Raw genomic sequence first — 57,671 nt, forward strand, 5'->3', positions numbered from 1 at the left:
CTTATTCAAAGCCAGAAGTTTTAGGTATTCCTCGATCGGAACAAAATTTTGTCCAACTCCGCCCGAACTTCTTTCCAAACGATTGGTAACGAAGATGGATTGTTCGAAATTGTACATGATCCTAAGCCTGTTATCCATTCGATCCGAAAAATAGATCAAAGAATCCGGATAGGTTTCCTTCATTTTTTTGGCATGTTTCTGAAGGATAGTCTCTACTATTTTATCAATAAAACCTAATGAACGTCTTAAGTGTAATTGATTGATAATATTGGTGAGAATGATCGGCTCTCCGCCCCCACCTTCCAATTCCACCCTGCCCTGGGCCCGTTTTGCCTCGCTGACCTTTACCGCCTGGATCCTCAACAATTCCAAACCGTTACCCGCATTCCTCTGGACAACCGTAAAAACACCGTGGAAAAAATGATTATTATGAGTAAGAAATAGGATCCTGGTCTTCTCCCCATCCGATTTTCCGGGTAAAGAAACGAGAAGATAAAGACCGTCTTTGACCCCTACGATTTTTGCGGGATAGGATCTGCCCTTAATTTCCACGGAAACCGGCAATCTCGCAAACAATGTTTGGAGGATTTTAGTCAGAGCCTCTGTTTCCTTGACTGTCCTATCCAAACGTTCCTCCTAAAGGAATCCCAGACCCTTTGGCAAGGAATCCGAGTTTAACGGCTCCCTCGTTTAGGGAAAGGAAATTACTGGTTTCAAGGAATTTTCCGGATCATTCCTCTCTCTTTTTCGCAAAAGCGCCAAACCGGAATAGTATTCTATACTTTGCATTATATTCTACTAATACGTTCGGGGGACAACCGGGAAACCAATTGTGGAATTGTATCAAAAGTCTGGCAAAAAGAAAAATCTAACTGGAAGTTTAAGAAGAAGTCTCTTCTTTTTTTCTGAAAATAAATTCTTTCCTAATCTCGGAAATTTTGGAAACTCCTACCGTGTTCATTGCCTGTGCCAAACCTTCGGTATATTGGCCCACTAAAAAACGGACTCCAGCCACACCCCCGCCCACCGCGGAAATCGCCATAGGTCGCCCGATGAGAACATTGTTCGCACCTAATGCGTGCATTTTGAAAACGTCGGCGCCGCTTCTAACACCGCCGTCCACTGAGATCGGAAAATCAGCACCTAAGGCCTCTCGGATCTTAGGGAGAACTCTCGCAGTCCCTGGCATATCGTCCAATACTCTGCCCCCATGATTGGAAACAACGATCGCATCCGCACCAGCTTCTCTTGCAAGGATCGCATCTTCAGGACTCATCACACCTTTTAGGATAAAAGGAAGTTTTGTATAAGAACGTATTTTAGAAAGAGCGTCCACTCCTCTTGTGATCGAAGGGATCTTTTTCTGGACCAGAGTTTTGAAATTCACTGCATCTATGTCCATTCCTAGAGCAAGAACACCTTGCGCTTCCGCTTCTTGGAATCTTTCTTTGATGAGCCCTTCGTCTTCTCGCGGTTTACAAATAAGTACACCTTTTCCATCCACCTTTTTAAGAGCTTCCAGAATGATCAGATATTTTTCCGGGCTTGCGCCATCGCCTAACCATGCTAAGCTGCCGGAAGCCAAACATCCTTCTAACAAAACCGCGGCGAGAGTATACTCATCCATGGCTCCGCTCATATTCGTGATCGCACCTGTCATTGGGGCGCACATAAAAGATGTGGATAATTTCTGTCCAAAAAAGTGACTTTCGGTGCTTGCCTGCACATTGTCTCTGATATATCTGGGTAGGATCGAATATTCTTCCAAGGCCTTGGTATTGTCCTGAAAGCTAAGCATTCTTCCGACTCCGCCCATTCCGGGAACACCGGAAGCACAATCCGTCCCATCACATACCTTACAGACCCAGCAAATCTCTTTTCCAAAACGAGCTCGCGCGTTAGCCGCGATTTCTTTTTCGGAGATGGAGTATAATTCGTCCGAGGTAAATTTAACGGTTTCCAATACTTTGGAGAATATACTTTCAGCCTGACTTAAATTCTCCGCGGAGATGATCACATGTCCTGTTTTTTCAATATTATTCGTGGGTTCCGGGATAATGTCTCCCACCTTATGTAAAAGAAAGATATCGGTAACTCCTTCTATCTTTTTGGCCTCTTCCAATCCATCGATGGAAAGAAGTTTTCCCTTAGGCGCGAGTAACGCTCTTTCGATAGATACTCTATGAAATAACGGTTCTAAATTATCAGGCTCTTCCCCCAGAGCGATAAGTATAGCGGCTCGATTCAAATTGATCCCGCTGGATAATGGGAAAGTCAAAGCGGACATGAACCCGCCCGAAAGTCTTGCGGCAATCTCTCCTACTTTTACTCCTGTAGGAGTCACTTTGATATCGCCCTTTCCTGCACCTCTTCTGATCCCAAGCGCCTGCATTCCGCGAAACATCACATCTTCTATTTCTTTTTGGATCTCGGGCGAAAGAGCGGAAGGCATATTATGGCCCATCTCTATAAAATAAGGTTCTCTTTCTATGATACGGTCCGCAAGACCTGTGATCATAAATTTGCCGTCCCATGCGAGCGCATCCACGGAAACTTCGGGACCGGGCATATATTCTTCTAAGATCATCTCGCCGGTAGGAGAATATTTTTTTGCGTGTTTGAATGCTGCCTGTAGCTCTTCCCTATTATTTACTTTTACAACCCCGCGAGCTCCCATATTGTCCGCAGGTTTCATGACCAACGGAAATTGTAGGAATTCCAACGCGTCGCGTGTATCTTGGATACTCCATACGGGAGCAAATCCCGGAATAGGAACCCCTGCCTTTTTCAGGCGCTCCCTCATCTTTACTTTATTGGAAGCCGCTTCCGCATCTACGAATCTGATCCCAGGAAGATCCAGCGCATTCGCTACTGCAGCCACAGTCATACTGGCGTCTGTTCCTGCAGTGATTACCCCGTCTATCTTAGTAGTTGCGGATAATTTTTTAGCCTCTCTTACCATTCCTTCTATGTCTTTCGTGGACATGATAAGAGGAAGATCGCAAATTTTCAGACCCGGCGCCTCCGGATTCATATCCGCTACCACCGTTCTGAGAAGCATCGTTTTTGCCGTTTGGATGATCGGAACCTGTAAAAGTCCTCCGCCTATGATTAGGATCGTCTTACCTGCGATTTTTTTACTCACGGAAGAACGCTTACTCCTAGTTCCGAATTTTGGAATGTGCTAAGATCGGATTTTTCGTAAGTGGTCACACTTCCTTTTCGGATGATCCCACCTGCAAGTAAATAGTCGCTATCCTTCGGATAGAAGACTGCGGATTGGCCGGGAGCTACACCCTTTACTTCTTCCAAAGGAAATACTTGTATAAAGTTTTCGTTACGTACTACTTTTGCTTTGATCGGACGGGAACGATATCTGACTTGGACCCTACATTCGGAACTTTCCGTTTCTAAAACGGGAGCCCAAGCTTGCAGGTTCAGATCTTCTACGATAAAAGATTCCACAAAGGTTTGTTTTTCCTCCGCCAAAACGACCGTCCCGTCATCTTGGATAGAGATCACATATAAAGGTGCCTTCCAAGCGATACCTAAACCTTTTCTTTGTCCTATCGTGAAGTTTTCTTTTCCGGAATGTTCTCCGACTACCTCGCCATTCTGTAATTTGAATACGCCGGGAGTGAAGTTAATATTCTTCTTAGCCAAAAACTTTCTGTAATCGTTTTCAGGAATAAAACAGATCTCTTGTGACTCCGCTTTTTCTGCTACCGGAAGCCCCATCTTACGCGCGATCTCACGAACTTCTGGTTTAGTCATTCCACCCAAAGGAAAAACGGTATTTTTCAGATTCTCTTGGGACAAGCCGTATAGATAATACGCTTGGTTCTTATTCATATCCTGCGCATTGGAGACGGCATATCTTCCGTCCACCTCGACGATATTTGCATAATGTCCGGTAGCTATTTTATCAATTCCTAATGCTTTCGCTTTTTCGAATAAAGCGCCGAACTTCACGAAAGTATTACATTCCACACAAGGGTTCGGAGTCTTTCCATCCTTGTAATCGTTTACGAACCTATCTATGACCTTTTCTTGGAAAAGTTTCTCCATCTTGATCACATAAAAAGGGATATTTAAGGAGAGACCAACGTCTCTCGCGTCCCTGATATCTTCGGGAGAACAACAGGATTTTTTAGTGGTATCGCAGGCAGGTGCTTCATATTCCCATGTGCGCAGGTTGACGCCGATCACTTCGTAACCTTCTTCCATGAGGAGACCTGCGGTAACCGCACTGTCCACCCCTCCGCTCATCGCTACTATGATCTTACCCTTATTCATTCCTTAAGACCGATTCCTTTCCTACTATACCAATAAGACTCCTTTTTGTGTCCAAAAGAATTCGATAGTTTTCCATCCAATTCCGACCTAATATCCCGACGATCCCTCTTCTATGGTCCGAATGCAAAGCATCCGGCGGTATACCTCCCGGAAATACCTCGAGTTCAGGAGTGCAGAAACCGATCCCTTCAGAATCGTTTTTCACAAAAACAGGACAAAAAGGCCGAAGCGTTCTGATCTTTGCCGAAAGCCGGCCACCACCGAAGTTGAATACGGTCGCTTCTTTTCCTTCCAAATATTCCGTTGGATGATCTGATTTGATCGTCTCCCAGTCTAGAACACTGTATTCGGCCCCGGTGTCCAAGATCCAAGATTCTTTTCGAGTTCCCGGCGGGCGAAGAAGTACTGCAGACGGTTGCCCTGACTTCAAAAACATTGGAAATAGATTTTCTTCCAAAAAGCCGGGTGCAGGACTGGACGTAGAAGATCTCCATAGGGAAATTTTATCCGGTAGATCCAAAACAACTACCGAACCTAAGAATGCATTCATTCCTAGGATCCCATCCACTCTCAATTCTTTGGGAAACACATGTGAATAAAATTCCACAGACTCGAATGGGCGGATCCCTCCTATGAACAGATCATTTTTGATCGTTCTTCGTACCGACTGAACGGAACCGCCGGGAAAACTTGCACTCAAAACTTTTTTAGGAGAATTTTCCGGCACATGATCTTCGGAAAGAAAGGAAACGAATGCACCCGTATCGATCAGGAATCTAAGAGGTTCCCGATCTTTATCTAAAGCGAGATAAATTACGGGAAGATGATCCACTTCTTTTAAAGGAAGACGGATCCAGATCCCCCCTGCGTCTTTTTCATAGCGGATATAACCTGAGAATAAATTCCGAAAATCGAAACTAGTACATCCCGCTAAAGAAAAAAAGAATAACGTAAGAATCATTCGGGAAAGAATAGTTCTTTTTTTGAATGTACAATTCGGAAAAAAAAGCATCGTAAGTGTTCGAAAGCCCGATTAGGGTCTCAAATTTGCGGAAAAAATCGATCCTTTTTTATACGAGCTTGTCCAAACGTCCGGACTCGTGGAGCGTAGGGCTTAATAGCGATCGATTACCCAAGTATTGGAACGGACTTATTAAGTAGAAAATTTTAGAAAAGCGAACACCTAAAGTTCGTTTTAAGATTACAATAGTTTTTTAATACAACGGGAATTTGGACAACGTGTATAGTCGATCACACAATCCCGATACTCTATTCCTGTCTGAGTATCCTTTGCTTTATACTCTATAAAGCAGGAATACGGTGAAAAATCGAACTCTTCTCTTCCTAAAGCACGGTTACGGATACGTTTTCCGAGCTCCGCCTCTTCGATCTGGCTGATATAATAATGGTCCAGCTCAAGTTGTTTTTCCATGTTAGAGGTTTCGGCCGAATTTTAGAATTCGATAAGCCGAAAAATCTTCACAAAAACGGGAAAAAACTAGTTTTGGACCGGAACTTGGAAGGAAATTGTCCTGTTTTTACCGGAGTGTTTCGCCTCGTAAAGCGCCTTATCCGCCCTTTCTATAAGATCCTTATTGTTTCGATCACTTGCCCAAAACTCGGAAACCCCAATAGAAAGAGTGACTTGGAAATCCGGACCTCCGTTCGGATTCGGAATAGAAGTAGCCTCTACCGCCTTTCTCAAACGTTCTCCCATTTCAAATCCCCGCTTTAAGTCCGCTCCAGGCATGACCAAACAGAATTCCTCTCCACCGTATCTGGCGGCGATATCATGTTTGCCCGCACATTGGATCAGCCTTGCAGCGACCTCGATAAGTACCTGGTCCCCCGCTTGGTGCCCATGAGTATCATTGAACTTTTTGAAGTTGTCCACATCCGTGAATAGAAGAGCAAGATTCGTTCTTTTTTTACGGCAACGTTCCATCTCTTCTTTCAGTTTAGTCTGGAAGTAATGATGCACTTTCAAACCGGTCATCATATCAACGGTTGCAAGTTCGTAGAGTCTTGAGTTCTCCACTGCGATCCCAGCTAGAGTGGAAAGAGTGGTAAGGAAGTCTCTATCTTCTTCCATCCATTCTCCCATGGTGATCTTTTCACCCAAAAGAAGTAACCCGTTCACTTTCCCTTTTGCATTCAAAGGAATGATGAGGTCTCCGCCTATTCTTCTTAAAAATTCCAGTTCAGGACTTAAGCCCATGGACTCTTCGATCTGATCGGGAGTCATTGCTTTCAGTTTGGTTTCTAAAAAAGTAACTAAAGGTGCATCTGTTTTAATCCGGAACCCTGCATCATCTTCCGCAAGGTCGAATCCTTTGAAACTAGGTTCCAATTCAAAATAATTAGAGTCAGCTTCCGGTGCTAAAAAGATAGCCGCGCTCAAAGTTTGCAATTGAGCTAAACAAATATTTAAAATAGCATCGATTAGATACTTATAATCTAGTGTGGAATTAAGAGCCTTACTGATCTCGAGAAGTTGTTTCTGATCATAGATCTTCTTCTCATAATATTCGATCATCAATGGATCATTGTCTTTTCCGATCAACTGTGGAATCTCCCAATACTAAATTGAAAAGATAATTTATTTCGCTAATCCGTTTCTTCGCCTACGGACTTTGAACAATTTCCGTGAAGTCGATCCGCAAGAGGTAGTAGCATCAAAAAGCTTTCCTCGGGGAAATCAAACTCTTTTTGGTTTTTCATTTGACTTTCAGCCTGGGGTACGGAAACATGGTTTTAGACGCCGCGCGGTGGAGCAGCCGGTAGCTCGTTGGGCTCATAACCCAAAGGTCACAGGTTCGAATCCTGTCCGCGCTAGAGCGTTTTACATCAAACATTATCCTCAAAAGTAGACAAAGAGACGTTTAATTTCTACCTTTTCTACTCTTTCCTAATAAAAAAGAAACAAATCTCTTATTTGCTAATCCTTTCTATTTAGTTTCCTAACTCTTTAGAACGTTCTGTTGCTCTTTTCACTGCGGAGATCACAGCAAAAGGGAATTTATTCTTCTCCAACTCTTCCAAACCTGCGATCGTTGTTCCACCGGGAGAAGTTACTTTGTTTTTCAAAACTTCCGGATGAGTATCTGGGTCCTTTTCCAATTCTTTTGCCAGTAATTCAGCACCACCTATCACGGTTTGTATGGAAAGTTCCAACGCTTGAGAATATGTCAAACCGGAGGCAACTCCACCTTCTGCCAAACTTTGGATAAACCTAAGTACGTAGGCAGGCCCTGAGCCGGAAAGACCGGTTACCGCATCTAATAATTCTTCTTTGGAAAGTTCCAAACAATAAGAGATAGGAGAGAAGATCTCCCGCAGACTTTCGTATAATTCCTTGTCTCCGTAGTAGCCCAAAGCTCCCTTTCCCACTAAAATAGGAAGGTTCGGCATAATACGGACCACTTTGGATCCGTTAGGAGCGGAGGAAGAAAGTATCCTAGTATCAATTCCCGCCGCTACGGAAAGAATCGCCTTCGGAGCTTCCAAGGATCTAAGAGTTTTAGAAACCTCTGCAGGCTTTACGGCTAAGATCAAAAGATCCGCTTTCTTTTGGAATTGGGACCAATCCGATTCCAAAACCATTCCTTGCGCTTTTTTAGGGTTTAGATAAGGATCAAAACCTATTACATCTATCTTTCTAGATTGAAGGGAACGATAAATCGCTCCTCCCATATTCCCGCAACCTATGATACCGATCTTATTATATTTCATGTTCTTTCTCCGAATATTGCGGTCCCAATTCTAAGATAATCGCTACCTTCTTCCAATGCAATTCTGTAATCACCGGACATTCCCATGGACAATTTTCCTTGTGGATAAAATTCTTTTCGGATCTTAGCCATCTCTTGGAATACCTTGCGGGTTTCTTCCGGATCTCCGGAGCTTGGGCCCATGGTCATAAATCCTTCTAATATACAGAATTCCGAACTTAGAGTTTCTTTTTTTTGAAGAAGGACCAGGACTTCTTCCTTCGAAAATCCCGACTTTGTATCTTCCTTTGTTAGATTGACTTGTAGGAAATACCGTATCTTCCAGCGGTCCCCATCCATTCTTCTTTTCAATTCTTGTAAAATTTTTTGTGAACCTACTCCATGCACAAAAGAATATAATCCTGCGTACTTTCGAATATGAGAAGATTGAACGGGACCTATATGATGTAGTATAAAATCCTTTTCCGGTTTTCCCAAGTCCGAAAATTTTTCAATCCCCTCTTGGACCCTGTTTTCTCCGAAATGGATCACTCCTCCGGCGATCGCTTCTTGCACTTTTTCTTTGGGTTGGAATTTGGAAACTGCGATGAGTGTTGGAGTTCCTAATTTTTTTAGGGACTCCAGTTCTTGGATGATCGTTTTATAATTTTCTGAAACTCCCACGACTTTATAGGGAACTATTCTGACTTGGACTTTTTTTTCAGACCGGAAACTTCTTGTTCCAGGATTTCCACACGTTTGCGTAAAGACATCTTACTTTTTTTCTTGGGAGACCCGTTTTTCATTCCCAGTTTTTTTTCCAATCGTCCTACTCTTTTTTCCAAGGAACTGATCTTAGCATTTACGGAAGAATGAACCGTTCTTCTTTTTTTAACTTTTTTAGAATGACGTTTTTCTTTTTTCAGTTTAGGGCCGTCGTCATATTCCACTAAACTTTCATCCCTTTGTTTTGTTCTAGGGCGCTCCATTTCTTCTCTTCTAGGAAGATCCGAAGTTTCGGAAACTTTTGTTTCTTGCTTCTCCGGAGTTTTTGTGGAAATTGTATCCTTCTTTTCTTTACCTAAACCCGGAACCTCATAGTCTTTTGGCAACGGTTGGGAAGAAGGTTCGGTAACCGTATCCTTGGGTTTGGAAAAATCGGAGTCAAAGTTTTGGTTCGGAGAAGATAGATCTTTTCCGTCAGGTACTTCTTCCGGAGTGAGTATGGTACGTTCCGGTTGGGACTTCTCCTCTACTTGGACGTTTTTATCCTTGTACCAAGCGGCAATCCGCTCCCTCTCCACATATAAATAAAATGCAAGAGATCCAAGTAGCAGGATGAGTAATCCGCTCAATAGGACTTTGAGAATATCCCGGTTCATAAAATACCTGATTGAATTATCGGCCCGGAAAACCCGAGAATTGGGCAAAAAACCCGGCTTCTTATTAGGAGATCCGTAAAATCTACCGAAAGATCTAGAGTGGCCCGGACCTTTCTATTCTGTTTTTGCCTAAGTTTTTGGATCCTTCCTAAAGCTACCTGGGCCCCTCCAGTCAAACGGGACCAGGATGAGGCAAGTAGAGTCCTTCAATTAGAAAAAGTACTAATCGATTGGAAGCATTACAATCTTTTTCTAGTGGATTCATTCGAAGGAGAAAGACCTTGGGAAGTGTACCGAGGAGTATCCTTCTTAAATAGGATAGACTATGTTTCCCAAATCCCCGACTCTCCCGCATTCTTGAAAGAAAGAGAATTGTACAAGGCTTCTCCAAAAGAAGAATACAGATCCATGATGGTCCAAACATTCTTCGAAAATCCAAAACATGAACATCTGGAGATCCGCCCTAAGGAGCCGATCCGTCTTCCGATCGGAATTCCAACCCGCGTGTTTTTCTGGGCTTATTCCAATAATTATAACGTGGTTTTGGAGTTGGTATTCCATCAGAAAAAATCCAAAGAGATCGTTCTAGAACTGGGAGATCTGAAATTCGACGGCTGGAAAAGGATAGAGACCAAAATTGCTGTGCCTGCAAAAAATATCAGACTGAACCAATCTCTTCGTTTTCCTTTAGAGTTGGTTTCCATCCGGATCAAGCCGAATCCTTTCCAACCCAAAGGTGAATTTTATTTTTACATGGACCGATTGGGGATACTCATAGACAGCAGAGAAGAATCGTATCCGGGAGCGGATGTCAAAGACAATTGGGGTACTGCTCTATAAGGAAATCCTTTAGCTCTTCCGGCCTTTTAGGATTGAACTTAAACGCATTCCAGTTCATATACCCTGCAACTTCCACATTTGTGGGGTTATCATCTACGAACACATAATCTTTTCCCGGGAAATCGGTCTCTATCCATTGGTAATATTCTTGGGCAGGTTTTCTCACACCCATCTCGCAGGAAAAATACATCGCATCCAGAGAATGAAGAATTTCCCCGATCTCCGGAAATTTCAGGATTTCTTTGTACCAAATTGAATAATTACTCGCGAGAACCACGGAAAAACCTTTGCCCTTGAGGCTTTTTACGATCCCCAAAGTTTCAGAAATAGGATTGATCTTGGAAAACATCTTCTCCTTCAGATCCTTGGGATGAGGAAGTCCCTTGTCCTTATGAGAATCCAAATAGAATCTCCGGAAAAAATCCTCTTCTTCGATTCTTCCCATTTCAAAATCCAAGAAGGCTTGCTTTTCCCGACCGTTCTTAAAATCTTCCCAATGTTCTCTGGCTAAAAGTTCTTTTAATGCCAGATGAAATGGGTCCTGGATCAAGGTATCCATTAGGTCGAATACAAAAAGGGGAGATCTCATACCACTATGCTAATAACGTATCGGATTTTGACGATCCTTCTTTGGCCCTGGATTTTCGTTTTCTCACTCTTCCTCCCGAGCGCAAAAAATTTTCTCAAAATCAGAAAAGAAGATAAGAGAAGGATACTTTCCTACCCTTTCGCACCTAAAGCACAAAAAGTGGTCTGGCTACACGCGGCTTCGGTTGGAGAACTGGACCAATGTAAGGCGCTTGCTTTAGTATATAAGAAGAAGGAACCGGAAACTTTTCTTCTCCAAAGTGTATTCTCCGATTCCGTAAGAGATTCCAGTTTAGAGGCGTTTCCGGCGGATCTGAAATTTCGTCTGCCTTTGGATTTTCCTTGGAGTTATAATTTTATCTTTAATAAATTTTCTCCCAATGTTTTAGTATGTATGGCTTGGGATCGTTGGCCTAATTTACTTTTAGCCGCTAAAAGAAGAAGGATCCAGACCGTCCTTGCTTCAGCCGTGATTACTTCTCCAAAAGGATTTGTCCAAAAAAAATTCTATAAAGCAGCCTTTTCCTTATTCGATAAAATTCTCACTTCTCATTCTTCCGGGGAAGAGAAGTTCAAAGAATTACTCGGACCAAAAAAATTCATCAAAACACTTGGAGATTCCAGATTCGATTCTGTAATCCAAAAAATAGAAACAAGCCAAAGAGAATTTAAAAGACCCATAAATTATCCTTTCTCTCAGGTATTTTTACTCGCATCTACATACGAGCCTTGTGAAAAACTACTACTTCCGCTTTTAAAGGAACCTTCTCTCCAAAATACCGCGTTCTGGATCTTCCCCCATAAAACGGATCCAACAAGGATCACACAGTTGGAATCGGAGATCAAAAGTTTCACTCCGGATTATACTTTGTATTCTCGGAGGGAGTTTGATTCGATTTCTTCCCGAGTCATCTTATTTGATGTGCTTGGGATCTTGGCGCACGCGTATAGAGCCGCGGACTTTGCCTACGTAGGAGGAGCGATACATAATAGAGTGCATAATGTATTGGAGCCTGCCTATTTCGGACTTCCACTTTTGAGCGGTCCTAGGATCAACCATGCTCCGGAAGCGATTGAACTCAATCATAGAGGCGGGTTATTTATTATCCGCACGAAAGAAGAAGTTTTAGAAATACTACAATTAAGCGCCGAAAGAAAAGAGGCCATTCGCTTTTCCAATCGCCAATTTGTGGAAACAGGCAGAGGTGCAGCGGAAAGGATATATTTGGAGATCGGTTCGCACAGAGAGCACTGAGAACACAGAGGAATTGAGTTTAACGAGCGTTGTTGGAACTCCTACATCCCGCACTCCGCGCACTCTGTGAACTCCGTGCGGAACAAAAAATCCTTTTCTCAAGTCCCGATATTAGGATACTAGGAGTGAAATGTCCGTCTACCGTTGCACAGCCGTAAGTTTAAAAACGACCGCACTGGATTTTAAAGGAAATCGAGAAAAGATCCTGTCTGCGATCCAGGCCAATCAAAATTCTTCTCTAATCCTTTTTCCGGAACTTTGTATTTCCGGTTACGGTTGTGAGGACACTTTTTATTTTCCTTGGGTTTGGGAACAGTCTTGGAAAAGTCTTTTAGAGATCGCGAAGGCTAGCTCCGGTAAGACCGTAATTGTCGGGCTTCCGTTTTTCCAAAGTCCTTATCTATTTAATGTGTCGGCGGTATTACAGAACGGGCAAATCCTTGGTCTTGTCCCGAAACAGAACCTAGCACAAACAGGAGTACATTACGAAAATAGATGGTTCACAAAGGGCGAAGAATCCAGAAATTATGCGATCACTCCGGATGGATCGGAACTTCCTTTCGGCTCCATCCTTTTTGAAAGTCCTGATTTTAATTTCGGAATAGAGATCTGTGAGGATTCCTGGGTCCAAACACGACCAGGACAATACCTGGTAGAAGCAGGAGCGGATCTTATTCTTTCTCCGGGGGCTTCTCACTTTGCTTTGGGAAAACAAAAAATCCGAAAAAAAATGTTCTCCGAGTCTTCCAGAAATTCTTCTACGGCGATCCTATATGCGAATTTGGACGGAAACGAGTCAGGCCGTTTGATCTTCGAAGGCGGTTGTATGGGGATCGTAGACGGAAATATAAAAGAAGAAGGCCCCAAACTTCACTTTACGGATTTTGAAAGTACTCATTTAGATCTCGATTCCACCGAACTTAGATCCAATCGTGCAAGGAATTTTAGATCTTCCGGCACAAGAGAATTTAGATCCAGAGGAAAAGGTCTGCAAAGAATAGAGATCCAGCCTCTCAGGTCCCAAAAGGACTTTAATAATTCTGTCCAAGTTTCCAAGTCGGATCTATTTCATGATTTTACCCGAGCCGTTTCTCTTGGTCTATTCGACTATCTGATCAAATCCAAAACAAAAGGATATACATTATCACTTTCCGGCGGGGCGGATAGCGCTACCTGTGCACTTCTTGTAAAGGCGGCAATCCTATTCTCCGAAAAAGAACTCGGACCCAAATATTTGGAATCCTTAGGATTCGATCCTAAAAATCTATTATTCACACTTTTCCAAGGAACGGAAAATAACTCCGAACAAACTAAAAATTCCGCAAAACAACTTTCGGAAGAATTAGGTTTTACTCATGCAGAGATCACTGTGGATTCGGAAGTAAAATCCATGTTGGAAAAAATTTCCGCCGTCAAAGGTCTTGTTCCGAACTGGAAAGAACATAATCTTGCGCTACAAAATATCCAAGCCAGAGTCAGGTCTCCTTTGATTTGGTTACTTGCCAATCTGAATGGCCATCTTCTGCTTTCAACGGGAAATAGAAGTGAGGCGAGCGTAGGATACACTACAATGGATGGGGATTCTTCCGGTTCTGTTGCACCACTCACCGGAGTCAGTAAGGAATTTTTACTTTCTTGGTTAAAGAATGTTTATGAAGGAAAAGATATTATTCTTCCTCGAATACAATCGCTGGAAGAAATTCTCAATGCCAAACCTACCGCCGAACTAAAGCCACTTTCGGAAAAACAAGAAGACGAGAAGGACTTAATGCCTTACCCTCTTCTCCAAAAATTAGAAAGGAATTTTGTATTCCTCGGAAAATCTCCGGATCATCTTTTAGGATCCCAAGAATGGTCCGATCCCAAAGAAGCGGAGGAAGGCAAAAAGAAATTTCTAAAATTGTTCTCCGCAAGCCAATGGAAAAGAGAAAGGCTTCCACCTTCTTTTCATTTGGACGAGTACGGTTTGGATCCTAAATCCAGCTTCCGTTTTCCGATCTTGAGCGAGATCTCTTTTTAAAGTCCGGCTTGTTCGTAAGCTCTTTGTTTATCCTTCTGCACTTGTTCCAATTGTTGGATCATAGTTTGTTGGATGGTCTCTAATTTCTTTTCTTGCTCTGGATCTCCGGAACCTTTCTGCAGATCCACCAAGTATTTTACGATCTCCAATCTATCCTTGGATTGTTTTTCCATATAATCGTAATACGTTACCGTTTGCTCCTTGGATGCGGTACGGCTTAAGACTGCTCTAGTAGCTTCGGACACTCTTTGTTCGAATACTTTTCTCTGTTCTTTTTCCGCTGGGCTCATCCGGCTAGGAAGAAGCGAGTTATTCGGAAACTTCTCCTTTAACTGAGCAAATCTTTCCATCTCTTCGTTTGTATACGGTTTTCCTGTTTGAGGATTTACAGGGTTATCCGAATCGGCAATAGGCGCTCCCGGTTTATTTTCGGAAGAAGGCTCCCCCGCTTCCGGTTCCCGATATTCCGCTTTTCCCGCTTTGAAAAAAGCAGAGTCGGAATCGAATAAAGAAGGATCTGCGCCTGTTTTTCCATAAGCAGAACGCCCGGAAGTAGATCCCGATCCTCCGGCAAAAATACTGGCTAATGTTTCCGCTTCGCTTTGTTTATTTTTGGATTCGGATTTGTCGTCGTCGGTCCAAAATAGGACTACCAATAAGAAAATGAAGAATACTACAAAAACTACGGAAATTAATAATGTTCGAACTCTAGTCACGGTGAGGAAGCCTCAGTTTTTTAGTTGTAAGACCACTCCAAGGTCGAATTCTATCCTTGTGGGTTGTAAATTTAGAATCCAACAGACCCTAAAGATGGGCAACCTAAAAAACCCTGCCGTTCAGGCGGTTTTATTCTCGTTTTTTATATTTTTCGCCTCTTGCGGAACGAATACCGATGTAACCCAGTCTCCTTATGTGTTCCTTACACCGGTGGGTGTTCCCCAGATTTTTTCCATAACTGCTAAGTATGATAATCTAGATTCGCATCGGCCTGAATACGATCTGAAATATTATATTACCAACCTGGAACCTCAATTCGTAGGTTATAATCTTTATATCACTTTTGCGATTCCTTCCGCGGGAGAAACCATCAGTAACGCAAACCTATATCTGGAAAACGGGGTCCAACCTTCTTTTCCTCAGCTAGCAGTCCAAGCTTCCACATCCAATGTAGTAACTCAGACGATCGAAAATTTGCAGCCATTCTCGCCTGTGCAGATGTTCCAAAAATGTGAGGTTTATACTTTTACATTAAGAGCATTATTGAATACTGGAATCACTTCGAATATGTCCACTCCGGTCACAAGATGTAGCTCCATCTATCCGGATCATTGCGGGACCAATACCAGTTGTAATCCTACCGCATGTACTGTGGCAAGCTGTTCTGCTTCCACCCAATCTCTTTGTCCTGTCGGAACCGCTTGTAATCCTTGTACTAAGGGAAATGCAGCTACCGGCTGCGCCTGCCCAGCGGGAGAATCTCCGCCGGGTTGTAATCTATGATCGAAGCTACGACTTCTAAATTTATCGTCCGACCAGGTACCGCCTATGTTGTCGCCACCCCGATTGGAAATTTAGAAGATATCACATTCAGAGCGGTCCAAGTTCTTAAACAAGTGGATATTATCTATTGCGAAAATTCTTCACATAGCAGAAGACTTCTCCAAACCTACGAAATTTCCACCCAGACAAGGACCTTATACAAGGACCAAGGAACCGAACCTTATAAAGGTATTATAGAAGATCTAAAATCCGGGAAAACTTTGGCCCTGGTCTCGGATGCAGGAACTCCCGGAGTCTCCGATCCCGGTTCCCAACTAGTTCGAATTTTACGAGAGGAGAATATTCCGATCGTTCCGATCCCGGGAGCAAGCGCTCTCACCTCCATGCTTTCCGTTTCCGGTTGGCAAGTGCAGCCTTCTCTCTTCTTAGGTTTTCTATCAGAGAAGAAGGGCAAAAAAAGAAACCAGCTCAAGGAATGGGAAAACTTCGAAGGGGTGCTTACCATCTTCGAATCGGTCCATAGGATCCGAGACACCTTGTCTGCTATCCGCGAAATTTTTCCAAATTCTCCGATCCTTTTAGGAAGGGAATTAACCAAAATCCATGAAGAAATCCTGAAAATAGAACCCGTTCAGACGCTGGAATCCCTGAAATTCCCGGAAAAGGGAGAATTTGTGGTGCTAATCTATACAAATCCTAAAAAAATGCTTAACGGACGTGTCGGAGATGCCGATACTTTGGAGTGAGAGGGAAAACCCATGACTATCGATAAAATTGGCGGCATTGGTGGAGGATCTTACGAGCCACGTAAGTCGACTCCTGTACGCAAAACCGAATCTAAGGAATCATTCGACAATATTTCTATTTCCGACACGGCAAAACAAAAGGCTTCGGAAGCTCGTATCCAAGCGGAAGTGCAAACGATCGCACAAAAGATCGTAGCAAGTCCGGTGGATTCGGAACGTTCTAACAAGCTGAAAGAAGTGAAGGAAAAATTAAAGAACGGAGATTACGATAATCTCAGCCCTGAGATCTTAAACGCAGTAGCTGATCGTATCGCAGAATCCTTTCTAGGCCGTTAATCCATAATTAAATCCGGAATTGTTTCCCTTGGATTCCGGATTTTTCATACTTCCTCTCAATTAAAAGGGAGAACGACACAAAATGCCGATACTCCCTGACTGGATCAATTTTAGTTTTCCCACCAAAATCCATTTTGAAGTCGATTGCGGTTTCAAAATGGGGAACTTCGTCAAAAATATCGGCAATCGTGCGGTCATTCTTTCCACTCAAAGCGAGTTGGAGAATATGGACGAGTTCTCCATCATCAAAACTTCTCTAGAAAAACATATAGACGGTGTCATTCTCTACGACAATATAGAGAAGGAACCAACATTAAAAGAACTAGATACTGCCGCCTACTTCGCCAGGATCTCCAACGCAAATTGTATCATAGGTTACGGTTCTTACGAAAGTTTGAATATGGCAAAGTTAGTCGCTCTCCTTGCGAATAACGACGCATTCGCTGAAGACGTTTTTATCCTGAAAAAAAATCTTAGGCTGAAAAAACCGATCCCTCTTATTCTGATCCCTACTCATCCTGTAATGGGATTGGAATGTTCCCCGACCGCCACAGTATACATGGATGACGATAGGACTGTTCGTTATTACTCGAATGAATTTCTTTTTCCGGAGATGGTGATCGCCGACGCCAAGATCAGTAGTTTTATGACTTCTGCCGACGTGGCAAAAGTTGGAGTGGGAATTTTAGCGGCCGCAGTGGATAGTATTCTTTCCAAATATTCCAACGAACTCACAAACTCTTCTTCCCTTCGTGCGATAGAGATCATTTATAAGAATCTTGTGCCTGCGATCAGGGACCCTAAAAACCTACAGTATAAAAACGCGATCTTCGGTGCGAGCCTTCTTGTGGGGATGTCCCATTCTTCCAGTTCATTAGGACTTTGTTATGCACTTTCATTGGCTGCTTCTAACCTAACGAACCTGGACGTTTTCCAGGCAATGTCCATTCTTCTTCCCCACGTGATGGAATACAACCTCACTTCCTCCGCCGGAAAATACGTTATGATCGCAAAGGCCTTGGACGAGGACATCACCAATATTTCTGTAATCGAGGCGGCCATCAAAGCGGTAGAAGGGATCCGTAAAATTTATATCGAACTTAAGATACCGCAAAGGCTTTCCGAATACGAGGTGCGTAAGATAGATCTGCCAGGGATCGCAAGCCTTGCTTCTTCTTTTCCTTTCTTGGATTCTCTTCCTAGGGAACTTCCTAAAAACGAGATCGAAACAATTCTAGTCGCAGCGTTCTAGTTCGTTTCGCACGGAGAACACTGAGATCACGGAGAGTTTATTTTGTAGAAACTCCTACATCCGGTAACCCCTTTTCTCTGTGCCCTCCGTGAGCTCTGTGCGGACCCAAAAAAACAGATTTATGTCTTCGAAAAACATTTGAAAGGTCCGATCGGGGTCCGAGAATGGAGACTCATGAGTGAAGAATCCATAGACACGATTATCGGGGAAGACATCCAATTCCGAGGCAAACTACGTTTCAATAACGCGCTAAAGATCAAGGGCCAATTCAAAGGCACCATTGAGACCACGGGTTCGTTGATCGTGGGAGAGACTGGAAGAGTCGAGGCAGATATCGAGACCGGGACCTTGGAAATAGAGGGAGACCTAAAAGGAAATATCAGTGCTGCCTCCAAAGTTTCCGTCCGCAAGACCGGAAAATTAGTCGGTGATGTTCGCACCCCGGATCTGGAAATCGAATCAGGGGCAAAATTCAGCGGAAATTGTATCATGTAATTATGCCCCAGCATGGACCGGATTTTCAAAACCTACCAAAATCTTCCATCCAAGGCCTGACCCCCCTCCAGTACCATGTATTCGGGACAAAGTTCGGAGGAGTTTCCGATCCTTCCAAGATCCTTACCGAAACGATTGCGGATCTTCCTTCTCCGTTTTTATTGCCGGACATGGATGAATCTATCCGTATTCTCCAATCGGCCGTTCGGGAAAAAAAATCGATCTTACTTTATGGGGATAGAGACAGCGACGGAGTTTGCTCCACGAGCTTACTAGCCAATTTTTTACGAGAAATACATCCTGGAAAACTGAACGTAAAAACTTCTAGTGAAGAAGATTACGGCCTCTGCGAACCTGCGATGAAATATGTGAGAGAGGTTCGACCGGACTTACTTGTAACTCTCGACTTCGGAACAAGTAACAGCGCAGAAATAGAAGAATTGAATAAGGAAGGAATGCAGGTAGTTGTATTAGACCACCACGAAATACCGGACAGAATACCTTCTTCTTGCAAACTTATCTCTCCAAAAAGAGGAGATTCTCTCTATCCTACAGAAAAGATCTGCACTTCCGTCATCGCTTGGAAACTGATCACAGCCTGGCTTTATACTACATTAGAACATTATAATTCTTTGGTCTGGATCCCCGATGGAGAGACATTTTTCAGCGGATCACTCGTAAAAAACGGGATCAGACTTTTTAAAGGGGATAAGTCGGAAGCCGAAAAACATTTTTCCGGAAATTTTATAGATTGGTCCGCGATTTCCAAGACTCAATTTCCGGAAAGGGAAGTTTTCCATTCTCAGATCTCTTCTTCTCCAGCGATCTGGGAGCAGGTTCTAAAAAATTTAGACCTTGCTTCTATCGGTACGATCACCGACATGATGCCTCTGGTGGGTGAAAATCGGATCATCGTTAAGGAAGGATGTTCCACATTACAAAAGATCAAAACGGGCGATTTTTCACATCGTCCCGGTTTGGAAAAACTTCTCTCTCAATTGGATTTAGATAAGAAGAAGGTACTCTCTAGAGATCTGGGTTGGAGCATAGGACCGGTATTGAACGCTGCAGGTAGAATGCAGAAAACGGAAGCGGCCCTCGGGCTTCTTCTTTCCAACTCACAGCAGGAAGCGGAATCTCTTACAACGAACCTTCTAAAATTAAACGAAGAAAGAAGAGAAAGAACCAAACGAAATCTATTCCGGGTCGAAGGTTTTCTAAAAAGAAAAAGGGAAAGAACGGAAAGACCCATCCTTTTCTGTTACGAACCTGATTTCGAACCCGGAGTTTCCGGGATCGTAGCTACAAGACTTGTGGAACAATACAAAAGACCCGTAGTATTCATCGCACCGGATCATGGACATGCTAAAGGAAGTGTAAGAGCGTACGGCAGTGAGAACGTACTAAACCTTCTCAAAAAAGCGGAGAATGTATTTCACCAGTTCGGAGGTCATAAGGAAGCAGGAGGATTTTCGCTTTCCATAGATCAGATCCCGAAACTCGCAGAAATTCTTTTCCAAGAAGCGGGAAACTGGCTGGAATCCGAAAAAGTTTCCAGCCTCCAAGAAGAAACTAAAAGTATCGTGAGTCTCCGTCCTCAAGAATTAAGAGAAAATTTATATACAGAGCTTGGGCTATTCGAACCCTTCGGAATGGAAAATCCAGCGCCGTTACTTTCCGTAAAAGGTGCGAGAATACTTTCTTATCGTCCTTTGTCGGACGGCAAACATGCAAGGTTTAAAATTCTGTCGTCTTCCGAATCCATCCAAGCAATTATCTGGAATAAGGCGGAAGAGTTCTCCCAATCGTTAAGGGAAAAAGGTGAGTTGGATCTCTGGGGTTGTTTGGAAGAGAACACTTTCAAAGGGAAAACCAGTCTTCAATTCGTGATCCAATCCTTCGAATAGATCAATATCAGTCTTCTGAGTCGGTAAAATCGGAATCCGTCGAATTTGCTTCCGGTTGCGGCTTCGAGCCTTCCCCGTTTTGACGGCCCTTTTTATTACGATCTTTAAATCTGCCGCCACCGCCTTCTCTTTCTTTCCGGTTTCTATTTGGACGGCCTTCTCTCTCTTTTCGGCCTCCGCCGCCAATACTATTCGGTAAAACCGGTCTTTTTCGGAGGGAGATTTCCCAAAAAAATGCGGATTGCAAGGCTTGATCATTATTGTCCGCGATCCCATTGATCTTAAAGACATAAAATGCATCGTAGAAAAAATCTTTCTTTCGGAAGAAATTATTTTGCGAAGCTTTATCGTCCTCGGTATGAGTAAATCTTTCTTGGGAAGCGAAAACCTTGATCAATCTTTCTTTATCTTTTTTAGGAGTCCCTAATCTCTGAAAAATAGGCTCCAAGGATTGTTTTAAAGAAGCGACCAGGTGTCCCCCGCTCTTCTTCGTTAAAGATTCTTCCGCGAGGTCGGAAAATAAAAGTGCATAGAAAATCTGAGGAGTGAGTTCCTCTCTCTCGGACAATAATTTATCCGCGATCACCAAACGTTTTCCGATTCTGGTTTCTAAAAATTTGTCCCCAAAATCCGGATTTTTCTTTCTTTCTTTCTCGAATGCTTCTTTAAAGAGAACTTCTAAAAGAGAGTTTTGGGCCATTCCTTGGAAAATAAGAGAAGTTCTCCAAGTGCGGAAAATTTTATTATATTCTTCCAACATACGGGAGGAAGAAGCTTTTTCCAACTCGTGGACATTCTTCTTAATAGACTTGGAAGTCCCTTTGTCTATTTTTAGGCCGAGAAGAACTGCAAACTTAACTGCACGCAACATTCTGACAGGATCTTCTCTGAAAGAAATATCCGGATTTCCGATCACTCTGAGTTGTCTACTTTGGATGTCTTCGTATCCGCCCACATAATCCACGATGGAATCGTTACGGATATCATAGTATAACGCGTTGATGGTAAAGTCTCTTCGTGCAGCGTCTTCTTGAGGTGTTCCGAATTTGTTGTCTCGTTTGATCAGATAGTCCTGCTCTTCCACATGTTTTTCGAAACGATGTTCCGGAAGAGAACGAAAAGTGCTGACCTCGATCACCTTTCCCTTAAAAAGAATATGAACGATCTTGAATCTGCGACCGATGATACGGCAGTTATTAAAGATTTTTTTAATTTGATTCGGAGTCGCGTTTGTGACTACGTCGAAATCTTTTGGTTTGCGTCCCAAGAGAAGATCCCGCACTCCTCCGCCTACGATATAGGCCTTGTAACCGAATTTGTGGAGACGATGGATGATCTTAACAGCATCCTCGTCGATCATGGTCTTGCGGATCGGATGTGAATCCCGATAAAATCTCCGTCCCTCCGGATAAATAAGAATGTCGTCGACGGATCCTATTTTTTTCTTGAAGAGATTGGACAGAAATTTCATATGATGGGATAGTTAAGTCCTATAATCCCTGTCGGACCCCTACCTGCAAGTAAAAATCTATGAACAACGAGGCAAAGTTCGAAGACCGCCCCAAAGCCGCAGAAAGGCTGAAGATCAAGTATCTTCGCTTTCGTTCTTCCTGGCTAAAAATCAAAGAAAAAGGGTCTCGGAAAATTTCTTTCCTACTCGTGCCTCATGATCACGAAGCTGTTCTGAATGTGGAGCTAAGTGTTTTTATGGCAGCATTCTTGGGAGTACTTTCCGTTCTACTTTTTCTGCTTGCGAGCGCTTTCGTGGTCTACATGAACTTCTTTTTCGTACCGAATCGTGAGTTGATCCGAGAGACTGATAATAATGTGGGACTCTTTCTCTATTATAACTCTCTTCTCAAAGACGCTAAGAAAGAAATTACCGGATTAGAAAAAAAGACGGAGCAGTTGAACCTAGTCGCTTGGGAAGAAGTTCCTTGGAAAAGAATTCTCACATTTGATTACGTACCTGAATTTAGTTTAAAGAAACATATCCCGGAATCTTCGACTAACATGGATCTATACTCCGATACGGTGGAAGGTTTTGCAGAAAGAAATATCGAATTATACAAGATCAAACATGCATTCCAAAACGCATTTGATTATTTGGAAGAAAGAGAATCCATTTTATACGCTATGCCGAGAGGTCGGCCTTTGAAACCGGGAGTAGGATTTGTGACTTCTACGTTCGGAGGAAGGGTGGATCCTTTCGGTCTAGTGGAGATGGGAGAGTTCCACTCAGGGATCGATTTTGCAGCAGGAGAAGGAACTCCGATCTACGCAACTGCTCCGGGTGTGATAGAAGATAATGGACAATCCGCAGGAGGGCTTGGAAAAAGTATTCGTATCAACCACTTGAACGGATTTTATACGGTGTATGGTCACTGTTCCGTCGTCTTAGTAGAAAAAGGACAATTAGTGACCAGAGGCCAGCACATCGGAAATGTAGGCTCCACAGGGAAAGCCACAGGGCCTCATGTGCATTATGAGGTTCATATAGGTTATGATCCTCCTATGGACCCGGCAGAATTCGTAAATATGGAATAATTTTTAATCTCTCCGAAACTTTCCCGATTCGGGGAACGAATATAAGGGAAAAAAGATCCAAAGAAGGAACCATGTATAAAGTCATAGATATTCCCGGACTCGTACCTTTCGTCCAGAAATACATAAGTAGCGGTTGGGAAGGAATTTCCACATTCAGCATTTTAGTAGTCATCGCATTTTTAGCGGCTTCTTATTTTTTACCCAAAGAATTAGAAAGAAAACATTTGGATCCGACCCATGCGGATTGGCTTTTGATCTTAGGAGTTTTCGGAACATTCGTAGGTGCTAAGGTATTTTTTATCTTTGAGATCTGGGACCAAATCTTTGTAGATACTCCGGGTTTCGACGGAAAATACTTATATCCACTCACTCACTTTGACGGTTTTCCCGGTCGCCCGGGACTTTGGTCCAGTTTATTCTCCGGCAGCGGTTTGGTATTTTACGGAGGATTCTTATTCGGGATCTTATTCATTAGCTTGTATATGATCCAAAACAAATTGGATATAAAAGCTTATTTGGATGCAGCGGTTCCTAGTATGGCATTAGGATATGCGATCGGTAGATTGGGATGTTTTGTTTCAGGAGACGGCTGTTACGGATTCGCAACGCATGCGGACATTCCAATTTTAACATTCACCTACTGGCCTACGAGCGCTGTCCCAAGCGGGGTTCCCGTTTGGAATACTCCGGTCATGGAATCGGTTATATCTTTTCTATTCTTCGTCTACTTCCAAAAGTGGGCCAGGTTCCAGAACTTCAAAAGATTTAGTTTAGGCGCTCAATATCTGATCCTACATGGAATCGCAAGATTAGGTATCGAATTCTTAAGAGTGAATAAGGCAGTGATCCCATTTTTCGATCCTCCGGTCCAATCAAACATTCCAGGAGCAACCGGAGAGACTACTACCTTCTTGAACGGATACTATTGGCATGGATTTTCACAATCTCAGTATGTATCTATCGCGATCATACTAGTCGGTATTTACTTCTTAGTGAAATGGAAACTCTGGGAGAAGGAACCTGTTCCGGCTTAATCCAATAATTTTGCAAAGAGTTCACAACCGTAAGAATTCCCTGAAGTGAAATCAATATCTTTGTTTGAACTCCTACATGAAACAAAGGCCGCCCCCACCCTGCATTGGGATTGGGGGGAGTGGCTCGTGGGAAACCTGATCCTCCTTATCACAAAATCCATCCTTAGTCAACAAGAGGCTTTCTTCCAAATCCGTGTTGGAATTCCTACATCACATTTCACTGTGAACTCAGTGGCCTCCGTGCGAAATTAATCCCTCTCTCCGGTTCCACGTCTCTGTGTGAAAAATCTCTGCGCCTCACTCCCCCGAGGCGTGGAACTTCTCACCTTTGATGGTGCGGATCATATCCGCCGTGTTTAAGTAATTCGTAGTTTTAAAAAGGACCTTTCCGTCCGAAGAGAAGATCACAAAAAAAGGAAGACCGATCTTCAATTCCGGAAATCTAGGATCGTTCTCATATATTATAAAATCCTTATCATCATCCTTGATCTTTAGGAGGATCGTTTTCCCTAGGGCCTGGTTCAAATTCATATCGGATAAGGTCAAGTCCTCGAAGGCCTTACAATTAGAACACCAATCCGCGTAAAAGTCCGCAAATACCAAACGATCTTCGTTACGAGCCGTCTCAAATGCGGTCTCGGAAATTCGATGCCATTCTAAATTTCCATGCTCTTCCACCAAATCCTTCTTGGTCCCGCCTGGAACTGTTCCCCAACCGGCAAGTCGGATCAGGATCGCGCTAGAACAGATCAGTCCCGTGAGAAGTAGCGCCTTCTTCATTCTTTCGGTACAAAGAAGCGACTTAGGTTGATAAAAATATGCGGTGATCAAAACCCCAAAGGCTGCAGCTAAGATCCAAAGACTCAAATCGAAAGGAACCGACCATAATTGCATTGCTTTGTTGTAATAAGACCATGCAAAATAAAAGACCACGAATCCCAAGACAAACTGAATCCATCTAGTCCACTTACCTCCGCGAGGAAGAGAAAGCCCAAACACTCCTAAAAACAAAAACGGTAACCCAAGACCAAGTCCGAATAATGCCATCTTGAAAGAGGAAACGGCCAATGAGTAAATACTGATACTTTGGACTCCGGCAGTTACTTGGATCAAAATAGCAACGACGATCGGTCCAACACAAGGAGAAGAAAGAAAACCTGCTCCCATTCCCAAGAGGAAGGTGCCTTTCCAACCTTGGCAACCTCTCCATTCTTTATTCGGGAAGATCGGTAAATATAGAAATCCTAATGAAGCAAGTCCTAGTAAAAAAATAAGTGCCGCTAAAAATAAATTTGTTCCGGGATATCTAAGTAACGTGTTGAAGGCTCCTCCCGAAATTCCTGCCACGAGTCCGAAACAAAAATACATGAACGCCAATCCGGTGTAATACACCAAAGGATGGAACATTTTGTTCGTGGCGGTTTCCCCCCTTGCCTGGATGATTCCTACAGTAATCGGGTATAAAGGGTAAACGCAAGGAAGAAGGCTTGCACAAAGACCTCCTAATACCAGGAAGATCGCGGAATTAAATCCGAATTCGGAACCAGAGATACCGGTTTCTAGCCATCTGTTCAAAGAGGAAATCCAGGACTCTGAGACAGCCTGGGATTGGGCTTGTAATGAGTTCGTTAGAAAAAAGAAGAATATGAAAAGTCCGGCTCTAAGCCTAAATTTTGGAGAGAGAAGGATCCGAATTTTCTTCATGGGATGGACGATTAGACCTAAATAGGATTTCTCTTTCTCCTAAGATTCATTATCGACTCCATAACTTTCGAAACCAAGTTGCGATTTCTAAAAGTATGGTCAATCCTGAATTCCCGGATCTGTGACAACCCCTAGATTTGGTCTGTACTTGTTTGGACGAGCGGAAAGGGGGAAAGGATAGAAAAAGCCCGATCCTTTCTCAAAAAAAGGCCGGGCTCGAGGGTTTACCCGATTCAGATGGCAAACTGAAGAGTAAGTGAAAAATAGGTACTATTTTTATCGATATTGAATTGTTTTTGGTTTTTGATCGCATCTCCCGCATAAAGAACGGTAGCTCCGGCCCAGATAGAGAAGTAGTCGCCGATCTTCTTGATATAAATCAGGTCGTATTCCAATAAAAGCCTGTGCCCTGGTTGCCAATTTTTCAGGAAAGGATTATTGGCATAATTTTCAGTACTTCCGGTAACCGTCTTATTCGTTACAAAGTCTCCGTTTGCATCGTACCCCGTGCTTCCCGTAACTGCGTTGCGGTTACCGTCATACCACGCGTCTTGAACCTTATCCTTTCGAATATCGTAAATCGCGAAAATGAATCTTCCCCAAGTATCATCATAGTACTGAATATGAATGGAAGAAGTTCTTACATTCGACCAAAAGGCTGAGTTTGCGATACCGTTCCCTGAATCGAAATAAGGGAATCCACCCGATCTTGTGGCAAATAAAGGATCCCAGGTTGCGGATTTTCCATCGGTTCTATTCGGATCGCCGGAAGCTCTTGCGAATTGGACTCCTACTCGGAAACCTTTATAGTTATAACCTGTTTGAGCCAAGAAGAAGGAAGCGTCATGCTGAACTGTTTCCTTATAGGCAGCATGTTTGTTCGCTCCATCTCCGATCGTAGTATTCAATATGTCCCAAGAAGCATCGATCGTTTGACCGGTACTTCCTGTCTGGGCTGCATATTCCACTCCCCAGTCCCAGGATTTTCCTACAGGAAGACTTCTACCGGAAGCGGTTCTATTACTTAAACGAATACCGGTAGTGAAAAGATTGTCTCGACCGTTCGTTCTCTCATTCGGATCTACAAGAGGTCCGGTTGCTGTAGTAGTATTATACTTTTTGATAACACCGATCTCGTATAGATCGACTACGAGTTCTTCGGAAGGTTTCCAAGTATTATATAAGAAAGCGAGATACGTATCGTTCAGAGCTTTTGCTCCGCCGACTTTCTGATTATTTGCAGTCACAAATCCGTTCGGACCGTTACTCTCTTCTGCAAGAACTGTATAACCTGCATGAGTGGACCAGGTTTTGGTATCAAATGTAACTCTTACCCCATCAAAAGAGTTACCGATCTGACTATCGTTACGAGCACCTATGATCCGAGAATCTCCGTATGAAAAAACCTGACGACCTAGATACAGTTTGGTATAAGGAAGGAAATCTTTCCAGATCACATAAGCTTCTCGGATATCCGTATTATTTTTTACGGGCACCGTGCTTCCGGGTGCATAAGCCGTTCCAATAGAATTCGTAAAAGAAGTTGGTCCGTATCCTGTTCCGCTCGGATCCTTGTATTGCCCATATAAACGAGTATCTTGGATGGTCAATTTTACCGCGAATGACTCATTGATATCCAAAAGGGTCCAGAACTGGCTGTTTTGAGTGACGTAGTTCTTGGAATCGTTTGTGGATCTATCGAAATCCTGATTATTAAAATTTTCGAATCTAGGACGGATCTGTAAACCGAAACGAAGATTATCCGTAATCCATAGATTAGAATTTTTTTTCACTGCATCTTGGTGTTCCGGAGTTAAGAGTAAAGTTCCGAGTAACTCCCCCTCTAACTTACCTTTCCATGGACTTTTATATGGAGCGGCAGGTGCCTTCTCCTTATCTTTATCCTTTGTATCCCCCGCAGGAGCAGCAGTCGTAGCTGGAGTTTGGGTAGAAGGGGTGGAAGGTTTTTCTTCGGCGGCAGGCGCTTTCAAAGGAGTGGTCTCGGCCTGTGTCACCGTTTCCTGTTTAGGGGGCTCTAGCCCCTGGGCCCAAAGAGTTCCGAATCCTAAGAGTCCGACAGACAAAAAGAATCGGACCGGTAAAAGTGAATATCTTTTGTTCCGACTCGGAGGGCTTGTAACTGTATTTTTTAACATATATGGAGTCCCTTATTTTGGATAAAATCCAATATAACGGACATATATAAAAGTTTAACAGATTTTGTAAACAATTTAATTGATGTTTTCCCAGATTTCTTGCTCCGTAGTGGCTTTTTCGACCCCAAAATCAACCATTCTGTACAACAAGATAGAATCACCTCTGTTAAAGTAGAATGTTCCGGAACTTCTTTTCCCTTCCAGGATTGTACGAAATGGCCGATAGAATTAGGTAGTATGTCGAGAAAGACCAAAATTCTAGCCAGAATTACCACCCTAGTCTTTCTGTTATTCTCCCCTACTTTACAAAAATTGAATTCTATCCCTGTCTCCATCAGCACGGAACCGGACCTGGATTATAATTACGAATACGAGAAGAATGGTGTATATACCAAGTTTTCGGACTGGGTCCCATACAAACTCCACAAATGGGAACCGAAGTTTTTGGAAGATTATTACGAAATGTATGGTCTCAAACTTCATTATAAAGAGAACGAACTGAGGCGAAACATATTCTTCTTAAAAGCAGGATTACAAAAAAGATTCCGTCACCCCAGGAATGCACTCTGCCGGGTAACAAACGAAGAAGAATATCATAAATACAGACTTCTGATTTTCATGCATATGAATCTACAGATCATGAGATCTTATATGAGGATCGCTTCTCAATTTGATAAAAGGCATTTATATTTCTATAATTTAGATTTCGCTCACGAGCTAAAACAGTCCTTCGAGGTAGCTGATTCATTTTACAAAGAAGCTGTTCCTTACTGGGAAGCTGCCAGAAAATATGCGGACCAGGCTTCCGAGATAGATTACGATCTGGATCTAGGTACCATGGAAACGGAAAGATACGAGATCATCACAGGCAAATTAGATTTCGGTCAGATCATTTCCGACCATAGGGAAAGATTGACTAAAAAAAGAGAAACTGTGGGAGAATACCTGGCTAAATATCCGGAAGCCGATAAACCGAATTTAGATCAGATCCCTTAAAAACAACCGGAACTTCTTCTTTATCTAGTTAAAAGAAGAGAAACTCAAAGTTGAATTAATTCCCAGTTATTTTCCGCGATCTTTCTATCAATGTCTTCCGAGGGATTTAAATAGATCGTAAGGACTTTGATTGACTCATTAATCGGAATCCAAAGCAATTTGAAAGATTGTATACTTTGCATTTCTTCATCAGAAATATGCGGGAAAAATTCCCTTAAAACCACTTCTCTTTTCATCTTTAAATTAGGCATTCTTGAACTTATAACGTACGCTTCCACGGGAAACTGATCTACAAAATCATTCGTTAAGTTAATAATGGGATGGCTGATAACCAGATTAATTTTCTTTTCCTTCAAGTAACTTACTTTGGAAAATCTTTTATGACCACTCTTCAATCTCTCATTCGTGAGGAACTTATCCGGATTTCTGACATTCGAATCCATTAATCCTAGCATGTCTAAAGTATAAAGTTTCGAATAGTAAGGAATCGCCCCAGCAGCCGTTACCGCCAAACGAACTTGCGAGTTCCCAAAATATTCGGCGAATTTTTTACCGATCGAGCTCCAATTTTCAAACGGAGACTTCAAATGTTTTTCCAGCATACGAGTGGTTTCCATTCCGGAAAAATTAGAAATAGGTTCTAGAAAAAATCTATCTTGCAATCGAAAATAATATGATGAAACGCTGGTTGCAATTAAGATAGAGGCAATTAATAAATTGGGCCTTGCCTGTTCCCGATAAATAAGGAACAAAGCTAAAATTATTGGCGGTAAAATAGGAGTCATAAACCTGAATTCCATAAAATCTCCACCGACCCAAATAATATATAAAGAAGTCAATCCGACTAACGATCCCAAATACCCGAGAAAGGAATAGGCTTTAAAATTCGATTTATAAAACGCTAATATAATCCCTAATATTAAAAAAGGGCCAAGTGAGTATATAGAAAAGAATAGATGAAAATATTCGATTCCTGCGAGTAGACTGTCCGTATTATTGCCGCCTACTTTAGCATTAAAAGTATTCGGAAAAATATGCCCATAATATTTTAATTTCCAGAGAAACCACAAACCAACGATAATTGCGAAGGGAAAACTTATTAAAAATAGAAAGCGAAATAATTCACGCCCTTGATTTCTTACTTTAAACAATAAAAATATACCTGTTGCTATGGCGACTAAACCGGCATCCATTCGAGTTAAAAACAATAAAGAAAGAGTAAAACTCAAAAAAATCAAAGATAAAGCCGAAAACTTCGGTTGATCATAAGTTCGCAAAGTAAGATAGGCGGTAACACTAATTAAAAAAGTAATTAAGGAAGTTTCCAGTCCACCTGTCGCATAAGAAGAAAAAGAATAATTAAAACCTAATATAAACAGAAATCCAACAATATGAAAAGTGTTAGATTTAAATAGTAATTTTGCTATTCTATACCAGACTAATAAAGAACCTGAATAGAAAAACAAACCCAATTGAATCGAAAAATTCTCAGGAGCCTGTTTAAACAGGATTCCTAACGACACAAACAACATCCAAAGAAAATTTGTGTACCCTTCAAGATATTCTCCGATATTGAATACAATTCCGAACCCGTTCACAAAATTTTCCGAATATCTAAACGTAATGAACGCATCATCCTGTAAAAACTTGTTTTTATTAGCAAAATAAACAGCCCATACGATGACAAAAAATGGAACAGCCTTAAGAATAATTTCTGTTATTCTTTTTATTTTAGGTTGATTTAAAAAATTATTGTTCATTGGGAGATATCCGTTAGCCAGTTCCATCTACTATTGGATGTCTATGCTTTTAACTTTATCGCATTTGTCAACAACGGGTAAACGGAAATAAAATGAGAAGAATGTATTTTAACCTGTAAATAGTTTAAAATAACAAAGAGTGAACTAAGATCCTTCAGTACAAAAAATAAAAAACCCCGAGAACATCTCGAGGTTTTTTAATCCATACCGTATTCTTACGATTAGCAAGAATAAGTTGTAAGGAACTCAAACGGGTGAGGACGTCCTTCCCAAGGCCAAATTTCGGTTTCGAATTTGTAGGCTTTGTAGGTTTGGATGAACTCTTCGGTAAATACGTTTCCTTTTTTGAAAATTTCTTTACCTGCCAACATATGCTCGACTGCTTCTCTAAGAGTGTGAGGCATTTGTTGGATTCCCTTCTCGCGGATCTCATCCAGAGAAAGTTCGAACAAGTCTTCTTCCCGAGGTGGTCCCGGATCGATCTTGTTCTGGATACCGTCAAGTCCCGCCATAAGCAATGCAGCAAATGCAAGATAAGGGTTCGCAGAAGAATCCGGGAAGCGGAACTCGACACGTTTCGCTTTTTCACCGCTTACGAACGGAATTCTCGCGCAAGCGGAACGGTTCTGAGCGGAGTAAGCTAAGATCGCAGGAGCTTCGAATCCTGGAAGAAGTCTCTTATAAGAGTTAGTGGATGCGTTAGTGAAAGCAGCTACGGTTTTTCCGTGTTTCAGAACTCCACCGATATAATTCATAGCGGTTTCGCTTAAGCCTTGGTATCCGTTTCCTGCAAATAGGTTTTTGCCGTCTTTCCAAATGGATTGGTGGCAGTGCATACCGTTACCGTTGTCTCCGTAAAGAGGTTTAGGCATAAAGGTTGCGGTTTTTCCCCATTTATGAGCTACGTTCTTAACAACGTATTTCAGTTTTTGAACGTTATCCGCTGCTTCGATAAGAGTTCCGAATTTAACTCCGATCTCTCCTTGAGCCTGAGCAACCTCGTGGTGAACCACGAAAGTTTCCATTCCGATCTTGTGAAGTGTCTTAACGATATCCGCACGAAGATCCACTTGAGAATCGACAGGAGCTACCGGGAAGTAACCACCTTTGGTTCCTGGACGGTGTCCTGTGTTAATAGAACCAGGCATATCTGTGTGAGAGTTCCAAATACCTTCGGAAGAATCTAATTCATAATACTGAATATTGATCGCGTCTCTTACCTTTAAGCTGTCGAACAAGAAGAATTCGTTCTCTGGTCCGAAATAAACGGTGTCACCGATCCCGGAATCTTTCAGATATTTCACCGCATTTTTAGCGATGGAACGAGGACATTTCTCATAAGCTTGGTTTTTATAGATGTCCCAAACGTCGCAGAATACTACAAGAGTAGGATCTGCAGTGAACGGATCCAAAAAGATGGAAGTCGGGTCAGGGATCAACTGCATGTCCGATTTATGGATCGGCTGCCAAGCAGGGATGGAAGAACCGTCGAAAGGAAGTCCTTTAAGAGTAGTTTCGTCTACGGAATCTACGTGGTAAGAAACGTGGTGCCAAGCTCCTTTAATATCCGTAAAACGGAAATCGTAGAAAAGAATCTTGTTCGCTTTTGCGAAAGCGATCACTTCTGCGGCATTTTTCGCCATTGATACTTATCTCCTATATGTTTGTACTAGGGGTCTCTAATTCGCACGCGAAAAGCGTGTCCTGCTTATGCTCATGCAAGAGATGTGCCAAATCCTAATACCCATCTTGCAAGTATCTTCCCTCTGTGTAAAAAAAGAAGGAGCCCCTGGAAAAGCAGTCCATGCTCAGGCTAAAAATCCTTGAACCTGAGGCAATCAGTAAAAAACTCCGATTGAATGGATTCGATAGATTTTTCAGAACGAAAGTTCTGCTTCTATTCGACCTGTCCCTTGCGTTAGTTTGGTACACTACGCTCAAAATATAATCATGGGAGAAACCATGCAGACCCTTGCCAAATGGCCTAATCCATCCGAACTTTCTTTTTCAGGTCAAATATATGCCGAAACGGAATTTCCGAACTCTAAAGAATATTTTCAATCCGTATTGGCATGGGCAAAGGAGAACGGAGCCGAAGAATACCTTCTAGTTCCCTTAGCAGACTGGGTCCCTTCTTCAAAACTTCTCTCCAGCCTTCCCTCCTATCCTGTCCGAACACAGGTGGACATTCCTGATCCAGTTTCCTTCTCCTATTTACTCCCACCCGTATTATTCGGGAAAAAACTCTGCTTTTGGATCTCGGATGAAAAGAGCCTAACGGACTCTTACTTTTGTGTTTTAGGAAAATTAGAAAAATGCCAAGAACACTTAAACAAAATTTTTGGACAAGAGATCCATTGTATCCCTGAGATCGTATGGAAAGAAGAAGAGAAACATTCCGATTCTCTATTACTCGAAAGAAAATTATGGGGAAGAAGAGAGAATGGAAAAAGATACTCTTTCTCCTTTTCCTTAGCAAAGGCGTTTTTTATAGGTTCTTTAACGGATATCAGAGAAATCCACGAATACGAATTAAATTCCCAAAGCTCTTCCGAATTAGAAATAGCGATCCAAAAGTTCATATATAAAAGAGCGGACTCCAAATTTTTCTCCCTTCTATCCGCATTGGGAAAGATAGAGTCGGAGAAAGGATTTGTTTTCAAACCAAAGTTCTATTTTTCCTTCGGACTACAACTTTTGATCCTCGTATGTATTCTTACGGAAGCCTATGAAGAATTAGTTTCTCGGTGGATCGAAGAAAGGCCGCAAACTAAAGATACATTGCGTAAATTGGAAGAATGGACCGAAAAAGAATCCCATCCGAAAACGGAAGTCGGAATGGAAGCGATCTTCGAGGAAAGAGTCGTCCGTTTATTGGATAAATATTCCGGCCGATCCGACAGATTCCTTCTTACAAGATTGGAAGAAGAATATTCACATTCTCAAATTCGCGTATCCGAACATTTCCAACTTAGAAAGAAGGAGCTGGAAGAAAAGCTGATCCCTGACCTTCTCACCCAAATGGAATCCCATTCTAAACTTTCCTTCCCGGATGAACTCAAATCTGAATGGGAAAATTTAGGAAAAACATTACAGTCTCGTCTGGAAAATCTTCTATTAGAAAGAAAAAATTTACCAACTTTTGAACAAAATGGGAATGGAAAAACGCCCGAAAGCTGGAACAATCTTCTTGGGCAAAGGTCTGATTAAAGAATATAAGGCCAGATTATCCTAGGAAAGGTTTCGGATCTCCCGGAGAGAAATCTTTGACAAGGCCGGTAATTCAAAAAAAATGACCGGTAAATACCTCTCAGAGGTATTTCCTAGGAATAACGGCGACGTAGCTCAGCTGGTTAGAGCAACGGAATCATAATCCGCAGGTCCGGGGTTCGAATCCCTGCGTCGCTAGGTCCTTTGGAGAAAACACACCCATGAAAAAAACAATTCTTGCGACCGTAATATTGCTAGCCACGGTTTTCACCGGATTCTCCTCCGTTTCCGCTCAAAGCCAAGCATGCAATCAGATCTGTGATTTTTATACAAACTGTGTAGAAGGGCAAAAAAAACTTAGCGCTGCAGATAAACAAAAAGTCGGAGCCGGATGTTTAAATACCTGCCGCAAAAATTATACAGCGGTTACTTCTTGTTATGAAACACATGCAGGTCAATGTACAGCCTTCAACTCCTGCTTGATGGAAAGTTATAAAGGAAAAAAATAATCCTTATCGTTTGCACCAAAACTTAAGTTCTTGATACGTCTATGATCCCGGGTATAAAGAGCCGGGACGTAACAGTAGACTCTTAGCCAATCCGATCGGGTACTTGAAAAAATGCCCGATCGAAATCCTTAAAGACCGGGTCCAGTCCCTTCTTCTTTAACATCTCCGTAAATTCTTGGATCTTTCTCGTATCTTCTATCTCGAATTGTTTTAATTCTTCTCCGCCGGAATAACCTCCGGGATCCGTTCTAGATTCCACGGACATATGAGTGATCGGCATTCCTGCCAAATGGTTTCGCATCCGAACGGATTCTCTAGTGGATTGTACAAGTCCACTGTCCGGTAAAAAAAGACGGAGCGCGAATAAAAATCGAACATACTCTCTATCGGATACAGAGATCGTTTTATCGAACTCACCTTCCGCCGGTCTCATCCGAGGAAGGGAAACTTGGATCGTAGTTCTCCAATATTTTTTAGAAAGATAATGTGCATGTTCAGCAAGACGGAACATTTCTCCGTATGGATCAGAAAGTCCGAGAAGCGCTCCTACTCCGATACGTCGAAAGCCGGCAAGCCCACCTCTATCCGGAGCCTCTAGTCTGTATCTCATATTCTTTTTCATCCCACGCAGATGATATTTGGAATAGACCTCCGGATCATAGGTCTCTTGGTAGACTACCAGACCTTCCACTCCTTCCCCGATCAATACCTCGTATTTTTCCCGGTCCATAGGGTAAATTTCTATGGAGATGGAATCGAAATATGCTTTTAAGACCCTCACCGCGGATTTTAAATATTCTAAATTTGTAATAGAGTAATCTTCTCCGGTTAATATCAGAACATGCCTGATCCCTTTGGAATAAAGAACTTCCGACTCGGCCAGGATCTCCGACTCGTTTAATGTTTTTCTGGGGATCTTATTCTCAAAACTGAATCCGCAATAAACACAGGAGGACCTACATTCGTTGGAAAGATACATCGGCATATAGAGAGAGATCGTATTGCCGAATCTTTTTTTGGTCCAGCTTAGAGAAAGCTGGGCCATTTCTTCCAAATAAAGATCGGCAGTCGGATGCAATAAAGAAAGATATTCTTCGAAATTGAGCGTTTTCCCGGAAGATGAGGTATGGAGTGCGGACTCTATATCTATATTAGATTTAGATAATACTCTTTCCTTCGCTTCCGAGAAGGAGATCTTGTCAAATAACTCCGTGTACATTTCTAGATTCTTCTTCTAAAAATCCTGTGAGAGGACTGGAAGCCGATGCTTTTTTGGATCGGGAAGTTCCGGAATTGGAGTATAATCTGGAAATCCTACCCGCTTCCGTTGCAAGTTTGAAAGCGTACGCTGTTTTGGCAGGATCTTTTGCGATCGCGATCGCCGTATTTACTAAAACCGCATCCGCTCCCAACTCCATTGCTTGGGCGGCATGGGAAGGAAGGCCGAGCCCTGCATCGACCACTACCGGTATATTGGATTGTTCTATAATAATTTCTAAATTTGCCAGGGTGCGAATGCCTTGGTTAGTCCCAATCGGAGAACCGAGAGGCATTACAGTGGCACACCCCGCTTCTTCCAAATGTTTACAAAGGATCGGATCAGCGTTGATATAAGGTAGGACATGAAATCCCTCCTTTACCAGGATCTGGGCGGCCTTGAGTGTTTCGATCGGATCCGGAAGAAGGTAAACCGGATCGGGGGTCACCTCTAGTTTTACCCAATTACCCCCACCTAATTCTCTGGAAAGTCTTGCAAGACGGACCGCTTCCTCCGCATCCCGGGCGCCGCTCGTATTCGGTAAAAGTAATATTTTTTCCCGATCGATCTTAGTCAGAATATCGTCTTGGGGCGAAGACAGGTCTACTCTACGAAGAGCGACAGTCACTACTTCCGTTCCGGAAGAATGGATCGCTTGTTCCAAAGCGGTACCGGAAGAGAATTTGCCGGTACCCAAAAACAGCCTGGATTTGAACCTTCTGCCTGCGATGATTAGATCGTCTGATTCCGCCACAATTCCAGATTATACTGCTTCTGTCGCTCTTCCAGCAAAATCTCTGGCTTCGTCCAGTCTCAAGCTGATAATTTTGGAAATTCCAGGCTCTTCGTTTGTGACCCCGAAAATGGAATTTGCCCTGTGGATCGTAGACTGAGCGTGAGTGATCACCACAAACTGTGACTTGTCCTTGAACTTGTCCAAGATCTGGCAGAATCGAAGCTTATTCGCCTCGTCGAGTGCTGCATCGATCTCATCCAAGAAACAAAATGGAGAAGGTTTTACCATATAGATCGCGAATAACAACGCGATCGCTGTTAAGGATTTTTCTCCACCCGATAAAAGCCTAAGGTTCTGGACATGTTTACCGGGAGGTTCCGCCATAATCTCGATGCCGGCATTTAAGCTGTCTTCTCCGTCCACGAGTTCGAGCATCGCTCTTCCCCCATTAAACAAAGTGGAGAAGGTTTCCTGGAAATTTTCTTTGATCCTTTCGAATGTTTCTCTGAAAAGTTTTTCGGACTCTTCGTTGATATTTTTCAGGATCTCCGTGATATCGTTTTTGGATCTTTCGATATCTTCTTTTTGAGTACGATGGTGTTCGTAGATCTCTTTTACATTTCGATATTCTTCGATAGAAAGAGGGTTAATGGAACCCAACATCTGGATATCGGATTTTAAACGTTTGAGCTTGGTCTCGCTCTCTCCCTTTTCAGGTTTTTTGTCTTTGAACTCGTCGGCAAGTTCCTGTTCGGAGATGGAATAATCGTTGTACAATTCTTCGGAGAAGGATTCGAGTTGGACCTTATAAACCGAGACCGCCTTTTCCTTTTCGGTCAAGATCGGGAATAAGTTCTTATAATCTTCCTGGTTTTTCTGGATCTCGTTTTTTAAACCTTGGATCTCTTTTACGATATTCCTGAGCGCTTCTTTTTCGGAATCCAAAGCTCGGCTCATTTCTAAAAATTCATTGTATCTGTTCTCGATCTGTTGTTCCAGTTCGATCACTTCTTTTTCGAATTCCGTTTTTTTAAAGCCTAAAGTTTTAATGGACTCTTGTGCTGCCAAGATCCTCTTTTGGGTCTCTTCTATCCTTTCGGAAAGAGATTTGCCGGAATCTAATTTAGCATTCCTCTCGGAATTTAATTCTAAGATCCTTTTTTCTAAATAAACGATCTTTTCACGGATATTCTCCGCTTCCTCTCGTAAAGATTCAATGGCAAGTCCGGATTCTTTGATAGACCTGGTCAGATTTTCGTTCTCTAAGATCAGATCTTCGATCTCTTGGTCTAAACCTTCTTTTTGGGATAAAAATCCGTCCCTATCGAATAATAAACTGCGGATGCTGTCTTCCAAGGAGAAATATTCCCCCAACTGAGATCTGAACTTTTCCGTTTCTAGTTTCCCGGCTAGGTAGGAGATCTTGTTTTTAGTTTCTTCTCCGCTATACGAATCCAATGCGGATTTTAATTCCGCTTCTACGGAATGGATCCTGTCTGCTTCTCCGAGTAGGAGTTCCTTCAGACGATTTCTTTCCGCTTCCGTGGATTGGGCTTCTTTTTTACGGGATTCCAATTGGGAGATGAGATCAAAAATGACTTCTTTTAGTCTTTCTCTCAGTTCCACATGTCGTTTGTCATTGGACTGGATCTTTGTTTCCTTTTCTTGGATGGAAGTATTCTCCGCCTCTATCTTGGATTCTATCCCCGTTTTATTCTTACGAAGGTCCTCGATGCCAAGCTCTAAGGATTTACTTTCTCCTTCCAGATCAATCGCTTCTTTTTCCAGCTTTTCTTTTTCGATCTGCAGAAGACTCTGAGCGGATTCTTCCTTAGTTAAGGATTCTCTAATGTCGGATATACGATCGGAATAATCTAGGATAATCCCTTTATTACTCTCTACCTTGTCTTTTTGGATCTGGGTTTGGGTGAGATGATCCAAAAGTTTTTTATCGATCTCAGCGACCTTCTTCTCCAAGTCGGACTTTTGATGGTCCAACTCTTCGATCCTTCCGGTTTCGGAAGAGATCATTTCCAAAAGAACTCTGTTCTTTTCTTTGATCTCTTTTAATTCGTTTTCGGAGGTTTCAAATTTTCTCGTAAGAGTGGAAAACTTGATATAACGGATGATCTTGTCCGTTTCGTCCAACTCTTGCTTGAGTCGGAAATATTCTTCGGCCTTCTCCGCTTGTTTTTCCTTAACTTCCATTTCCTTTTTCATCGTATTCATAATGTCTTGGATACGAAGAAGGTTTTGGTTGGTGTCCGAAAGTTTTTTGAGAGCCTCTTGTCTTTCCATCTTGAATCTGGAAATACCTGCAGCCTCTTCGAAGATCAGCCTTCTCTCTTCCGGTTTGGAATGAAGGATACGATCCACTTTTCCTTGTTCCATAATGGAATAGCTGGATTTTCCGATCCCTGTATCGAGGAGGATCTTTTCGATTTCCTTACGTTGGACGCGAGAATCGTTTATTAGATATTCGTTATTTCCATCCGCGTATAATCTGCGGGTCAATTTGATGGTTGGATAATCCATCTTGATCAGTTTGGAAGAATTATCGAAGACAACGCTGACTTCCGCAAAACCCGCAGGCTTACGAGCTTCGGAACCGTGAAAGATGACATCATCCATCTTATCACCTCGAAGACCCTTGGCGGATTTTTCGCCGAAGACCCATTTTAAAGCGTCGACTATATTCGATTTTCCGGAACCGTTAGGTCCTACAACTGCGGTAAATCCCGGATCGAGAAGGACTTCCGTCTCGTCCGCAAAGGTCTTGAATCCAACAATATTCAGGCTTTTAAGATACATATGTATTTTTGTGTTTCTTTGGGAAATTGATTGCAAGTGACCAGAATCGGGCGGACTCTGGAATGCTTAGGAGTATTATGTCTCACGATCTCCCGGAAAAAACAAGAGAAATATTCGGGAAAAAGCCCTATCTCAGCCTGTATTTCCAAAATCCTCCAACCGAGCCGTTGGAGTTCCGACTAGAGGCTGCCAAAAACCAAAACGAGTTCTTTCTCTCCAAAAAAGGGAGGGCCTTGGCAAGTTCAGTTTCTCCCCTTACCCAAGCAAAACGCCAAGTGGATTCCGTTTTCATTCAATCCACCGATCTCGTAGCAATTTTAGGGCTCGGAAATCCGCATTTGATCCGAGAAGTAGAATCCAAATTAGAACCCGGCCAAATTTTATTACTCATAGACAAGGACAAAGACCTACTCTTTCCACTTTGGGAAGAATGGCTGGAACCGGTGATGGAAGTCCCGGGAAAACATTTGTTCTTGGGAGAAAATTCACTCTCTCTTCTTTGGAATTATCTGGAGTCCCTTCCGGTGGAAAGAGTTTCCGGCATCAGGATACTACGAAACGCAGCAAGCGTTTCCTTGGAAGAAATGTTCTATGCGGAAACGGATATAAGACTTCGAAAAATTTTATCGTCTAAGATGAGTGACCTACTCACCAAATTCGAATTCGAAAGGATTTGGGTGAGAAATTCTCTCGTAAACACGGCAAACTTTCTGTCGCCGCCGAGCCCAAGGACAAAAATCGAGTTTTTAAAAGAAAAATTTAACGGAACACCATCCCTACTCGTATCCGCAGGACCGAACCTGCGCAGACAATGTGAATGGATTAAAACTATTAGAGATAAGGTTTTTGTAATGTCCTGCGATACGTCTCTCAAAGTTCTTCTCAAATATGGGATCGTACCTGACGGAGTAATGACATTGGACGCACAAACGCATTCCGTATTCCATTTTTTAGGAGAGGATACGTCCTCAATCCCGTTATTCGCGGACCTGGTTAGTTCCCCTCCTATATTAAGAAATTTGAAATTTAAATCCATAGTCCATAGTATTACCGCAAAATATCTGGTAGATGCTTCCGGAGAATTAAAAAGAGAAGCGACCGCAGGAAGTTCCAGTGCGGAGTCACTGCTTGGTCCGATCGGAGACATCCAATCCGGAGGAAGTGTCGCCACGACCGCATTCGATCTACTCAGAAGCCTTGGATGTAAACCCTGCTTTTTGGTCGGCCAAGATCTGGCCTATTCCGGCAGAGAGATCCATTCCACAGGAACTCACCATAACGAAAAATGGCTTACTTTACTTTCCAGAAGAACAAGTTTAGAAAAAATCAATGAAGCAGTGGTCCGAAAAAGAGATACAAGATACGTCCCTTCCGTCACTGGAGGAGAAGTATTGACGGATTATGTTTTGGACTTGTACAGACATTGGTTCGAAGAATCTTGTAAGTCCTTGGACTTTCCGGTATATAATGTAAACACACAAGGCGCCAAAATAGAAAATGCACAAAATATAGGACCGGAAGAAGCCACACGGATCCTAAGCGGATTCCAAAATCACAAATACTTTTGGAAAGAATTCCCTGCCTGGAAACCGGAATTGATTAACGAAACCTTGGTGGGATCTCCTACGGATTTCAAAAAAGAATTATTAGAAACAATCGATAGGATCAAAAACGAATTCTCCAAATCGGAAAAAAAAGAAGAAGTTTATGCAGATCTACTTTCTCTTTTTCGAAACACATTAGGAAAATGGGAAGATCTCAGATATCTTATCCGAAAAACGGAAGTATATATTCTCCGCCATAAAGATAAACTGGATGAAGCCCGCAAAAAAGAACTTTTCTTGGGCGCAATACTCAAAGAGTTCACTATGCTCCGCAGAAAACTTATAGCTGGAAGCTAGTTTTTTCGCACAGAGCTCACAGAGAACACGGAGTATAGGAAGTATTTGCAGATAAAAAAACCGTATACCTTTTAATTCCTCCATGACCTCGGTTCTCTCCGTCCGAACTCGCCTTCTTATATCCCCAAAAAATCCTATGAATCCTCTTCCCTTCTTAAATACTAGTGGAGATGGAAACCCCTGGGAAAGAATTCTACAATCGACTGGATATAGACTCCGTTTTGTCGGCGGTAGAAGATGCGGGTTTTTCCGTTTCAGGACACTGCCTTGCCTTAAACAGCTTAGAGAACAGAGTCTACGATGTAGGCTTGGAAGAAGGCGGAAGGCTTGTAGTAAAATTTTATCGTCCGGGACGTTGGACTCTGGATCAAATATTAGAAGAACATTCTTTTCTAAAGGAGTTGGAGGAAGGAGAAATACCTGTAGTCGCTCCCCTGACTTTGGAAAACGGAGTCACAGTCCGAGAAACGAAGGGAATTTATTATACGATCTGGCCTCTACAAAAAGGAAGACTGGTAGAAGAGCTGGACAAAAACAATTTAGTCCAAATAGGAAGACTACTCGCCAGAATACACAATATAGGCGCATCTAAACAGGCAAAACATAGAATACAATACAATCTGAAAAATTTCGGCGAGGAGCCATTGCGGTTTTTAAAAGAGAAGGAGTTCCTGCCCGCTCATCTATGGAAAAGATACGAAATAGCGGCCAGCAGGATATTTCACTCATTCTCCGAAGCTTCCAAAGATATGCCGTTCCATCGGATCCACGGAGATTGCCATAAAGGAAATTTAATACAGACATCCGACGGACTATGCTTTATAGACTTCGACGATTTTGTGACCGGGCCGGCAGTACAGGATTTTTGGATGCTTCTTCCTTTCGGCGACTCCTCTTCCGAATACGAAAGAGAGATCTTTTTAGAAGGCTACCGCGAGTTTCGGGAATTTCGCCATTCTTGGTTCGATCTCGTGGAACCATTACGAGGTTTACGCTATATCCATTATTCTGCATGGATCGCAAAACGCTGGGAAGATCCTTCTTTCCCGAATGCGTTTCCTCATTTCGGGACCGAAGAATATTGGGAAAAAGAAACCCAGGATCTGGAAAGATTGGGTTCGGATCTTCCTGTATCTTCCGAGTCGGATGGCAGGAACTCTTTTGGTAAAACGGAAGAGTCCCAACTTACGAATAAGGACTTTTTCTGGGATATGGAGGATTAGGAGGTTAATCACTGAATATTCTTAATAAAAATTAAGATTTCCCTTCCTACATAATTACAAATTTTCTCGATTTTCTCAGTTGGAATAATTTGGTCATATAAACCAATTTCTTTTATTCCCGCTGTCCCCGTTTGGATTTCATAATTAAAATCATTAAATCTAATATTTAATGCGAAGCTATAATCGTTCCCCGTTTCTGAAGAATGTTTAAATCCCTTAAGCCTTCCCAAAATAATAACGGATCTCAGCGTATCTAATTCTTGTTCGCTGTGGTCTACCCAATACTCAAAATCTACAAATTCCTGAAAGGTTATTTGATGGCCAGAATTCAAGGTTATAATTGACTCATTTTCGATTTCGTGATAGAACTCCTTAAATTTATAAGTAATTATTTCAAGTTTTTTCATTAGAGGAAATAAACTATTTCTAAATGTGTAATTCAGATTCAGCGCATCCTTCTTAGCTTTCACTATATCCTTTTTTGAGATTTCAATTTGTTTCAGCACAAGCTGTATTTCTTTATCTAAATCACCCGGTTCTTCTATATTTTCTCCTTTAACTCCTTTCAACATAATTTCCAAAGAACGAATCAACTGCTGTCCGACGTATTCTACAAAAGTATTAATTTCCCCTCCATCAGCAATTTGTAAAGCTCTAAGATAATTTTCCTTATCTTCCGTCTTAATAATTACAGGAGGATATTCATTCTTTATTAAAATTAAGTTCATTAGAATACGCGCAAGTCTGCCGTTACCATCATCGAAAGGATGTATTTTAATAAAAGCGTGATGAAAAGTGGCTGCAAAGACAAGCGGATGGAGCATTCTTTCTTTCATTTCTTTTTCATGCCAAATCAGAAGTGCCTGCATCTCTTCTTCGACCTTTAAAGGATCAGTGAAAGTTAAAGTTTCGCCTGTTATTGTTTTTACATGGTTGGGAAATTCCTTATATTTTCCCGGCTGGAACTTTTTAAGTATCTTTTTTCCGTTTTGATCAATTGCTTCCGTTTCGTATGGTTCTACCAATAATAATTTATGAAAGGAACGAATAATAAATTGAGTTAAAGGTTTATTCTCTTTAATAAAATCTTCCAATTCATGAATTGCTTCATTGTGTCCTTTGATATCCAGATGATCCTTTAAAGGTTTTCCGGCCGCAGTAAGACCGTGGAGCAAGAATGCCTTCGTTTCTCCGAAAGTAAGAGAGTTTCCTTCAATGTTATTAGAATGAAAGTTCCAATCTAACCGGAACTTTCTCATAATTCGATCCATGGTATCGGCCGGAATTGGTCGAAGTGCATCAATTTTTGATTTTAGATCATCGATTTGTTGGATCATTTCAGAGATCGACATATTTATAGATTCGTCATTTGTGAACTAGTAGCAATGAATTTAATAATGAAGTGCAGCTTCCAAACCTGAATTAGCCGCAAATGTAAGCTTATCTAATTCATCCCGGACCCTTTTTCCCTGTCGAAATGCCTACAAAATCCCCAACCCACGAGATTCTGCCAAAATCCAATTTTTTGAGATTGACTCTCAAGTCTAAAATTAGAGATTTGTCACAGTATTGTCAGGAGAAACCCCATGAGCCTAGCCCAAGCATTAAGAGACGGAACCTCCGAATCTCATACCATCGCGGAAAATAACGCATTCATTCGCTGCTTCATGAAAGGAGTCTTGGAGCCCAAAAGTTACGCAAAACATTTGGAATCCTTTTATTTCGTATATGCAGCAATGGAAGAAGAGCTGGAAAACAAAAAAGACCATCCAATCGTAGGAAAGATCAGATTCCCGGAATTATATAGAAAGGCGATGATCGAAAAGGACCTAGCACATTTTTTCCAACCGGGACATTCTCCAAAGGCGACTCCTGCAACGGAAGCTTACGTAAAACATATTAGAGAAACTGCAAATACTTCCCCTGAATTATTAGTGGCTCATAGTTATGTTCGTTATTTGGGAGATCTTTCCGGCGGTCAGATCCTAAAAAGAGTGGCAGCTAAAGCTTTAGGGATCGAAGGAACATCCGGTCTGGATTTTTACGAGTTTCCCGAGATTTCTAGTCCGAAAGATTTTAAGGATAAATATAGAAACACATTAGATTCTCTTCCTTTGTCCGATTCCGAAAAACAAAAGATCGTGCAAGAGGCGAACGAAGTTTTCAAATTGAACGGAAAAATTTTCGACGAGTTGGAAGAAACCTTGATCTCCTCAATAGGCAAAGATAAATTCGAAGAAGTTCTAGCGAGTCCTGCGAGGCACTGATTTTTGTTAAAAGTATCTGCCAAAAAAGGATCCTCCTCCTTGGAGGTGGATTCTTTTCCCTGGATCACATTATCCTTCATCTTTTTAACTATGCTTCCGGTCACGATGATCGTGCCGGTATATAAAGAGATTATAAAAGATAGATTGGGTGGAACCGGATACGGAGTAGCCTGGTTCCAAAGTTCCGCCATGCTTGGTTCTTTCTTATTCTCACCTTTGGCAGGGTGGCTATCGGATAAATTAGGAACGAGAAAAAAATTAATCGGGACTTTTGCTATATTGGATGCGTTTTTGTTAGCCCTCCTCCCGTTTATGCCGAATATCTCATCTCTATTTGTTTTGAGATTTTTGGAAGGAGGGGCTCACATTTTTGTGATCGGCCTACTTCTCACCTGTATTTCGGACAGAGAAAAAGACCAAACATCTAGTTTTTATAATAAAGGAATCTTATTCGGATTAGGCGGAACACTTCTTACATTAGGAGGAGGTGTCGGCCAATCTCTCGGATTTTTAGGGAATAAAGATCCTCTCCTACCGTTTTTCGTAGGCGGGTTTATTCTTTTGGTTTTGGGAATTTTATCATTCTTCTTCTTGGAAGAAGGTAACCTAAAAAAATTAGAATGGGAAGGGTGGCAAAAGACTAAAACTGCACTAGTTCTTTCTCCTTTATTACTCGTTCCGATCGCTTTCCATTTTGTGGATCGATTTACTGTAGGTTATTTTTTAAGCTCCTTAAATTTACATCTCAGAGAAGATCTGGGATTTTCCCCAGGTCAGGTCGGCGGGCTTTTCGGAGTAATGTTCCTATTAATGAGTGTGTTGTCACTTCCTGCGGCACTTATTTCCAGAAGATGGAATTCCATCTCCTTAGTTTGGATCGGCTCTTTCATTTACGGGGTCGCTCAAGCGAGCACTGGCTATTTAAACAGTTCATCCGGACTGTATTTGTCTATGATTGCATGCGGTATAGGTGCCGGGATCATGTATGTCCCTGCTATGAGACTTGCTTCTTCACTCGCCCCCATCGGTTTTAATGCAGTGGTAATGACTGTGTTTACCGGGCTTGGTTCCTTGGGATTTCTTTTGGGACCTATAGTTTCCGTTTACGCCCAAGAGTCACTTAGTCAATTGTACGATAAAACTTCCGCTCTGGAATTCACAGGGATCTTGTATGGAGGTTTAGAAGTTTTATTGGTTTTAAGCACTCTTCCCCTGCTATCTAAAATTTTAGAGAAAGAAAGATGACTCGATCGATACGATCTATAAAGTTTTTAAAATATATTTCGTTCACCGACTTTGTTAATCTCAATTCCTGAATAATCTGGCGTTAATAATATCAAACAAATTTAGTTATATTAACGTATTTCCTCTCTAAAATGAGATTCGTTTTAGATTTAAGTTTACTATAACGATAAAAACATCTCATATAACGGATAATGATCTTACAAGCTAGGAAAACGGAAATCATCCCATTCTTCCAACCGATCTTGTCCGTAGAAGATGGGCGAATTTTCGCCCATGAAGTTTTGGCTCGTAAAAGAACAGTAGATGGTTTTGTTTCCGCGGGCTATTTATTTTCAACAGAGGCAGGCCTATCCGACTCGGAACTGGGAGAACTGGAAGAAGGACTCTGGAGAAAAGCTTTAGAAATACTTAAAGTTTATCCTTACCAATCCAAATTATTTCTGAATATTTCTCCCAATCGTCTTTATAGGGAACTGGAGAACGAAAGAATAGATTCTTTTAGATTATTACGTTTAACAAGAGAATATGGAATAGAGCCGAATCGTATCATCTTAGAGGTAACGGAAGAAGAGTTTTCAGGAAGCCTGGATTCGTTAAGGATCGCAGTGGACCTTTTGCGTGCATATGGATTCAAGATCGCATTGGACGATCTAGGTTCAGAAGCATCCGGAATAGAAAGAGTGGGACTTCTTCGCCCGGACTTTTTAAAATTAGATCTGAGATTGATCAGAGCTTCTTCTCGTTCTCCTTCCGTGAGAAAAGTTTTGGAACATATCCGTGACCTTGCATTCTCCTTAGGAGCTTCCGTTTTATACGAAGGTTTAGAAACACAAGAAGAATTGTATTTTGCATTAGAAGGAGGAGCAAGATTTCTACAGGGATTTTTGCTGTTGAGACCCGGCGCGGAGCTTTCCACCGGCAAAGAACCATCTCTATCCATCAAAGAGATGGTAAAATTTTTCCATCAGAAAAAAATGGAAACTCTACGCCAAGAGTTGAATTTCGAGAATAAGATCAGACGGACTTTAGGTGAACTTCTAAATCCTTTTCCTGTATTAAAGATAGCTAATAGATATCTGATTGACGCTTATACCGTATTCCAATCCTCCAAAGAGATCCATAGAGTGTACATAACCGACTCCAAGGGAACACAATTATCCCCTTATTATATGAGGACAGGACAAGATTCCTTTCGGGAAACGAGTCATGGGATCGGTAAAAACTGGTCTTATCTTCCCTATTTTTATAGGCAACTTAGGGACTCCATGAGAAAACCCGATGATTGGGGAATGAGTGAGCGTTACTTTGATAGCGACGCCGTAAAAGATCTGATCGTTTTTAGTAAGGAAGTGGAATCAGGTGCGTACGTATTTTTGGACGTGACCGCTCCTCGTGTGTATTAAAAAACGGCTTTCATGAGCGGTATTGAAAATCAAATCCTACAAGATATTTATAGGGCGTCTTCCCAAGGAGGATTTCTTACTATGAGGGATTTGGAATTGAATACTTCCCTTTCCGAATGGAAATTACGACCTCATTTAGAAGATCTGAAAGAAGCAAGTCTAATCGTAGAGCACCCGGAAGGTTTCCAGGTTGCTCCGAAAGGTAGACATTTTTATCAAAGTAATTGGGGTTAATTCGGAACTTCCAATTCTTCTTCTATCGCCAAAACTTCTTCTTTTTTTACCTGCGTCCTATTCAATATGATCACGGACGAAATCGCGAACACTCCGCCGAGTAAGGTGCTTAATTTAGGCTCTTCTCCCAAAAAGATCCAACTCCCCAAAAGTGCTGTCACAGGTACAAGGAAGATAAACGAACTTGCAGTTCTGGATCCCAATCTGCTGGAAGCGTAAAAATACACCGTGGTCCCAAAGGTTGTAGATATTACGGAAAGATAAAATAGTTGTAGCCAGAAGTTCCAATCGTTATCCATCACTCCGCTCAGATCGTAAGGAAATGCGAGAAATAGATCGAACACCGTCCCAATGCTGAACACGTAAAAACTGTAAACCATCGGAGACATCCTTTGTCCTGTACTATGACTGTTCATGCTTAGAACGGCCCAACTGAATGCGCAAAGTAAAAAGTAAACATTCCCCGATTGGAACAACATCGTCCAATCTCCTTCCCAAATTTTTAAGAGTAAAAATCCGCCGGTCAATCCTATGAACAAACCTATGAATTCTTTTGCGGAAGGTAATTTTTTTTGGAAAGTATGGACCAAGATATACGTAAAGATGGGATTCATCGTGGTCACTAATACCCCGCCAGCTCCCGCTAATCCCTGACTAAGTCCTAATAGGAAAAATTGATTGTATATCGTGTATAAGACAGCACCAATCGCAACTTGTAATAATCCTTTTTTGTCGGGTAAGACAATGGATTCTCTTCTGAGGATCAGGACCGGGACCAAAGAGATCGCAGTCGCTAAAAATCTCCAGAATACGATCACGATAGGAGGTTCCGTGCCCACGATCGATTTTGCGGAAGGCCAAGCGAATCCCCAACTTACCATGGCGATTACGAGAAGGATAAAGAATTTTATAGATTGATTTTGGAACATCCCTAGTTCTGCCTCATTACCAGTTTTTTTGTTCACCTCTTGAAGAGGAGTATAATAAAAAACCCGGCCTTAGTGCCGGGTTTTCCTTTCGACTTTAGTCTGTATCTGAAAGATCATGCATTAAGATCGATTAGATAACCCCTGCGAGTAATTTGATCGTCGGTATTTACGCCTACCTTGGCGAGACTCTTCGGCGCTGTAACAACTGTATCCATGTTACTGAGCGGATGAAGACGATCCGGCATATTACGGATGGTGAATTCGGATTGGGAGAATTGTTGGGCTGCTCGGTTATTACTTCCAGCCGCGTTGATTTCTTGTAACATAACTGCGAATCCTATTTTTACAAAATTTAGACTATTTAGGGAGTTCTGTAAAGAAATAAATTTTTACAGAGCCTCGCCTTCCCAGCGAGGGTAGACCATCTCCTCTTCCTCTTCCGGGATGGAAGAACCTGCCTCATCCTCGAGTAATGTGAATCCCTTCGGCTCTCCAATGAATTCAGGAAAATATTCGAAGAATAATTTGGCTGCGATAATCCTTTTAGCAGCCGGATAATTCTGTTTGAATGTATCCGAGAAGTCCAACTCGGGTAATTGATGAAATTGGATCCTGTCTTCAAAATTAATAAAGTCCTGCTTGGTGAAACCGATGTTTCTGGAGACAATCTCGTCCTTGAGTAAGATCCAATCCAATTTGAATCTCATTCGATATCCTTGGAATGCGGAAGATCGTTGGATCAGATTTACGATTCTCATCAAAGGATATTCCATATTGTAATAAGGTGTAAGATATATCATTAGATATCTTTGGGAAAAACCGAGAGGTTCCCAAACATTTTCTGGAGAAATATTATGATCACCGTCGAATCTTAACTCTTCTAACATAGAGTGAAGCTCCGGAGCGTTCTTTTTTTCGGTATAAAATTCCTGGATAGCGACCTCTCCGAATTCTCCGTAATAGAGCCATTTGTATAGATCTTGGATCTCTGCCAAGGGATGGGCCTGCAAAAATCTATTGAGACTCTCGATCTTCTCTTCCCTGGTACGGTTTTCGTCTATCTCCTTATGAATCATAAAAACCTTAAGGAAGATTTTTAAATCCGGTTGCTTCCGAATTCAAGCTTAAAACCGGCCTTTGGAAATTTTAGAAAAAGTTTATTCTTGGTCTTTGGAATATTTTTCTTTGTCCGAAGCGAATTCTTGTCCTTTGAGCAAACGGATCAGATTGGTCCTATGAAGTACTAAGATCGTGAAACTAATACAGACGATCGCCCAAAAGATAGGCGTATTATAACTTTTTCCGTCTATAAGAGAAAGTAGATAGTAGGAAATAGGCAAAGTGATCGCTCCCCCTATGGAACCGATGGACACAAAACCGAAGATCTTTTTTAGAATTAAAAATACGATCAACGTAATGAGGATCGGACCGGGAGAAAGCACTGCAAATACTCCGAAGCTGGTCGCCACGCCCTTCCCTCCTTTAAATTTTAAAAAAGGAGAAAACATATGACCAAGGACCGCAGCCACTCCGCAAAAAAGGGGAAGGTATTCTTGGGAATCTTCGTATAAAAACCGTATCGCGAGAGGAAAAACGGCACCTTTTGCAATATCTAAAAGTAAAACGGGGAGTCCTATTTTCCAACCTAGCAAACGGGTAACGTTTGTGGCACCTATATTCCCGCTTCCTTTTTGTCTGATGTCTATTCCTTTCAACTTTGCGGCTAAAAACCCAAAAGGAACGGAACCTAAAAGAAAAGACGCAGGTAAGAAGAATAGATACAGTTCGTTCATTTCCGATCAGACCTCAATTCCAAACGGATCGGGATTCCCTTTAAATTATACTTTTCGGTCAGCTTCTTCTTAATGAATGTCAATAGATTGGATTTAAAATAATCCACATGGTTCACAAATAAGATCAAATGAAACGGAGAAACGGATACTTGGGTACAATACAACATCTTAGGAGGTTTGTTCGCGGAGAAAGACCTACCGGCTTCCGCCATCCATGCTCTGAGTGATTGGTTCAGTTCCGAGGTGGAGATCTTTTTCTTAGAACGGGATGCCAGATCGATGGTCATCTCCATCATCTTATGGATCCGCTGTTTTTCCTTAGCGCTTAAAGTGATGATCTGAATTTCTTTTAAAAGAGGAAACCTCGAATACAAACGTTCTTGGTAATTTTTAAAGGAATCGTTATCCTTATCTTCGATAGCATCCCATTTATTTACTGCGAGTAAAAAAGGTTTCCCTTCTTCTTGCAGCATTCCAACGATCTTTTTGTCGAATTCTCCGAAACCTTTGAGCGCGTCCAAAAGATGAATGACCACATCGGAATTCTGGATGGTTCTTTTAGTCCGTTGGTAAGAATAAAATTCCAAGGCTTCTGCCTTATCCGATTTTCTGCGGATACCTGCAGTGTCCGTGATACGGATCTTTTTGCCTTCGAAGGTGACTGTTGTATCGACGGAGTCTCTGGTTGTTCCCGCAACTTCACTCACAACCGCTCTATCATATCCGCAAAGTGCATTTAATAAACTGGATTTTCCAGCGTTCGGTTTTCCTACGATCGCAAGACTGAAGTCTTCAGTAGCCCCAGAGGAAATTTCCCCTTCTTCTGTGGTTTGGACTTTTCTTTTTGCGGTCGGCAGTAAGAATGCTATCTTTTCTAATAGAAGAGGAAGGTTCCTTCTTCCTATCGCAGAAATCGGGAGGATTTCCGACAGCCCCATCTTATAAAAAGAATCCAGGTCTTCTTCATCTTCCGGATGATCCACTTTGTTTACACAATATAAAACGGGGATCTGATTTAACTCCGGATCCTTTCTGAATTTATCAATGAGTCTGGAATCGTACGAAGTGACTTCTTTTAGATCCAAAAGAAAAACTACCAGATCGGATTCTGCGACTTGCCGGAAAGCATTTTCGAGAACCGCTTCTTCCAGACTTTCAGGCCTTTCTATATCCAAACCGGGTGTATCGCATAAGACGAAGTCTAGGCCCTTCTCCGGATTTAAAACACGAGCACGAAGAACATCACGCGTCACACCAGGATAATCCTCGGTAATCGCTAATTTCTTTTTCAGAAGTGCGTTGAATAAAGTGGACTTACCAACATTCTGGCGTCCTACGATACTTATAATCGGAACTCTTTTTTTAGAGGACATTTAAGAGTAATTCTTGGCCTTCATCGCTCTCGCGATTTCCAGTTTTGCGTCGCTTTTTTTCATATCTTCCCGTTTATCGTAGAGTTTTTTAGGTTTTGCTAATGCTAACTCCACCTTGGCCCAACGGTTATCCTTAAAATAAACTTTAGTAGCGACGAGCACCAATCCCTTTTCTTTGATCTGTTTATCTAACTTATCTATCTCTTTTCTATTCAAAAGAAGTTTGCGAGGACGGATATCCGGATGATTTGCATATCCTCCGTTCTTGTACGGAGTGATGGAAAAACCATCTAGGTAAACTTCTCCGTTTTTTATTTTTGCAAACGCATCGGTAAGGTTTGCTTTTTTTTCTCGGAGACTTTTGACTTCGGATCCGGACAAGACGATACCCGCTTCGATGAATGAGATCAATTCGAAGTTGAACTTGGCCTTTTTATTGACCAGAGGTTGAGGGCTATTGTCTTTTTCTTTTTTCGTTGCCATAGTTCCCAGGAGCGGGAATTCCCCGCGCTTACCGCTATCGGGAAGAATGGTGAGTGAGGATCAATCTTCCCAGTTCTGCTCCGATTAAATTCGGCATATTATAAAAGTTTTCGGAAGTGATTTGGATGGAATCCGGAAATAAATGCTCTGCAATATATCTGCGTCCCAATCCCACACCCAAAAACACGTAATTTTTATTCGAATGTTTTAGGATCTCGGCTTTTAGACGTTTATTATCCCGGGATTGGATCTCTTGCTCGATCTCCGTTTTACCCCTTTGTCCCCTAAAGTCCGAAATCATTACCAGTATTTTCGTCTGTGCCTCCGGGGAAAAGTAGGATTCTATCTGTTCTAAGAGCTGGTATTCCTCAATCGAGTCCCCTTGCCAGTCGGAACGGAGGGAATCGAACATCTCCTCCTCCTTTTTAGAATCAAAGTATTCGTCCATTCGTTTCACCTGGACGAGATCGATCCTGTCTTTTCGGTTCATTCTATCCGAATAAGCCGTTACGGAGAAGTTTACGTCATGTTCATCCAGGATATGAGCGCTAGAGAGCATAGCGGATAATGTGGCGACGGAATATTCGAAGTTGAAGATCCTACGCGACTTGGAAACGAGAAAGGCCACTTCTACACCTTTTAGTTTTTCCTCGTCCTTATCGATCGTGGTCTTATCGAATACCTTAGAGTCTCCTTTTCCGGAGAGAAAGGATATATATTTTCGAGTGTCGATTCGAGAACCTTCACTTCTATACATCCGATTGATGTCTATCTCCGGATCAAAAAGTCTTTCCAGGTTCAGTTCCACTTCTTCCAAACTACGCCCGAAAACTTCCTTAAATTCTTTGATGCTGGTTTGGATGGTGTATTCCCAAAGTATCCTACGTTTTGCTAAGAATGCTTTGTATAATTCTTCCGTGCGATACCCCCAGGCTCCGCCTCCGCCTGCAGGTTCTCCTTGGCCCATATTCCCTCTGGTCTCTTGTCCGTACCAGGCGTCGGGCCCTTCTTTCCTTTGGCCACCGGTTTCAGGAGTATTGATCTCCAGGCCTTCCCTTAATTCCCTTCCGGAGTTTTTGAGTTCCGCCTTTCCTGTTAGAGGCTCTCTTTTATGTAGTTCCGGATCCCACCAACGTTTCTTTTCGATTTCCGTAGAAGGGGTCAGAGTTTTTTTTTTCTTATCCTCCAAAGTTTGGAAGAAGTCCGATACGATCTCAATGCCTGATAAGGAGAATTCTAAAATTCTCTCCAATTCTTTTCTTTCTCCAGGATCGGAGACTTGGTTAGAGTAAGCGATCTTTCCGCCTCTAAAAGCAATCTCGCGCAGGCCCTCTTTTCCAAGAGACTCTTCCGCATAACGCAGTATATGATCTTTCCATTGCAGAAGATTAGAAAGTCCGAATGTATAAGGCATCAAATTCGCGGAACCGATCGTTCTCTTTTTGGAAAGATCCTTAATTTTAATATGGAACTCCGCCATTTTAGAGACAAGGTCTCCTTCAGGAAGATAGAAGTTTAGGATCTCTTGTAATGTCGCATTGTCTTCTAATTCTGGAAACAAAACGGAAGTGAATCTGTTACGAAAGGCTCTGGAAATGGTAGGTGTAGACTTGGTCTTTCTGAATAATTTCAGCGCGAATATGCGGGAATCTTCCTTCAAAGAAAGGGGTTTTTCTTCCGAACTTTCCGGAGGAAGAACGAGAGCTCTTGCATCATCCGTAAGCATATTCAATTTTTCGACTAGTTCGGCGCCAGCTGCTTCCAGGTTGGTGATGAGAATATTCCCACCTTCTCTAATTCCTTTGGTAAGTGGGCCGTCCACCCAACCTACTTGGGAACCGGCGATCGGTTTTAAAGCTCCTATAATATCCGCAGTATGGATCCCTTTACAAAGATGTACCGCTTCTAGAGGAACGCCGCTGATCTCTGTAAACAAAGGTAGAATGAGCTGAGGATCTTGTTCTTCGGAATATTCGATCAGAACATTTTCCTTAAATTGGACCGCTGAGTAGACCTTCTCCGCAAACTCTCTTAGCTTTAAAGGCATCGGAACCGAAGATAGAATTTCTTTTGCGGTTTTTTCGTTGGTAACATGGATCTCCTTATCGTTACAAAATAAGGAACTCTTATGCACTTCGAACTTAGGCTCCGGAAGATTCGGTTTGGATTTTAATCCGGTTTCTTTGAGCAGAAGTTCTATTTGGGAATTTCTATCTTCTTCCTTGCGGAAAGGTTCCACGTAAAAATTCCAAAGTTCTCGGAATCTAAGCTCGGGCTGATCCGCCTTTAAAGCCAGGATACGATTACAAAGTTTTTTGAGATTTCTAATATTGAAGTGATATTTTTCTAGATCACCTTTTCCTAATGTACCGGAGATCACTTTGGATTCGGTCTCCAAGGAAATACGGATACAGGATTTCAAAATATCGGTGTTCATGTTCGGATATAATTTTCCCAAAATGAACAGGATCTCGTCGGGAGTATGAGGATCTATGAATACTGTGGAATAATATCTGGTGATATCGAAAGGGAGCGGTTTACGTCCCTCGAATCCTTCCGAAGGATTTTGGGTTCCTATAAAATTAAAACCATCCGCACCGTGAATGCGTGATCCGTCTCCTTCGATCAGTTCTAGATAATTGGATTCGTACACTGTGGAAAAACGTTTGATGATATGAGGTGGACAGAGGTTCATCTCATCCGCCACAAAACTTGCGCCACTTCTGACAGCGGAAGTTAAAGGCCCGTCTCCCCAAGCGAATCCTTTTCCGTCCAATAGCAAACGATAAGAACCGATCAAATCTTCGGGAAGAGTGTCTTCGTTAAAGCTGAATCTTGCAGTCGGATGATTTCTCTTGAAGTTGATATAATAGATAAGTGCGTTTTTACCGACCCCTGCATCTCCAACAAGAAGCACAGGACGAGATTCCAGAAGAGGATACAGAATGTTTTGCAAATTCCGGATCGTGGAATCCGTTTCCACCAGATCGGAACCTAAAGAGCCGGAGTTATTTCCTAATTTAGACTTAGGTACTTTGATGCCGGCGATTGAAATTGTATCCATGTCCCCAAGATCCGGAAAGTGGAATTCCGAGGCAATCTCATTTCGTTATTTCTGAGAACGATTGGTTGGGAACTCCAACTGATTCACACGGAGACCACTAAGGAATTTCGCACAGAGACCACGGAGTTTGAAAGAGACTCAGAGTTAGGTTCACACAGAGACACAAAGGCACGGAGAGGAGTGATGTTGGAGTTCCCACGACAATCCCCCAAACTTATCCTATTCTCTGTGCGCTCTGTGACTCTGTGTGCCAGTATCTTAGTGTCTCATTCTTCTCTTTGTTCTCCGTGGCCTCTGTGCGAAAAAATTCTACTCACAAACTCAATTTCCGTTTGTTCATCAAACGGCTTCTACATTAGCGTATTTATATGAGCCAGAGTACCCTTGATTACGTACTAGCGCAAAGAATCCAAGGTTTGGATTCCTCAGCCATCCGAAAAGCATTCGAACTTGCCGGGACATTAAAAGACCCGATCAACCTTTCCATCGGACAACCTCATTTTCCCTGTCCTCCGAATATTATAGAAGCCGGGGTCAAAGCTCTACGTGACGGAAAAACCGCTTATACATTAACGGCAGGAATTCCGGAACTAAAAGAAGCTCTTTCCCAGAAATACAAACAGGAAAATCAGATCGATTACGCAAGTCCCGATCGGATCTTAGTCACTTCCGGGATCAGCTCCGCGTTTTTATTACTATTCAATTCACTTCTGAATGAAGGAGATGAGTGTCTAGTCGTTACTCCTCACTTCTTGATGTATCCTGCTTATATCAAAATTTACGGCGGAAAGATGCATACCGTTTCCGAAGATTTCCAACCGGAAGACCTGAACGCATTCAAGGATAAGAAGTTGAAGATCATCATTTTCTCCACTCCTTCCAATCCGACCGGAACAGTTTTAACTAAAAAACAACTAGCTGCACTTGCAGAACTCGCGGAAAAAACGGGAGCTTATCTCATCTCCGACGAGATCTACGAGAAGTTCGACTACGATAAATCATTCTTATCCATCGGGTCTTTTTATGAAAGAGCGATCACTCTTTCCGGATTTTCCAAAACCTATAGTATGACCGGACTTAGACTCGCATCCATAGTCGCTCCTGCTCCTATTATAAAAACATTAACCACTTTGCAACAATACACTTTGGTTTGTGCACCTTCCGTCACCCAATGGATGGGAATTGAGGCGCTCAAAACGGAAATGCAACCTTATATCGACGATTATAAGGAAAAAAGGGATTATGTTTACGAAAATCTAAAAGACCATTACCAACTGAAAAAAAGCGGGGGTGCGTTCTACTTCTTCTTAAAAATAAAGGAGAAGGACGATGATTTTATCGTACGAGCGGTAAAGGAAAAAAGCCTGATCCTAGTGCCCGGTTATATATTTGTAGATTCCAAAGAATATATCCGTATCAGTTTTGCTTCCGAATGGGAGAATCTGAAACGAGGTATAACCGCCCTAAAAGAATTGGCTTCTTAAGAGAATATTTTGGCGGAGTACTATACCGAATTCCCAAGTTTACTCTTATTTATATGGATAGGAGGCGTATTAGTCTCCTTTTCTATGGGAAGTTTTTATTCTACCCTGGCTTATAGGATCCTCAGATTTTATTATGGAAAAGAAAGAAAAATCGGCTCCAAACTTTTTAGACTTAAAAAGATCCTAATAGAACCTTCTGCCTGCGAGTCTTGCGGGAAAAAGATCAAAGGAGCCGCTATCATTCCGGTATTCGGGTATTGGATCTCCAAAAAAGAATGTAGTAACTGCAAGGCCCCGATCAATCCTCTATACTCTCTTGCGGAGGCGGTATTCGGATTATTATTCGTAGTTTCTTTTCTCTTTTCCGGAAAATTACTCGGAAGTTTTACATTCGTAGCTTTATGCGGACATTTGCTCATAGCGGCAAGTACCGACTTTAAAAAATTTTCCTTAGATTATGAAAATTTGCCCTTCATTCTTCTGTTTGGAACCTTAGCAAATTATCTACTATTCGATTCTGTTCCTGGCAAAACCGAATTAATCGTGTATGTTTCTTTCTCCGCCGTATTCTTTTTAGTGTATTTTATCTTTCCTACAGGAATGGGATTTGCGGACGCAATATTCGCGCCTGCATTCGCATTCTTATGCACCCATCCTTGGTGGATTTTTTTCTTAAACTCTTCTTACGGGATTGCGATCATAGTAACGGTACTAAAAAGAAAAAAAGGAGAGACCTTAAGGCAAGTCCCGATCCCGATGGGTGTATATTTTTCGATCGGACTAGCATTGACATTTCTGGCTAGAATGTTTTCAAATTCGGGTTTACTTCCCAACTGGGCGGATCTCATTCTATAGCAGTATGCAAAATAAGATCTCCGATATTCGTAACGAATATAGCAAAGCTTCTCTGGACGAAAAAGATATAGCAGATTCTCCCATCGATTTTTTTAAAACTTGGTTCGACCAAGCGGTCCGTTCCGAAGTCAGAGAGCCCACCGCAATGACTTTAGCGACTGTCCGAAAAGACGGAATGCCCGATGCAAGGATCGTTCTACTCAAAGGGATCGAAAAAGAGGGCTTCCAGTTTTATACCAATTATGCTAGCGCCAAAGGAAAAGAATTGGATTTTAATCCCAATGCTTGCCTTGTTTTTTTCTGGGCTGAATTAGAAAGACAGGTCCGTATCAGAGGAAAGATCTCCAAGGTTTCCAGACAAAATTCGGA

General features: G+C 42.1%; 50 protein-coding genes and 2 tRNA genes (2 of these 52 running past the window's edge). 25 read left to right on the plus strand and 27 right to left on the minus strand.

Features of this window, described 5'->3' with window-relative positions; genetic code table 11:
- The 6 genes from LEP1GSC192_RS14610 to LEP1GSC192_RS14640 all read right to left on the minus strand — a co-directional run.
- Positions 1–627, minus strand: partial view of a PilZ domain-containing protein gene (locus LEP1GSC192_RS14610; RefSeq protein ID WP_020770876.1) — the 5' portion only. It extends 585 nt beyond the left edge of the window; 627 of the gene's 1,212 nt are visible here — the first part of the coding sequence; the start codon lies at positions 625–627; its stop codon lies beyond the left edge, outside the window.
- A gap of 253 nt (positions 628–880) precedes the next feature.
- Positions 881–3,145 (minus strand): alpha-hydroxy-acid oxidizing protein, encoded by a 2,265-nt coding sequence (locus tag LEP1GSC192_RS14620; protein WP_020770732.1) that lies wholly within the window; start codon positions 3,143–3,145, stop codon positions 881–883.
- Positions 3,142–4,296 carry a tRNA 2-thiouridine(34) synthase MnmA gene (mnmA, locus tag LEP1GSC192_RS14625; protein ID WP_020770830.1) on the minus strand — a complete coding sequence of 385 codons (1,155 nt, stop codon included), beginning with the start codon at positions 4,294–4,296 and terminating at the stop codon, positions 3,142–3,144. The genes LEP1GSC192_RS14620 and mnmA overlap by 4 nt, the downstream gene beginning before the upstream one ends.
- The gene (locus LEP1GSC192_RS14630) at positions 4,289–5,257 is read right to left on the minus strand and encodes a retropepsin-like aspartic protease (protein ID WP_232421029.1); all 969 of its coding nucleotides are present in this window, start codon (positions 5,255–5,257) and stop codon (positions 4,289–4,291) included. Before LEP1GSC192_RS14630 ends, mnmA begins: the two co-directional genes overlap by 8 nt.
- A 240-nt stretch (positions 5,258–5,497) precedes the next feature.
- Positions 5,498–5,728: a hypothetical protein gene (locus LEP1GSC192_RS14635; RefSeq protein ID WP_020770850.1), complete on the minus strand. Its 231-nt coding sequence runs from the start codon at positions 5,726–5,728 to the stop codon at positions 5,498–5,500.
- A 66-nt stretch (positions 5,729–5,794) separates the two neighbouring features.
- Positions 5,795–6,859: a sensor domain-containing diguanylate cyclase gene (locus tag LEP1GSC192_RS14640; RefSeq protein ID WP_020770619.1), complete on the minus strand. Its 1,065-nt coding sequence runs from the start codon at positions 6,857–6,859 to the stop codon at positions 5,795–5,797.
- A 199-nt stretch (positions 6,860–7,058) separates the two neighbouring features.
- Between LEP1GSC192_RS14640 and LEP1GSC192_RS14645 the strand changes: the two genes are divergently transcribed.
- Positions 7,059–7,131, plus strand: a tRNA-Met gene (locus LEP1GSC192_RS14645).
- A 117-nt stretch (positions 7,132–7,248) separates the two neighbouring features.
- On the opposite strand, the gene proC is transcribed toward LEP1GSC192_RS14645, so the two are convergent.
- Genes proC through LEP1GSC192_RS14660 form a run of 3 tightly spaced genes read right to left on the minus strand, consistent with a single transcriptional unit; the run spans position 7,249 to position 9,388 of the window.
- Positions 7,249–8,028 carry a pyrroline-5-carboxylate reductase gene (proC, locus tag LEP1GSC192_RS14650; protein WP_020770636.1) on the minus strand — a complete coding sequence of 260 codons (780 nt, stop codon included), beginning with the start codon at positions 8,026–8,028 and terminating at the stop codon, positions 7,249–7,251.
- Positions 8,025–8,690 (minus strand): YggS family pyridoxal phosphate-dependent enzyme, encoded by a 666-nt coding sequence (locus LEP1GSC192_RS14655; protein WP_020770864.1) that lies wholly within the window; start codon positions 8,688–8,690, stop codon positions 8,025–8,027. The genes proC and LEP1GSC192_RS14655 overlap by 4 nt, the downstream gene beginning before the upstream one ends.
- A gap of 14 nt (positions 8,691–8,704) precedes the next feature.
- The gene (locus LEP1GSC192_RS14660; protein ID WP_020770779.1) at positions 8,705–9,388 is read right to left on the minus strand and encodes a hypothetical protein; all 684 of its coding nucleotides are present in this window, start codon (positions 9,386–9,388) and stop codon (positions 8,705–8,707) included.
- A 99-nt stretch (positions 9,389–9,487) separates the two neighbouring features.
- On the opposite strand from LEP1GSC192_RS14660, the gene LEP1GSC192_RS14665 reads away from it, so the two are divergent.
- Positions 9,488–10,228: a flagellar filament outer layer protein FlaA gene (locus tag LEP1GSC192_RS14665; protein ID WP_020770687.1), complete on the plus strand. Its 741-nt coding sequence runs from the start codon at positions 9,488–9,490 to the stop codon at positions 10,226–10,228.
- On the opposite strand, the gene LEP1GSC192_RS14670 is transcribed toward LEP1GSC192_RS14665, so the two are convergent.
- On the minus strand, positions 10,200–10,817 hold the full coding sequence (locus tag LEP1GSC192_RS14670) for a haloacid dehalogenase (RefSeq protein WP_020770706.1): 618 nt from the start codon (positions 10,815–10,817) through the stop codon (positions 10,200–10,202). The genes LEP1GSC192_RS14665 and LEP1GSC192_RS14670 overlap by 29 nt on opposite strands.
- Before the next feature lie 6 nt (positions 10,818–10,823).
- Here LEP1GSC192_RS14670 and LEP1GSC192_RS14675 point away from each other — a divergent pair, with 6 nt between their 5' ends.
- Both LEP1GSC192_RS14675 and nadE read left to right on the plus strand, forming a co-directional pair.
- The gene (locus LEP1GSC192_RS14675) at positions 10,824–12,071 is read left to right on the plus strand and encodes a 3-deoxy-D-manno-octulosonic acid transferase (RefSeq protein WP_020770615.1); all 1,248 of its coding nucleotides are present in this window, start codon (positions 10,824–10,826) and stop codon (positions 12,069–12,071) included.
- A 130-nt stretch (positions 12,072–12,201) separates the two neighbouring features.
- The gene (gene nadE, locus LEP1GSC192_RS14680; protein WP_020770595.1) at positions 12,202–14,091 is read left to right on the plus strand and encodes an NAD(+) synthase; all 1,890 of its coding nucleotides are present in this window, start codon (positions 12,202–12,204) and stop codon (positions 14,089–14,091) included.
- Here nadE and LEP1GSC192_RS14685 read toward each other — a convergent pair.
- The gene (locus LEP1GSC192_RS14685) at positions 14,088–14,807 is read right to left on the minus strand and encodes a hypothetical protein (protein WP_020770669.1); all 720 of its coding nucleotides are present in this window, start codon (positions 14,805–14,807) and stop codon (positions 14,088–14,090) included. The genes nadE and LEP1GSC192_RS14685 overlap by 4 nt on opposite strands.
- A gap of 94 nt (positions 14,808–14,901) precedes the next feature.
- Between LEP1GSC192_RS14685 and LEP1GSC192_RS14690 the strand changes: the two genes are divergently transcribed.
- From LEP1GSC192_RS14690 to recJ, 6 genes are all read left to right on the plus strand, one after another.
- Positions 14,902–15,591: a hypothetical protein gene (locus tag LEP1GSC192_RS14690; RefSeq protein WP_020770879.1), complete on the plus strand. Its 690-nt coding sequence runs from the start codon at positions 14,902–14,904 to the stop codon at positions 15,589–15,591.
- Positions 15,588–16,337, plus strand: a complete 750-nt coding sequence (gene rsmI, locus LEP1GSC192_RS14695; protein ID WP_020770613.1) for a 16S rRNA (cytidine(1402)-2'-O)-methyltransferase — start codon at positions 15,588–15,590, stop codon at positions 16,335–16,337. Before LEP1GSC192_RS14690 ends, rsmI begins: the two co-directional genes overlap by 4 nt.
- Before the next feature lie 12 nt (positions 16,338–16,349).
- Positions 16,350–16,673 carry a flagellar biosynthesis anti-sigma factor FlgM gene (locus tag LEP1GSC192_RS14700; protein ID WP_020770676.1) on the plus strand — a complete coding sequence of 108 codons (324 nt, stop codon included), beginning with the start codon at positions 16,350–16,352 and terminating at the stop codon, positions 16,671–16,673.
- A gap of 82 nt (positions 16,674–16,755) precedes the next feature.
- Positions 16,756–17,925, plus strand: a complete 1,170-nt coding sequence (locus LEP1GSC192_RS14705) for an iron-containing alcohol dehydrogenase (RefSeq protein WP_020770822.1) — start codon at positions 16,756–16,758, stop codon at positions 17,923–17,925.
- A 174-nt stretch (positions 17,926–18,099) separates the two neighbouring features.
- On the plus strand, positions 18,100–18,420 hold the full coding sequence (locus LEP1GSC192_RS14710) for a polymer-forming cytoskeletal protein (RefSeq protein ID WP_010515397.1): 321 nt from the start codon (positions 18,100–18,102) through the stop codon (positions 18,418–18,420).
- 2 nt (positions 18,421–18,422) lie between these two features.
- On the plus strand, positions 18,423–20,327 hold the full coding sequence (gene recJ / locus LEP1GSC192_RS14715) for a single-stranded-DNA-specific exonuclease RecJ (protein WP_020770670.1): 1,905 nt from the start codon (positions 18,423–18,425) through the stop codon (positions 20,325–20,327).
- A gap of 7 nt (positions 20,328–20,334) precedes the next feature.
- Here recJ and pcnB read toward each other — a convergent pair whose 3' ends face one another.
- Positions 20,335–21,798 (minus strand): polynucleotide adenylyltransferase PcnB, encoded by a 1,464-nt coding sequence (pcnB, locus tag LEP1GSC192_RS14720; protein WP_036090346.1) that lies wholly within the window; start codon positions 21,796–21,798, stop codon positions 20,335–20,337.
- Between the two features lie 59 nt (positions 21,799–21,857).
- Here pcnB and LEP1GSC192_RS14725 point away from each other — a divergent pair, with 59 nt between their 5' ends.
- Both LEP1GSC192_RS14725 and LEP1GSC192_RS14730 read left to right on the plus strand, forming a co-directional pair.
- The gene (locus LEP1GSC192_RS14725) at positions 21,858–22,874 is read left to right on the plus strand and encodes a M23 family metallopeptidase (protein ID WP_020770816.1); all 1,017 of its coding nucleotides are present in this window, start codon (positions 21,858–21,860) and stop codon (positions 22,872–22,874) included.
- A gap of 71 nt (positions 22,875–22,945) precedes the next feature.
- Entirely contained in the window at positions 22,946–23,908 is a 963-nt protein-coding gene (locus tag LEP1GSC192_RS14730) for a prolipoprotein diacylglyceryl transferase (RefSeq protein ID WP_020770874.1), read from the plus strand.
- 297 nt (positions 23,909–24,205) lie between these two features.
- On the opposite strand, the gene LEP1GSC192_RS14735 is transcribed toward LEP1GSC192_RS14730, so the two are convergent.
- Positions 24,206–25,612 carry a cytochrome c biogenesis protein CcdA gene (locus tag LEP1GSC192_RS14735; protein ID WP_020770610.1) on the minus strand — a complete coding sequence of 469 codons (1,407 nt, stop codon included), beginning with the start codon at positions 25,610–25,612 and terminating at the stop codon, positions 24,206–24,208.
- A gap of 233 nt (positions 25,613–25,845) precedes the next feature.
- Positions 25,846–27,768, minus strand: coding sequence for an alginate export family protein (locus LEP1GSC192_RS14740; protein ID WP_020770765.1), 1,923 nt, complete (start codon positions 27,766–27,768; stop codon positions 25,846–25,848).
- Positions 27,769–28,005: 237 nt separating this feature from the next.
- Between LEP1GSC192_RS14740 and LEP1GSC192_RS14745 the strand changes: the two genes are divergently transcribed.
- Positions 28,006–28,764 carry a hypothetical protein gene (locus LEP1GSC192_RS14745; RefSeq protein WP_020770858.1) on the plus strand — a complete coding sequence of 253 codons (759 nt, stop codon included), beginning with the start codon at positions 28,006–28,008 and terminating at the stop codon, positions 28,762–28,764.
- A 44-nt stretch (positions 28,765–28,808) separates the two neighbouring features.
- Here the strand turns inward: LEP1GSC192_RS14745 and LEP1GSC192_RS14750 are convergent, their stop codons facing one another.
- A complete protein-coding gene (locus LEP1GSC192_RS14750) occupies positions 28,809–30,524 on the minus strand; it encodes a hypothetical protein (protein WP_020770797.1) in 1,716 nt (571 codons plus the stop codon).
- Positions 30,525–30,745: 221 nt separating this feature from the next.
- Positions 30,746–32,167 carry a type I glutamate--ammonia ligase gene (glnA, locus tag LEP1GSC192_RS14755; protein ID WP_020770730.1) on the minus strand — a complete coding sequence of 474 codons (1,422 nt, stop codon included), beginning with the start codon at positions 32,165–32,167 and terminating at the stop codon, positions 30,746–30,748.
- 319 nt (positions 32,168–32,486) lie between these two features.
- Here glnA and LEP1GSC192_RS14760 point away from each other — a divergent pair, with 319 nt between their 5' ends.
- The 3 genes from LEP1GSC192_RS14760 to LEP1GSC192_RS14770 all read left to right on the plus strand — a co-directional run bounded on the left by LEP1GSC192_RS14760 (position 32,487) and on the right by LEP1GSC192_RS14770 (position 34,243).
- A complete protein-coding gene (locus tag LEP1GSC192_RS14760) occupies positions 32,487–33,734 on the plus strand; it encodes a hypothetical protein (RefSeq protein WP_020770641.1) in 1,248 nt (415 codons plus the stop codon).
- Between the two features lie 124 nt (positions 33,735–33,858).
- A tRNA-Met gene (locus LEP1GSC192_RS14765) sits at positions 33,859–33,932 on the plus strand.
- A gap of 23 nt (positions 33,933–33,955) precedes the next feature.
- On the plus strand, positions 33,956–34,243 hold the full coding sequence (locus LEP1GSC192_RS14770) for a Cys-rich protein (RefSeq protein ID WP_020770848.1): 288 nt from the start codon (positions 33,956–33,958) through the stop codon (positions 34,241–34,243).
- 82 nt (positions 34,244–34,325) lie between these two features.
- On the opposite strand, the gene thiH is transcribed toward LEP1GSC192_RS14770, so the two are convergent.
- From thiH to LEP1GSC192_RS14785, 3 genes are read right to left on the minus strand one after another with little or no spacing between them, the layout of a single operon-like run.
- Positions 34,326–35,462, minus strand: a complete 1,137-nt coding sequence (gene thiH, locus LEP1GSC192_RS14775; protein WP_020770659.1) for a 2-iminoacetate synthase ThiH — start codon at positions 35,460–35,462, stop codon at positions 34,326–34,328.
- Positions 35,443–36,255: a thiazole synthase gene (locus LEP1GSC192_RS14780; RefSeq protein ID WP_020770697.1), complete on the minus strand. Its 813-nt coding sequence runs from the start codon at positions 36,253–36,255 to the stop codon at positions 35,443–35,445. Before LEP1GSC192_RS14780 ends, thiH begins: the two co-directional genes overlap by 20 nt.
- Before the next feature lie 9 nt (positions 36,256–36,264).
- A complete protein-coding gene (locus LEP1GSC192_RS14785; protein ID WP_020770772.1) occupies positions 36,265–39,048 on the minus strand; it encodes a chromosome segregation SMC family protein in 2,784 nt (927 codons plus the stop codon).
- A gap of 77 nt (positions 39,049–39,125) precedes the next feature.
- Here LEP1GSC192_RS14785 and LEP1GSC192_RS14790 point away from each other — a divergent pair, with 77 nt between their 5' ends.
- Together LEP1GSC192_RS14790 and LEP1GSC192_RS14795 are read left to right on the plus strand one after the other, a co-directional pair.
- Complete coding sequence (locus LEP1GSC192_RS14790) at positions 39,126–40,949, plus strand: motility associated factor glycosyltransferase family protein (protein ID WP_020770853.1); 1,824 nt, start codon at positions 39,126–39,128, stop codon at positions 40,947–40,949.
- Between the two features lie 170 nt (positions 40,950–41,119).
- A complete protein-coding gene (locus tag LEP1GSC192_RS14795; RefSeq protein WP_020770628.1) occupies positions 41,120–42,172 on the plus strand; it encodes a serine/threonine protein kinase in 1,053 nt (350 codons plus the stop codon).
- Positions 42,173–42,180: 8 nt separating this feature from the next.
- Here LEP1GSC192_RS14795 and LEP1GSC192_RS19300 read toward each other — a convergent pair whose 3' ends face one another.
- On the minus strand, positions 42,181–43,509 hold the full coding sequence (locus LEP1GSC192_RS19300; RefSeq protein ID WP_157186915.1) for a Fic family protein: 1,329 nt from the start codon (positions 43,507–43,509) through the stop codon (positions 42,181–42,183).
- A gap of 249 nt (positions 43,510–43,758) precedes the next feature.
- Here LEP1GSC192_RS19300 and LEP1GSC192_RS14805 point away from each other — a divergent pair, with 249 nt between their 5' ends.
- The 4 genes from LEP1GSC192_RS14805 (at position 43,759) to LEP1GSC192_RS14820 (ending at position 47,321) form a co-directional block, all read left to right on the plus strand.
- Entirely contained in the window at positions 43,759–44,439 is a 681-nt protein-coding gene (locus LEP1GSC192_RS14805) for a heme oxygenase (biliverdin-producing) (protein WP_020770748.1), read from the plus strand.
- Positions 44,440–44,484: 45 nt separating this feature from the next.
- A complete protein-coding gene (locus LEP1GSC192_RS14810; RefSeq protein WP_232421030.1) occupies positions 44,485–45,684 on the plus strand; it encodes an MFS transporter in 1,200 nt (399 codons plus the stop codon).
- Positions 45,685–45,875: 191 nt separating this feature from the next.
- Positions 45,876–47,087 carry an EAL domain-containing protein gene (locus LEP1GSC192_RS14815; protein ID WP_020770605.1) on the plus strand — a complete coding sequence of 404 codons (1,212 nt, stop codon included), beginning with the start codon at positions 45,876–45,878 and terminating at the stop codon, positions 47,085–47,087.
- A 12-nt stretch (positions 47,088–47,099) separates the two neighbouring features.
- Positions 47,100–47,321 (plus strand): hypothetical protein, encoded by a 222-nt coding sequence (locus LEP1GSC192_RS14820; RefSeq protein ID WP_036090349.1) that lies wholly within the window; start codon positions 47,100–47,102, stop codon positions 47,319–47,321.
- Here LEP1GSC192_RS14820 and LEP1GSC192_RS14825 read toward each other — a convergent pair.
- From LEP1GSC192_RS14825 to LEP1GSC192_RS14855, 7 genes are all read right to left on the minus strand, one after another.
- Positions 47,318–48,250 (minus strand): DMT family transporter, encoded by a 933-nt coding sequence (locus LEP1GSC192_RS14825; RefSeq protein ID WP_020770817.1) that lies wholly within the window; start codon positions 48,248–48,250, stop codon positions 47,318–47,320. The two genes, LEP1GSC192_RS14820 and LEP1GSC192_RS14825, sit on opposite strands and share 4 nt — an antisense overlap.
- 113 nt (positions 48,251–48,363) lie before the next feature.
- The gene (locus LEP1GSC192_RS14830) at positions 48,364–48,576 is read right to left on the minus strand and encodes a hypothetical protein (protein ID WP_008592748.1); all 213 of its coding nucleotides are present in this window, start codon (positions 48,574–48,576) and stop codon (positions 48,364–48,366) included.
- Between the two features lie 63 nt (positions 48,577–48,639).
- Positions 48,640–49,326 carry a hypothetical protein gene (locus LEP1GSC192_RS14835; protein WP_020770686.1) on the minus strand — a complete coding sequence of 229 codons (687 nt, stop codon included), beginning with the start codon at positions 49,324–49,326 and terminating at the stop codon, positions 48,640–48,642.
- Positions 49,327–49,407: 81 nt separating this feature from the next.
- Positions 49,408–50,043: a glycerol-3-phosphate 1-O-acyltransferase PlsY gene (gene plsY, locus LEP1GSC192_RS14840; protein WP_020770651.1), complete on the minus strand. Its 636-nt coding sequence runs from the start codon at positions 50,041–50,043 to the stop codon at positions 49,408–49,410.
- On the minus strand, positions 50,040–51,416 hold the full coding sequence (gene der / locus LEP1GSC192_RS14845) for a ribosome biogenesis GTPase Der (RefSeq protein ID WP_020770884.1): 1,377 nt from the start codon (positions 51,414–51,416) through the stop codon (positions 50,040–50,042). Before der ends, plsY begins: the two co-directional genes overlap by 4 nt.
- Positions 51,417–51,899, minus strand: coding sequence for an SsrA-binding protein (gene smpB, locus LEP1GSC192_RS14850; RefSeq protein WP_020770603.1), 483 nt, complete (start codon positions 51,897–51,899; stop codon positions 51,417–51,419). It abuts the gene before it with no gap.
- Between the two features lie 34 nt (positions 51,900–51,933).
- On the minus strand, positions 51,934–54,963 hold the full coding sequence (locus LEP1GSC192_RS14855; protein ID WP_036090353.1) for an AAA family ATPase: 3,030 nt from the start codon (positions 54,961–54,963) through the stop codon (positions 51,934–51,936).
- 368 nt (positions 54,964–55,331) lie between these two features.
- On the opposite strand from LEP1GSC192_RS14855, the gene LEP1GSC192_RS14860 reads away from it, so the two are divergent.
- The 3 genes in view from LEP1GSC192_RS14860 to pdxH are tightly spaced (at most 9 nt apart) and all read left to right on the plus strand, a layout consistent with a single transcriptional unit that may run on beyond the window.
- A complete protein-coding gene (locus LEP1GSC192_RS14860) occupies positions 55,332–56,447 on the plus strand; it encodes a pyridoxal phosphate-dependent aminotransferase (protein WP_036090355.1) in 1,116 nt (371 codons plus the stop codon).
- A 9-nt stretch (positions 56,448–56,456) separates the two neighbouring features.
- Positions 56,457–57,302, plus strand: coding sequence for an A24 family peptidase (locus LEP1GSC192_RS14865; protein ID WP_020770654.1), 846 nt, complete (start codon positions 56,457–56,459; stop codon positions 57,300–57,302).
- Positions 57,303–57,306: 4 nt separating this feature from the next.
- A protein-coding gene (pdxH, locus tag LEP1GSC192_RS14870; protein WP_020770805.1) for a pyridoxamine 5'-phosphate oxidase crosses the window boundary here: on the plus strand, positions 57,307–57,671 show its 5' portion. It continues 277 nt past the right edge of the window; only the first 365 of its 642 coding nucleotides appear in the window; it begins with the start codon at positions 57,307–57,309; its stop codon lies beyond the right edge, outside the window.

It is taken from the genome of Leptospira sp. B5-022 (assembly GCF_000347035.1).
Taxonomy (GTDB): Bacteria; Spirochaetota; Leptospiria; order Leptospirales; family Leptospiraceae; genus Leptospira_B; species Leptospira_B cinconiae.

What these genes read in the sequence shown, in the direction of transcription:
- mnmA (WP_020770830.1), bottom strand. Translation starts at nt 4,296, where the DNA reads ATGAATAAGGGTAAGATCATAGTAGCGATGAGCGGAGGGGTGGACAGT.
- LEP1GSC192_RS14630 (WP_232421029.1), bottom strand. Translation starts at nt 5,257, where the DNA reads ATGATTCTTACGTTATTCTTTTTTTCTTTAGCGGGATGTACTAGTTTC.
- LEP1GSC192_RS14635 (WP_020770850.1), bottom strand. Translation starts at nt 5,728, where the DNA reads ATGGAAAAACAACTTGAGCTGGACCATTATTATATCAGCCAGATCGAA.
- proC (WP_020770636.1), bottom strand. Translation starts at nt 8,028, where the DNA reads ATGAAATATAATAAGATCGGTATCATAGGTTGCGGGAATATGGGAGGA.
- LEP1GSC192_RS14660 (WP_020770779.1), bottom strand. Translation starts at nt 9,388, where the DNA reads ATGAACCGGGATATTCTCAAAGTCCTATTGAGCGGATTACTCATCCTG.
- LEP1GSC192_RS14670 (WP_020770706.1), bottom strand. Translation starts at nt 10,817, where the DNA reads ATGAGATCTCCCCTTTTTGTATTCGACCTAATGGATACCTTGATCCAG.
- LEP1GSC192_RS14675 (WP_020770615.1), top strand. Translation starts at nt 10,824, where the DNA reads ATGCTAATAACGTATCGGATTTTGACGATCCTTCTTTGGCCCTGGATT.
- nadE (WP_020770595.1), top strand. Translation starts at nt 12,202, where the DNA reads ATGTCCGTCTACCGTTGCACAGCCGTAAGTTTAAAAACGACCGCACTG.
- LEP1GSC192_RS14690 (WP_020770879.1), top strand. Translation starts at nt 14,902, where the DNA reads ATGGGCAACCTAAAAAACCCTGCCGTTCAGGCGGTTTTATTCTCGTTT.
- rsmI (WP_020770613.1), top strand. Translation starts at nt 15,588, where the DNA reads ATGATCGAAGCTACGACTTCTAAATTTATCGTCCGACCAGGTACCGCC.
- LEP1GSC192_RS14700 (WP_020770676.1), top strand. Translation starts at nt 16,350, where the DNA reads ATGACTATCGATAAAATTGGCGGCATTGGTGGAGGATCTTACGAGCCA.
- LEP1GSC192_RS14705 (WP_020770822.1), top strand. Translation starts at nt 16,756, where the DNA reads ATGCCGATACTCCCTGACTGGATCAATTTTAGTTTTCCCACCAAAATC.
- LEP1GSC192_RS14710 (WP_010515397.1), top strand. Translation starts at nt 18,100, where the DNA reads ATGAGTGAAGAATCCATAGACACGATTATCGGGGAAGACATCCAATTC.
- recJ (WP_020770670.1), top strand. Translation starts at nt 18,423, where the DNA reads ATGCCCCAGCATGGACCGGATTTTCAAAACCTACCAAAATCTTCCATC.
- pcnB (WP_036090346.1), bottom strand. Translation starts at nt 21,798, where the DNA reads ATGAAATTTCTGTCCAATCTCTTCAAGAAAAAAATAGGATCCGTCGAC.
- LEP1GSC192_RS14725 (WP_020770816.1), top strand. Translation starts at nt 21,858, where the DNA reads ATGAACAACGAGGCAAAGTTCGAAGACCGCCCCAAAGCCGCAGAAAGG.
- LEP1GSC192_RS14730 (WP_020770874.1), top strand. Translation starts at nt 22,946, where the DNA reads ATGTATAAAGTCATAGATATTCCCGGACTCGTACCTTTCGTCCAGAAA.
- LEP1GSC192_RS14735 (WP_020770610.1), bottom strand. Translation starts at nt 25,612, where the DNA reads ATGAAGAAAATTCGGATCCTTCTCTCTCCAAAATTTAGGCTTAGAGCC.
- LEP1GSC192_RS14740 (WP_020770765.1), bottom strand. Translation starts at nt 27,768, where the DNA reads ATGTTAAAAAATACAGTTACAAGCCCTCCGAGTCGGAACAAAAGATAT.
- LEP1GSC192_RS14745 (WP_020770858.1), top strand. Translation starts at nt 28,006, where the DNA reads ATGTCGAGAAAGACCAAAATTCTAGCCAGAATTACCACCCTAGTCTTT.
- LEP1GSC192_RS14750 (WP_020770797.1), bottom strand. Translation starts at nt 30,524, where the DNA reads ATGAACAATAATTTTTTAAATCAACCTAAAATAAAAAGAATAACAGAA.
- glnA (WP_020770730.1), bottom strand. Translation starts at nt 32,167, where the DNA reads ATGGCGAAAAATGCCGCAGAAGTGATCGCTTTCGCAAAAGCGAACAAG.
- LEP1GSC192_RS14760 (WP_020770641.1), top strand. Translation starts at nt 32,487, where the DNA reads ATGCAGACCCTTGCCAAATGGCCTAATCCATCCGAACTTTCTTTTTCA.
- LEP1GSC192_RS14770 (WP_020770848.1), top strand. Translation starts at nt 33,956, where the DNA reads ATGAAAAAAACAATTCTTGCGACCGTAATATTGCTAGCCACGGTTTTC.
- thiH (WP_020770659.1), bottom strand. Translation starts at nt 35,462, where the DNA reads ATGTACACGGAGTTATTTGACAAGATCTCCTTCTCGGAAGCGAAGGAA.
- LEP1GSC192_RS14785 (WP_020770772.1), bottom strand. Translation starts at nt 39,048, where the DNA reads ATGTATCTTAAAAGCCTGAATATTGTTGGATTCAAGACCTTTGCGGAC.
- LEP1GSC192_RS14790 (WP_020770853.1), top strand. Translation starts at nt 39,126, where the DNA reads ATGTCTCACGATCTCCCGGAAAAAACAAGAGAAATATTCGGGAAAAAG.
- LEP1GSC192_RS14795 (WP_020770628.1), top strand. Translation starts at nt 41,120, where the DNA reads ATGGAAACCCCTGGGAAAGAATTCTACAATCGACTGGATATAGACTCC.
- LEP1GSC192_RS19300 (WP_157186915.1), bottom strand. Translation starts at nt 43,509, where the DNA reads ATGATCCAACAAATCGATGATCTAAAATCAAAAATTGATGCACTTCGA.
- LEP1GSC192_RS14805 (WP_020770748.1), top strand. Translation starts at nt 43,759, where the DNA reads ATGAGCCTAGCCCAAGCATTAAGAGACGGAACCTCCGAATCTCATACC.
- LEP1GSC192_RS14815 (WP_020770605.1), top strand. Translation starts at nt 45,876, where the DNA reads ATGATCTTACAAGCTAGGAAAACGGAAATCATCCCATTCTTCCAACCG.
- LEP1GSC192_RS14820 (WP_036090349.1), top strand. Translation starts at nt 47,100, where the DNA reads ATGAGCGGTATTGAAAATCAAATCCTACAAGATATTTATAGGGCGTCT.
- LEP1GSC192_RS14825 (WP_020770817.1), bottom strand. Translation starts at nt 48,250, where the DNA reads ATGTTCCAAAATCAATCTATAAAATTCTTTATCCTTCTCGTAATCGCC.
- LEP1GSC192_RS14830 (WP_008592748.1), bottom strand. Translation starts at nt 48,576, where the DNA reads ATGTTACAAGAAATCAACGCGGCTGGAAGTAATAACCGAGCAGCCCAA.
- LEP1GSC192_RS14835 (WP_020770686.1), bottom strand. Translation starts at nt 49,326, where the DNA reads ATGATTCATAAGGAGATAGACGAAAACCGTACCAGGGAAGAGAAGATC.
- plsY (WP_020770651.1), bottom strand. Translation starts at nt 50,043, where the DNA reads ATGAACGAACTGTATCTATTCTTCTTACCTGCGTCTTTTCTTTTAGGT.
- der (WP_020770884.1), bottom strand. Translation starts at nt 51,416, where the DNA reads ATGTCCTCTAAAAAAAGAGTTCCGATTATAAGTATCGTAGGACGCCAG.
- smpB (WP_020770603.1), bottom strand. Translation starts at nt 51,899, where the DNA reads ATGGCAACGAAAAAAGAAAAAGACAATAGCCCTCAACCTCTGGTCAAT.
- LEP1GSC192_RS14855 (WP_036090353.1), bottom strand. Translation starts at nt 54,963, where the DNA reads ATGGATACAATTTCAATCGCCGGCATCAAAGTACCTAAGTCTAAATTA.
- LEP1GSC192_RS14860 (WP_036090355.1), top strand. Translation starts at nt 55,332, where the DNA reads ATGAGCCAGAGTACCCTTGATTACGTACTAGCGCAAAGAATCCAAGGT.